The organism is Streptomyces albiaxialis (assembly GCF_039530985.1).
In the GTDB taxonomy this organism is placed as follows: Bacteria; Actinomycetota; Actinomycetes; order Streptomycetales; family Streptomycetaceae; genus Streptomyces; species Streptomyces albiaxialis.
Map to the genome: position 1 here is coordinate 271,496 of NZ_BAAAPE010000007.1, position 56,951 is coordinate 328,446.

The 56,951-nt window shown below is 73.4% G+C and carries 48 protein-coding genes (2 of these 48 running past the window's edge); 21 read left to right on the top strand and 27 right to left on the bottom strand.

The window, feature by feature from the left end; translation table 11 throughout:
• Positions 1–708, top strand: partial view of a ThiF family adenylyltransferase gene (locus ABD343_RS12190; protein WP_344527110.1) — the 3' portion only. The gene continues 393 nt to the left of window position 1, outside the view; the window shows 708 of its 1,101 coding nt (coding positions 394–1,101); its start codon lies off the left edge, out of view; the stop codon is at positions 706–708.
• A 53-nt stretch (positions 709–761) separates the two neighbouring features.
• Positions 762–2,147 (top strand): ABC1 kinase family protein, encoded by a 1,386-nt coding sequence (locus tag ABD343_RS12195; RefSeq protein ID WP_344527112.1) that lies wholly within the window; start codon positions 762–764, stop codon positions 2,145–2,147.
• Positions 2,148–2,652: 505 nt separating this feature from the next.
• Here the strand turns inward: ABD343_RS12195 and ABD343_RS12200 are convergent.
• The 4 genes from ABD343_RS12200 to ABD343_RS12215 form a co-directional block, all read right to left on the bottom strand.
• On the bottom strand, positions 2,653–3,009 hold the full coding sequence (locus ABD343_RS12200; protein WP_344527114.1) for a hypothetical protein: 357 nt from the start codon (positions 3,007–3,009) through the stop codon (positions 2,653–2,655).
• Positions 3,006–3,374 (bottom strand): WhiB family transcriptional regulator, encoded by a 369-nt coding sequence (locus ABD343_RS12205; RefSeq protein ID WP_344527116.1) that lies wholly within the window; start codon positions 3,372–3,374, stop codon positions 3,006–3,008. Before ABD343_RS12205 ends, ABD343_RS12200 begins: the two co-directional genes overlap by 4 nt.
• 133 nt (positions 3,375–3,507) lie before the next feature.
• The gene (locus tag ABD343_RS12210; protein WP_344527118.1) at positions 3,508–3,783 is read right to left on the bottom strand and encodes a hypothetical protein; all 276 of its coding nucleotides are present in this window, start codon (positions 3,781–3,783) and stop codon (positions 3,508–3,510) included.
• A 160-nt stretch (positions 3,784–3,943) separates the two neighbouring features.
• Complete coding sequence (locus tag ABD343_RS12215) at positions 3,944–6,127, bottom strand: ATP-dependent DNA helicase UvrD2 (RefSeq protein WP_344527120.1); 2,184 nt, start codon at positions 6,125–6,127, stop codon at positions 3,944–3,946.
• A 189-nt stretch (positions 6,128–6,316) separates the two neighbouring features.
• Between ABD343_RS12215 and ABD343_RS12220 the strand changes: the two genes are divergently transcribed.
• Entirely contained in the window at positions 6,317–6,565 is a 249-nt protein-coding gene (locus ABD343_RS12220) for a mycoredoxin (RefSeq protein ID WP_344527122.1), read from the top strand.
• Positions 6,566–6,610: 45 nt separating this feature from the next.
• Here ABD343_RS12220 and nudC read toward each other — a convergent pair whose 3' ends face one another.
• The 5 genes from nudC to ABD343_RS12245 all read right to left on the bottom strand — a co-directional run bounded on the left by nudC (position 6,611) and on the right by ABD343_RS12245 (position 16,397).
• On the bottom strand, positions 6,611–7,537 hold the full coding sequence (nudC, locus tag ABD343_RS12225; protein WP_344528531.1) for an NAD(+) diphosphatase: 927 nt from the start codon (positions 7,535–7,537) through the stop codon (positions 6,611–6,613).
• A gap of 108 nt (positions 7,538–7,645) precedes the next feature.
• Positions 7,646–9,100 carry a dipeptidase gene (locus ABD343_RS12230; RefSeq protein WP_344527124.1) on the bottom strand — a complete coding sequence of 485 codons (1,455 nt, stop codon included), beginning with the start codon at positions 9,098–9,100 and terminating at the stop codon, positions 7,646–7,648.
• Between the two features lie 10 nt (positions 9,101–9,110).
• A complete protein-coding gene (locus ABD343_RS12235; protein WP_344527126.1) occupies positions 9,111–12,467 on the bottom strand; it encodes an ATP-dependent helicase in 3,357 nt (1,118 codons plus the stop codon).
• 88 nt (positions 12,468–12,555) lie between these two features.
• A complete protein-coding gene (locus tag ABD343_RS12240; protein ID WP_425578189.1) occupies positions 12,556–15,885 on the bottom strand; it encodes an ATP-dependent helicase in 3,330 nt (1,109 codons plus the stop codon).
• Between the two features lie 155 nt (positions 15,886–16,040).
• Positions 16,041–16,397, bottom strand: a complete 357-nt coding sequence (locus tag ABD343_RS12245; RefSeq protein ID WP_344527130.1) for an MGMT family protein — start codon at positions 16,395–16,397, stop codon at positions 16,041–16,043.
• A 68-nt stretch (positions 16,398–16,465) separates the two neighbouring features.
• Here ABD343_RS12245 and ABD343_RS12250 point away from each other — a divergent pair, with 68 nt between their 5' ends.
• The 6 genes from ABD343_RS12250 (at position 16,466) to ABD343_RS12275 (ending at position 25,171) form a co-directional block, all read left to right on the top strand.
• Positions 16,466–19,351, top strand: a complete 2,886-nt coding sequence (locus tag ABD343_RS12250; RefSeq protein WP_425578161.1) for a lysylphosphatidylglycerol synthase transmembrane domain-containing protein — start codon at positions 16,466–16,468, stop codon at positions 19,349–19,351.
• Positions 19,352–19,436: 85 nt separating this feature from the next.
• Positions 19,437–19,838 (top strand): TOBE domain-containing protein, encoded by a 402-nt coding sequence (locus ABD343_RS12255; protein WP_344527134.1) that lies wholly within the window; start codon positions 19,437–19,439, stop codon positions 19,836–19,838.
• Between the two features lie 17 nt (positions 19,839–19,855).
• Positions 19,856–20,677, top strand: a complete 822-nt coding sequence (modA, locus tag ABD343_RS12260; protein ID WP_344527137.1) for a molybdate ABC transporter substrate-binding protein — start codon at positions 19,856–19,858, stop codon at positions 20,675–20,677.
• Positions 20,674–21,612 carry an ABC transporter permease gene (locus ABD343_RS12265; RefSeq protein ID WP_425578162.1) on the top strand — a complete coding sequence of 313 codons (939 nt, stop codon included), beginning with the start codon at positions 20,674–20,676 and terminating at the stop codon, positions 21,610–21,612. Before modA ends, ABD343_RS12265 begins: the two co-directional genes overlap by 4 nt.
• Positions 21,613–21,798: 186 nt before the next feature.
• Complete coding sequence (locus ABD343_RS12270) at positions 21,799–23,523, top strand: alpha/beta hydrolase (protein WP_344527139.1); 1,725 nt, start codon at positions 21,799–21,801, stop codon at positions 23,521–23,523.
• Between the two features lie 55 nt (positions 23,524–23,578).
• A complete protein-coding gene (locus tag ABD343_RS12275; RefSeq protein WP_344527141.1) occupies positions 23,579–25,171 on the top strand; it encodes an alpha/beta hydrolase in 1,593 nt (530 codons plus the stop codon).
• A gap of 96 nt (positions 25,172–25,267) precedes the next feature.
• On the opposite strand, the gene moeZ is transcribed toward ABD343_RS12275, so the two are convergent.
• From moeZ to ABD343_RS12310, 7 genes are all read right to left on the bottom strand, one after another.
• Positions 25,268–26,446, bottom strand: a complete 1,179-nt coding sequence (gene moeZ / locus ABD343_RS12280; RefSeq protein ID WP_344527143.1) for an adenylyltransferase/sulfurtransferase MoeZ — start codon at positions 26,444–26,446, stop codon at positions 25,268–25,270.
• A gap of 84 nt (positions 26,447–26,530) precedes the next feature.
• A complete protein-coding gene (locus ABD343_RS12285) occupies positions 26,531–27,319 on the bottom strand; it encodes a spherulation-specific family 4 protein (RefSeq protein ID WP_344527145.1) in 789 nt (262 codons plus the stop codon).
• Positions 27,307–28,482 (bottom strand): SDR family oxidoreductase, encoded by a 1,176-nt coding sequence (locus ABD343_RS12290; RefSeq protein WP_344527147.1) that lies wholly within the window; start codon positions 28,480–28,482, stop codon positions 27,307–27,309. The genes ABD343_RS12285 and ABD343_RS12290 overlap by 13 nt, the downstream gene beginning before the upstream one ends.
• Positions 28,483–28,623: 141 nt before the next feature.
• Positions 28,624–29,829: a hypothetical protein gene (locus ABD343_RS12295; protein ID WP_344527149.1), complete on the bottom strand. Its 1,206-nt coding sequence runs from the start codon at positions 29,827–29,829 to the stop codon at positions 28,624–28,626.
• Positions 29,826–31,856, bottom strand: coding sequence for a DUF3492 domain-containing protein (locus tag ABD343_RS12300; protein ID WP_344527150.1), 2,031 nt, complete (start codon positions 31,854–31,856; stop codon positions 29,826–29,828). Before ABD343_RS12300 ends, ABD343_RS12295 begins: the two co-directional genes overlap by 4 nt.
• A 195-nt stretch (positions 31,857–32,051) precedes the next feature.
• Entirely contained in the window at positions 32,052–33,206 is a 1,155-nt protein-coding gene (locus tag ABD343_RS12305) for a DUF3152 domain-containing protein (RefSeq protein WP_344527152.1), read from the bottom strand.
• Positions 33,207–33,877: 671 nt separating this feature from the next.
• Complete coding sequence (locus ABD343_RS12310; protein ID WP_344527154.1) at positions 33,878–34,960, bottom strand: alpha/beta fold hydrolase; 1,083 nt, start codon at positions 34,958–34,960, stop codon at positions 33,878–33,880.
• A 168-nt stretch (positions 34,961–35,128) separates the two neighbouring features.
• Here ABD343_RS12310 and ABD343_RS12315 point away from each other — a divergent pair, with 168 nt between their 5' ends.
• The 4 genes from ABD343_RS12315 (at position 35,129) to ABD343_RS12330 (ending at position 37,129) form a co-directional block, all read left to right on the top strand.
• On the top strand, positions 35,129–35,356 hold the full coding sequence (locus tag ABD343_RS12315; protein ID WP_344527156.1) for a hypothetical protein: 228 nt from the start codon (positions 35,129–35,131) through the stop codon (positions 35,354–35,356).
• A 129-nt stretch (positions 35,357–35,485) separates the two neighbouring features.
• Complete coding sequence (locus ABD343_RS12320; protein WP_344527158.1) at positions 35,486–36,112, top strand: TetR/AcrR family transcriptional regulator; 627 nt, start codon at positions 35,486–35,488, stop codon at positions 36,110–36,112.
• 213 nt (positions 36,113–36,325) lie between these two features.
• The gene (locus ABD343_RS12325; protein WP_344527160.1) at positions 36,326–36,553 is read left to right on the top strand and encodes a DUF3107 domain-containing protein; all 228 of its coding nucleotides are present in this window, start codon (positions 36,326–36,328) and stop codon (positions 36,551–36,553) included.
• A 192-nt stretch (positions 36,554–36,745) separates the two neighbouring features.
• Positions 36,746–37,129, top strand: a complete 384-nt coding sequence (locus tag ABD343_RS12330) for a hypothetical protein (protein WP_344527162.1) — start codon at positions 36,746–36,748, stop codon at positions 37,127–37,129.
• A 125-nt stretch (positions 37,130–37,254) separates the two neighbouring features.
• Here ABD343_RS12330 and ABD343_RS12335 read toward each other — a convergent pair whose 3' ends face one another.
• Entirely contained in the window at positions 37,255–38,022 is a 768-nt protein-coding gene (locus ABD343_RS12335; protein ID WP_344527164.1) for a ferritin-like fold-containing protein, read from the bottom strand.
• A 521-nt stretch (positions 38,023–38,543) separates the two neighbouring features.
• Here ABD343_RS12335 and ABD343_RS12340 point away from each other — a divergent pair.
• Both ABD343_RS12340 and ABD343_RS12345 read left to right on the top strand, forming a co-directional pair.
• Positions 38,544–40,199 (top strand): DEAD/DEAH box helicase, encoded by a 1,656-nt coding sequence (locus ABD343_RS12340; RefSeq protein ID WP_344527166.1) that lies wholly within the window; start codon positions 38,544–38,546, stop codon positions 40,197–40,199.
• 103 nt (positions 40,200–40,302) lie between these two features.
• The gene (locus tag ABD343_RS12345) at positions 40,303–41,238 is read left to right on the top strand and encodes an alpha/beta fold hydrolase (RefSeq protein WP_344527168.1); all 936 of its coding nucleotides are present in this window, start codon (positions 40,303–40,305) and stop codon (positions 41,236–41,238) included.
• A 20-nt stretch (positions 41,239–41,258) separates the two neighbouring features.
• On the opposite strand, the gene ABD343_RS12350 is transcribed toward ABD343_RS12345, so the two are convergent.
• The 3 genes from ABD343_RS12350 to ABD343_RS12360 form a co-directional block, all read right to left on the bottom strand.
• The gene (locus tag ABD343_RS12350) at positions 41,259–41,867 is read right to left on the bottom strand and encodes a MarC family protein (protein ID WP_344527170.1); all 609 of its coding nucleotides are present in this window, start codon (positions 41,865–41,867) and stop codon (positions 41,259–41,261) included.
• A 77-nt stretch (positions 41,868–41,944) separates the two neighbouring features.
• On the bottom strand, positions 41,945–42,802 hold the full coding sequence (locus tag ABD343_RS12355) for a PHP domain-containing protein (protein ID WP_344527172.1): 858 nt from the start codon (positions 42,800–42,802) through the stop codon (positions 41,945–41,947).
• Between the two features lie 143 nt (positions 42,803–42,945).
• The gene (locus ABD343_RS12360; protein ID WP_344527174.1) at positions 42,946–43,584 is read right to left on the bottom strand and encodes a DUF6758 family protein; all 639 of its coding nucleotides are present in this window, start codon (positions 43,582–43,584) and stop codon (positions 42,946–42,948) included.
• A gap of 184 nt (positions 43,585–43,768) precedes the next feature.
• Between ABD343_RS12360 and ABD343_RS12365 the strand changes: the two genes are divergently transcribed.
• Positions 43,769–45,013: an MFS transporter gene (locus ABD343_RS12365; protein ID WP_344527176.1), complete on the top strand. Its 1,245-nt coding sequence runs from the start codon at positions 43,769–43,771 to the stop codon at positions 45,011–45,013.
• Between the two features lie 103 nt (positions 45,014–45,116).
• Here the strand turns inward: ABD343_RS12365 and ABD343_RS12370 are convergent, their stop codons facing one another.
• Entirely contained in the window at positions 45,117–45,713 is a 597-nt protein-coding gene (locus ABD343_RS12370) for a suppressor of fused domain protein (RefSeq protein ID WP_344527178.1), read from the bottom strand.
• A gap of 485 nt (positions 45,714–46,198) precedes the next feature.
• Here ABD343_RS12370 and ABD343_RS12375 point away from each other — a divergent pair, with 485 nt between their 5' ends.
• Both ABD343_RS12375 and ABD343_RS12380 read left to right on the top strand, forming a co-directional pair.
• A complete protein-coding gene (locus ABD343_RS12375; RefSeq protein WP_344527180.1) occupies positions 46,199–47,320 on the top strand; it encodes a magnesium and cobalt transport protein CorA in 1,122 nt (373 codons plus the stop codon).
• Between the two features lie 9 nt (positions 47,321–47,329).
• Positions 47,330–47,887 carry a hypothetical protein gene (locus ABD343_RS12380; protein ID WP_344527182.1) on the top strand — a complete coding sequence of 186 codons (558 nt, stop codon included), beginning with the start codon at positions 47,330–47,332 and terminating at the stop codon, positions 47,885–47,887.
• A gap of 133 nt (positions 47,888–48,020) precedes the next feature.
• Here the strand turns inward: ABD343_RS12380 and ABD343_RS12385 are convergent, their stop codons facing one another.
• Positions 48,021–48,794 carry a hypothetical protein gene (locus ABD343_RS12385; protein WP_344527184.1) on the bottom strand — a complete coding sequence of 258 codons (774 nt, stop codon included), beginning with the start codon at positions 48,792–48,794 and terminating at the stop codon, positions 48,021–48,023.
• A gap of 201 nt (positions 48,795–48,995) precedes the next feature.
• Between ABD343_RS12385 and ABD343_RS12390 the strand changes: the two genes are divergently transcribed.
• The 3 genes from ABD343_RS12390 (at position 48,996) to ABD343_RS12400 (ending at position 52,060) form a co-directional block, all read left to right on the top strand.
• Complete coding sequence (locus tag ABD343_RS12390) at positions 48,996–50,261, top strand: magnesium transporter MgtE N-terminal domain-containing protein (protein ID WP_344527186.1); 1,266 nt, start codon at positions 48,996–48,998, stop codon at positions 50,259–50,261.
• Entirely contained in the window at positions 50,254–50,802 is a 549-nt protein-coding gene (locus ABD343_RS12395) for a DUF1003 domain-containing protein (protein ID WP_344527188.1), read from the top strand. The genes ABD343_RS12390 and ABD343_RS12395 overlap by 8 nt, the downstream gene beginning before the upstream one ends.
• A gap of 100 nt (positions 50,803–50,902) precedes the next feature.
• Positions 50,903–52,060, top strand: coding sequence for an Mrp/NBP35 family ATP-binding protein (locus tag ABD343_RS12400; protein ID WP_344527190.1), 1,158 nt, complete (start codon positions 50,903–50,905; stop codon positions 52,058–52,060).
• Between the two features lie 61 nt (positions 52,061–52,121).
• Here ABD343_RS12400 and ABD343_RS12405 read toward each other — a convergent pair whose 3' ends face one another.
• From ABD343_RS12405 to sigE, 5 genes are all read right to left on the bottom strand, one after another.
• Positions 52,122–52,775, bottom strand: a complete 654-nt coding sequence (locus tag ABD343_RS12405; protein WP_344527192.1) for a hypothetical protein — start codon at positions 52,773–52,775, stop codon at positions 52,122–52,124.
• 215 nt (positions 52,776–52,990) lie between these two features.
• The gene (locus ABD343_RS12410; RefSeq protein ID WP_344527194.1) at positions 52,991–53,557 is read right to left on the bottom strand and encodes a sec-independent translocase; all 567 of its coding nucleotides are present in this window, start codon (positions 53,555–53,557) and stop codon (positions 52,991–52,993) included.
• Positions 53,558–53,680: 123 nt separating this feature from the next.
• Positions 53,681–55,384: a trypsin-like peptidase domain-containing protein gene (locus tag ABD343_RS12415; RefSeq protein ID WP_344527196.1), complete on the bottom strand. Its 1,704-nt coding sequence runs from the start codon at positions 55,382–55,384 to the stop codon at positions 53,681–53,683.
• Positions 55,385–55,469: 85 nt separating this feature from the next.
• Positions 55,470–56,717: a zf-HC2 domain-containing protein gene (locus ABD343_RS12420; protein ID WP_344527198.1), complete on the bottom strand. Its 1,248-nt coding sequence runs from the start codon at positions 56,715–56,717 to the stop codon at positions 55,470–55,472.
• Positions 56,714–56,951, bottom strand: the 3' portion of a protein-coding gene (sigE, locus tag ABD343_RS12425) for an RNA polymerase sigma factor SigE (RefSeq protein ID WP_344527200.1). It continues 536 nt past the right edge of the window; the window shows 238 of its 774 coding nt (coding positions 537–774); its start codon lies off the right edge, out of view; its stop codon occupies positions 56,714–56,716. The genes ABD343_RS12420 and sigE overlap by 4 nt, the downstream gene beginning before the upstream one ends.

The following is a 56,951-nucleotide window of genomic DNA, read 5'->3' on the forward strand; positions in this document are numbered from 1 at the left end:
GCCGGCCGGGTGGGCGCGATGATCGCCGCCACGCTCTCGGCTGCGGGGGTGGGCCAGGTCGATGTGACCGACGGGGGCGAGGTCGCCCCGTGGGACACCGCGCCGGGCGGCATCCCGGCGGAGTGCGCGGGCAAGCGGCGGGAGTCCGCGGCGCGGGGCGTGGTGCACCGTGCCCGTGCCTGGCGGGGCAGAGCGGAGGGAGAGGTGGCGCTGACGGTCGTCGCGCCGCGCGACGGGCTGGACGCCTATGCCCCGGATCTGGAGACGTCCGAGCACTTCGTCCGCGCGGGCACCCCGCATCTGTACGGAGGAGTGGTCGAGGGGACGGGCGTAGTGGGGCCTCTGGTGCTGCCGGGGACGACGCCGTGCGCGGGGTGCGCGTTGCGGAGCCGGGCAGAGCGCGAGCCGAGCTGGCCGCTGCTGGTGGGCCAGTGGCGCACCTCGGGCAGACGGCGATCGGGCATCCCGGCCTGCGACCTCGCGCTGGCGACGGTGGTGGCGGGCGCCACCGCGTCGTACGCGTTGAGCTTCCTCGACGGGGACGGCGGCTGCGCCGCGGGGTACCGGCTGCGGTTCTCGCTGCCCCATCTGCTGCCGGGGACCGAGCAGTTCACACCGCACGCGGAGTGTCCGTGCGGTGCCGCTTCGGTGAGTGAGGCACCCGCGCCCTCGGGGAATCATCGAGCACAGGCCACAATGACCGGGTAGCGGCCGTCTTCGGTGCTGTCGTCGGTTGAGCTGTCTGGGAGTTGGAGGGACGCATGACTGATCTTCCCCGCAAGGCGGTTACGCGCACGGCCAAGCTGGCCGCACTGCCGCTCGGCTTCGCGGGCCGTTCCGCATGGGGGCTGGGGAAGCGCCTGGGCGGCTATTCGGCCGACCTGGTGGGCCATGAGCTCCAACAGCGCACGGCGGAGCAGCTCTTCAAGGTGCTCGGCGAGCTGAAGGGGGGCGCGATGAAGTTCGGGCAGGCGCTCTCGGTCTTCGAGTCCGCGCTGCCCGACGAGATGGCCGGTCCCTACCGGGCCACGCTCACCAAGCTCCAGGAGGCGGCCCCACCCCTCCCTGCCCGTACGGTGCACGCGGTGCTGGAGGAGCGGCTGGGCCCGGACTGGCGCGAGCTGTTCGAGGAGTTCGACGACCGGCCCGCGGCGGCCGCCTCCATCGGCCAGGTCCACCGGGCGGTCTGGCACGACGGGCGGGACGTCGCGGTGAAGGTGCAGTATCCCGGCGCGGGCGAGGCCCTGATCTCCGACCTGGCCCAACTCAGCAGGTTCGCCCGCCTGCTGGGCCCCCTGATCCCCGGCATGGACATCAAACCGCTCATCACCGAGCTGCACGACCGCGTCACCGAGGAGCTGGACTACGCCTTGGAGGCCCAGGCCCAGCGGACCTACGCGGAGGGGTACGCGGACAGTCCCGACGTCCTCGTCCCCGGCGTCGTGCACCAGGCCGACGAGGTGCTGGTCACGGAGTGGATGGACGGCACCCCGCTGGCCGAGGTCATAGCGGAGGGAGCCCAGGAGGAGCGCGACAGGGCGGGACAGTTGCTGACCCGTTTCCTCTTCTCCGGCACAGCGCGCACGGGCCTGCTCCACGCGGACCCGCACCCGGGCAATTTCCGCCTCGTCACCGACGGGCACGAGGACCCGGAGCGCTGGCGCCTGGGCGTCATGGACTTCGGCACCGTGGACCGGCTGCCCGACGGCCTGCCGCCGATCATCGGCACAGCCCTGAGGATGACGCTCGACGGCGAGGCGGAGGCCGTCTATGAGCTGCTGCGCGAGGAGGGCTTCGTCAAGGAGACCATCGATCTGGACCCCGAGATGGTCCGGGACTATCTCCTCCCGATCATCGAGCCCGCCGACGCCGAGGAGTTCACCTTCAGCCGGGACTGGATGCGCAAGCAGGCGGCCCGGATAGCCGACCCCCGCTCCCCCGCGCACCAGTTGGGCAGGCAGCTCAATCTGCCGCCCGCGTATCTGCTCATCCACCGGGTGACGTTGAGCACATTCGGGGTGCTCTGCCAGCTCGGGGCCACGGTGCGGATGCGGGAGGAGCTGGAGAGCTGGCTCCCGGGCTTCGGCCTGACCGACCCGGAGCTGATGCCAGAGGAGGCCGAGACTCCTCAGGAAAGCTCAGCCTGATTCCCCGGGCCTCGCCCTGGCCCGGCGGGGCCCCGACGCGATCCCGGCCCCGCCCCTGGTCCGGCCACGTCCGGCTCGGTCCCGGCCCTGGTCCGGCGCGGCCCCGACCTCGCCCCTGGTCCGGCGCGACCCGCGCGGCCCCGGTCCCGGCCGTAGACCGGCGCGGTCCGGAACGGTCCGGGCGCGGCCGACCCCGCCCGGCGCCCCGAGGTCCGGCTCACCTCGCAGGCCCCTGATGGACCTGGCAGACAGGACGGACGGGCAGGGCGGGCAGGGCGGGCAGGGCGGGCAGGGGCACTCGGCCACTCAGGGGCAGTCAGATCGGTCAGAGTGGTCAGGCCACTCAGGCGCCCGGCGGTCCCATCCGACTGGATGCCCGGATGCCCGGGGTGCCTGGGTGCCCGGGTGTCCGGGCCGCCCGACGCGGGGGGGGCCGAAGCGCTTGCCGTCCGGGTTGCGGAAACGGCGGAGGGCCGGGGCTGAAAGCCCCGGCCCTCCGGATCGGTCACTGCATCACGGCCATGGCGAGCGCGCGGCGGGCGCGCAGGGTCGCCCTCTCCGCACGGCGCTGGAGGCGGCGGGCCGCCACCACGCGCAGCGCCCTGCGTTCGGAGTCCGCCTCGTGCAGCCGTTGCTGCAGATGGGCTCGCGCCAGGGTTTCTGGCAAGAGTTGCATGTCCCGGTTCCTGTTCTGACGCATGGTCGTCGCGTCGGATGCCGCGTGTGCGGAAGTGTCGAGTGTGGATGTCATCGTCTGGACCTGCTTCTGAAGGTGGCGCGTCCATGGGTCGAGCGCCGACGGGTTGTCGATGGTTCCGGCTGCCGGGCGGGCGGCGGCCGTCCCTTGCGGGTGCGGGCTCATGCCGTCACCGGGTTCTTGCGGGGACGGCCACGCGGCCGCTTGCGCGGTACGACTACGCCCTGGACGAACAGCTCGCCGCCCCAGACGCCCCAGGGCTCACGGCGGTCCTTCGCGCCGGCGAGGCAGGCCTCGCGCAACGGGCAGGTCTGGCAGAGCGACTTCGCGTACTCGACGTCGGCCGGGGACTCCGCGAAGAAGACCTCCGGGTCGTAGGAACGGCAGGGAACGTCGACGCCGAGACGCTCGATGGCGTCGTCGAGCTCGGTGAGGGTGGTCAGCGGGGCAGTCAAGGAGTCCTCCGTGGTGGCATCGGGCGGCAGAGAAGGCGCGGGGCGCAGCGTCTGGGTGTGCGTCTCGGGGTGCACTGTCGGTTCTTCCTCGTCTGTCGGTGTCTGTTGTCTTGTCGGTCCGGCTGGTGGCCGGTCGGGGCAAACAGAAGGGCCGCGGATCCCGGTGTGGGTTCCGCGGCCCTGGAAGGTGCCGACCTGATCTCGCCGATCAGGCTGGATCTCTCCAGGGTTCGAGCCCACGGAAGGCCCACATCGTGTGGCGCTGCGTCTTCTGGCGTCCTTCGCCGGCACCCGTGGCCGCGGAAGCAAAGGCATAGGCAGACACCTGTGCCCTCGCTGCTGCTACCGCGAGTGCCTTGGTCGGTCGCTCATTGCCGCCGAGGTTGGCGCCGGACACACCGGTGCCACGGAGGCTGGCGCCGAGCAGGCAGGCGGAAATGACCGAGTGATCGGTCATTTTGATCTTGGTGATGATTGCGCTCACTGGTCTCCGCCTCCTCTCGGCGTCTCAGGGGACCGGCCGAAGCCAGTCCGGGGATGTTCAGGACTTAGTACAGCATGGAAGTGGGTGAGGCGAAAAGGCCCGCCCTCTCCATGTTCCGAGAGGCTATGAGGCTCCGGACGGCGGGCGCAAACTATTTTTCTCAGGTCTCTGTCACAGCTTCTTCACCGAGCTGCTCTCCCGCGCACAGAGCGAGGACATCTGCCCCGAAACGCTCCAGTTTGCGGCTTCCCACGCCGGAGATTCGGGCGAGGGCGGCGTCGTCCCCCGGCACGTTCTCCGCGATGGCGAGCAGGGTCTTGTCGGTGAAGACGCAGTACGGCGGCTGGCCGAGCTCTCTCGCCTGCTCGGCGCGCCAGTCGCGGAGCCGCTCGAAGAGCGCCTCGTCCAGGTCCGAGGGGCAGTCCTCGCAGCGCATCAGCTTCAGCTCGCCCGGGTCGGTCATCGTGCGCCCGCAGACCCTGCACCGCGCCGGGCCCCTGGGCTTGCGCGTGCGCGGCCTGACGGCGCCGCGCTCGATGCCTCCGCCGCCGCCCCGTGCCCGGGCCCCGACGGCGGCCGAGCCGGGCCGCAGCCCGTCCAGGAAGCGGCTCGGACGGCGCCCCGCCCGGCCGCCCGGCGAGCGCGCGAGCGCCCAGGAGAGCGTGAGGACGCGCCGGGCGCGGGTCACTCCGACGTAGAGCAGCCGACGCTCCTCCTCGATCTGCTCGTCCGTCTTCGCGTATGTGATAGGCATCACGCCCTCGGTGAGGCCGACGAGGAAGACGGCGTCCCACTCCAGGCCTTTCGCGGCGTGGAGAGAGGCGAGGGTGACGCCCTCGACGGTGGGGGCGTGCTGGGCGTTGGCCCGCTCGTCCAGCTCGGCGACGAGATCCCGCAGGGTCGCCTCGCCGCGCGCGGCCGCGAAGTCGCCCGCGAGCCGGACCAGCGCGGCGAGGGACTCCCAGCGGTCCCGCACGGCCCCCGAGCCCGACGGGGGCTCCGGCGTCCAGCCCTTGGTCGCGAGGACGGCACGGACCTGGGAGGGCAGGTCCACGGCGTCGTCGAGCAGCGAGTCGTTCCCCCCCGCGCGGGCAGCGCCGCGCAGGGCGACACCGGCCTCGCGGACCTCGGGGCGCTCGAAGAAGCGCTCGGCGCCGCGGAGCTGATAGGGCACACCGGCGTCGGCCAGCGCCTGCTCGTACACCTCCGACTGGGCGTTGATGCGGTAGAGCACGGCGATGCCGCTGGCGGGAACACCCGCGTCGATCAGCTCGCGGATGCGGCGGGCGGTGCCCTCGGCCTCGGCGGGCTCGTCCACATACTCCGCGTAGGCCGGGTCGGGGCCCGGGTCGCGCTGGGAGACCAGCTCCAGTCGGTGCTCGGCGGCGCGGCCGCGGGCCTGGGACAGGAGCCCGTTCGCGAGGTGGACGACCTGGGGCGTCGAACGGTAGTCCCGCACGAGCTTGACGACGGTGGCCCGTGGGTAGCGGGCGCGGAAGTTGAGCAGGTGGTCGGGGGTGGCTCCGGTGAACGAATAGATCGTCTGGCTCGCGTCGCCCACCACGCAGAGGCTGTCGCGGTCGCCGAGCCACAGCTCCAGCAGGCGCTGCTGGAGGGGGCTGACGTCCTGGTACTCGTCGACGACGAAGTGCTGGTACTGCCCGCGGACCGTGTCGGCGATGTCCGGGCGGTCCTGGAGGACGCCGACCGTGAGCAGCAGCACGTCCTCGAAGTCGATCACCGAGCGCTCGCGCTTCATCTGCTCGTACAGCCCGTAGATCCTGCTGGTCTCGGCCGGGTCGCGCGGAGCCTCGCGGGAGGACTTGGCCACGGCGGCCGGATAGTCCTCGGGCACGGTCTGGGTGACCTTGGCCCACTCGATCTCGCTGGTGACGTCCCGCAGCTCGTTCCGGTCGAGGCGGACGCGGCAGCGGGCTGCGGCCTCGGCGACGACCTGGACCTTGCGCTCCAGGAGCTGCGGCAGCTCACCGCCGACCGCGCGGGGCCAGAAGAACTGGAGCTGGCGCAAGGCCGCCGAGTGGAACGTCCTGGCCTGGACGCCCGTGGCGCCGAGCTGGCGGAGCCTGCCCCGCATCTCGCCCGCGGCACGGTTGGTGAACGTGACAGCCAGCACACTCGCGGGCGGCAGGATCCCGGCCCGCACGCCATAGGCGATCCGGTGGGTGATCGCTCTCGTCTTGCCCGTGCCCGCGCCCGCGAGGACGCACACCGGCCCGTGCAGGGCGGTCGCCACCTCGCGCTGCTCGGGGTCGAGGCCTTCGAGCACGGCGTCGGCCGAGTCGGGAACCCGGGGGAAGAGAGTGGAGTCCGTTGCTGCTGTCACCCCGCCATGCTGCCAGTTCACCCGGGACGGCCGAGTACGTTGTCCACAGCCGGTCCGGGATTGTCATATCAATGCTCCTGGGGCCGGGGAGAGACGGCCGGGAGCGGCGGGAATGATGCGGTGGGAATGGTACGCCGCTGACGGGCGTTCACCCGAGGCAGTCACCGAGCATGAAGGAGCAGGAGACAGATGGCGGGCACCGTGACGATGTACAGCACCACGTGGTGCGGCTACTGCCGCCGCCTCAAGGGCCAGATGGATCGCGAGGGAATCGCGTACACGGAGATCAACATCGAGCATGACCCCGAGTCGGCGGCGTTCGTGGAGAAGGCGAACGGTGGCAACCAGACTGTCCCCACCGTCCTCTTCGAGGACGGCTCCACGCTGACCAACCCCTCCCTGGCCCAGGTCAAGGAGAAGGTCGGCGTCAGCGCGTAAGCAGGCGTCAGCGCGTAAGCCTGGCGGGAGACCGCGGAGCCGAGGTCAGGCGCGGCCTGGCTGCGGCAGCGGTTCTCCGTACCAGCGCTCGACCAGACGGGCCGCGATCGAGATGCCCGCGGGAGGGAGCACCTCCCCGGTCTCGAACGCGGCCCGTAGTTCGTCGCGCGAGAACCAGCGGGCCTCCTCGATCTCGTCCCCGTCGACGTGGATCTCCGGCGACGTCGCCCGCGCCATGAAGCCGAGCATCAGGCTGGACGGGAACGGCCAGGGCTGGCTCGCGACGTACTCGACGGGCCCGACCGCGACGCCCGCCTCCTCGGCGACCTCGCGGCGGACGGCGGCCTCCAGCGACTCGCCCGGCTCCACGAAGCCGGCGAGCGTCGAGAAGCGCCCCTCCGGCCAGTGCACCTGGCGGCCCAGGAGGGCGCGGTCCTGGCCGTCGGTGACGAGCATGATCACGGCCGGGTCGGTCCGCGGGTAGTGCTCGGCGCCGCAGGCGGGGCAGCGGCGGATGTGCCCGGCGGCGGCGATGACCGTACGTTCGCCGCAGCGGGAGCAGAAGCGGTGGGTGCGCTGCCAGTTCTCCAGGCCGATGGCGTGGACCATCAGTTCGCTGTCGCGGTCGGACAGCAGTACGCCCGCCTCGCGCAGGCCCGCCGCGCGCGCGATGTCGTCCATGCGTCCGGGCAGCGAGTCCTTCTGGAGCGCGAAGTAGCGCACGCCGTCCTCGTCGATGCCCAGGAAGTAGCGGTGGGCCTCGGTGAAGGGGGCGTCGAAGGAGGGCATCATCACCAGCTCGGTGGTGCCGTCCTCCTTGTCCTCGATCATCGCCTGCCCGCCGGAGACCACGAAGACGCGCGTCGTCGGGTGGCTCCATGCCGCCGCGAGCCACGCCTCGTCCAGCCGGTGGTGGGAGGCGCGGTCGATACCGCCGGTGCTGGTGAGGGTGATGGGACGGTCCGCGGCGATGCTGCCGGTGGTGCCGGTGGTGCCCGCGGCGGCGGTGCCGGTGGCGCCGGTGGTGCGTTCGGTCGAGGTGGTCACTTCGGCTTCCTACTCCCCCTGTGGTCAGGTGTGTCAGGACTCGGCATGCTCGCTCGGCCCCGCGTCGCTCAGGGCCGGCTCCGCGGGCTTCCAGTGCTCCGCGAGGTCTCCCCACAGGTACGCCGCGGTCTCGACGCCCTTGAACAGCAGGTCCAGTTCGACTTTCTCGTTCGGCGCGTGCCAGCCGTCCGACGGGACCGAGATGCCCAGGAACAGCACGGGCACCTCCAGAACGTCCTGGAGGTCGGCGGCGGGCCCGGAACCGCCCTCCCGCGTGAAACGGATCCGCTCGCCGAAGGCGCGGCCCATGGCGCGTGCGACCGACTGGAGCGCCGGATGGTCCAGGGGCGTCAGACAGGGGCGGGTGGCGCCCCAGAAGGTGATCTCGTGCCGGATCCCGGCGGGCAGGGAATCGGCGACCCATTCGCGGACGGACTGCTGGATCTTCTCCGCGTCCTGTCCGGCGACCGTACGGAACGAGAGTTTGAGCTGTGCGGCCGACGGCACGATGGTCTTGCCGCCCGGTCCCTGATAGCCGCCGCCGATGCCGTTCACCTCGGCGGTGGGGCGGGCCCAGACGCGCTCCAGGGTGGTGTGGCCCCGCTCGCCGAGGGCGGCGTGCGAGTGCGCCGTACGGAGCCACGCTTCCTCGTCGAAGGGCAGCTCGGCGAAGAGGGTGCGCTCCTCGTCCGTCAGCTCGGCCACGCCGTCGTAGAAGCCGGGAAGGGTGACGCGGCGGTCCTCGTCGTGCAGCGAGGCGGCCAGCCGGGCCGCCTCCATGGCCGGGTTGGGCACGGCGCCGCCGAAGGAGCCGGAGTGGATGTCCTGGTCCGGGCCGTACAGGTCGATCTGGCAGTCGGTGAGGCCGCGCATCCCCGTGCAGACGGTCGGGGTGCCGGCCGCCCACATGCCGGTGTCGGAGACGATCGCCGCGTCGCAGGCGAGACGGTCCGCGTGCGCCCGTACGAGCGCGGGGAAGTGCGGCGAACCGGACTCCTCCTCGCCCTCGATCAGCAGCTTCAGGTTGACGGCGGGCGCGCTGCGGCCCGTGGCGGCCAGATGCGCGCTGACGCCCAGGGTGTGGAAGAACACCTGCCCCTTGTCGTCGGCGGCACCCCGCGCGTACAGCTTCCCGTCGCGCTCCTCCGGCTCGAACGGGTCGGTGTGCCAGCCGTCCTCGCGGGCGGCGGGCTGCACGTCGTGGTGCCCGTAGACGAGCACGGTGGGGGCTCCGGGGTCCCCGGAGGGCCACTCGGCGAAGACGGCGGGCGCGCCGTCCGTCTCCCAGACCTCGGCGACGGGAAAGCCCGTCCCCTTGAGCTTCCCGGCGAGCCATTCGGCGCTGCGCCGCACGTCAGGGGCGCGTTCGGGGTCGGCGGACACGGAGGGGATGCGCAGCCATTCCGCAAGGTCCGAGAGGAATCCGGAACGCCGCTCGTCTATGAAGGCCCGGACAACGCTGTCCGGGGCCGCCGGGGTGATGCTCATGCCGTCGAGCCTATCGGGCGGAGAAAACTCCCTCCGCATCCGGCCGCTCGCCCGACAGGAGCCGTTCCAGCTCAGCGCGGTCCGGCAGCGCCTCGGGGCGCACCAGTTCGCCGCTGCGGACGTAGAGGAATCCGGCGCTCACCGCGCTCAGCGGGACGCCCTCCCGTTCGGCCCAGGCCAGCCGGTAGACGGCGAGCTGGAGCGGGTCGGCGTCCCGGCCCCGGCCGGTCTTCCAGTCGACGATCTCGTACGTCACACCGTCCGGTCCCTCCTCCCGGTAGACCGCGTCGATACGGCCGCGGACGATCCGTCCGGCGAGATGGAGCTGGAAGGGCGCTTCGATGCGGTAGGGGGTGCGACGGGCGTACGGGGTGCGCTCGAACGCCTCCTTGAGCGCCGTCAGGTCCCGCTCGTCCGCGATCCGCGGCGGCTCGCTGCCGTCCGGGCCCTCGCCGTCGGCGCCCGGCAGCTCGTCGGGGCCGAGCAGCGGCAGCGTCGCCTCCTCGAAGCGGGACTCGACCCACGCGTGGAAGCGCGTTCCCCTGCGGGCGGCCTCGGGGCGCGGCGGGCGCGGCATGGGGCGGGCCAGTTCGCGCGCGAAGCCCTCCGGATCGGCGGCGACCCGCAGGAGCTGCGAGGCCGTCAGCGAGGCGGGCAGCGGCACGTCCCGTACGGTCGCGCGGGAGCGGCGCAGCTCCCCCGCGAGCGCGTCGAGGTCCCGGTCCCAGGCGGCGGCCGTCCTGGCCTCCTCGGGGGTGAGCCCGTCGGCCGGATCGTCCGCCGCTTCCTCTCCTCGGGCACCCTCTCCCCGGGTCTCCTCTCCCCCGGCCTCCTCTCCCTGGCCCCCTTCCCCCTGGGCCTCACCGTCCGCAGGGGCGGACCCCAGATGGGCGAGCACCCGGGACGCCGCCTCGCGGCGCAGGGCGAACGCGTCCGGGTCCAGCGGCAGCGGCCAGACGCGCTCTTCCTCCGCCTCCTCCAGCGCGGGGTTCAGCGCGTCCTCGGCGGGCGGCTCCGTCCAGTGCTCGACCTCTCCGTGCGCCGGGTCGGCCTCGCAGTGGGCGCGCAGCGCCTCCAGGAACGCGGAGGGGCCGCGCGGGCGCTTCTGCGAGGGGCCCCACCAGTGGCCGGAGCCGAGCAGCAGCGTGCGGGGGCGGGTGAAGGTGACGTATCCCAGGCGCAGTTCCTCGGTGGCCTGGTGGTCGCGCAGGGCCGTGTCGTGGTCCTTGAGTCCCTTGGCGCTCCATCCGGGCACCTCCGGGAGGGTCGCCGCGTCGCCCCGCAGGTCCGTGGGGAGCACCTTCGCCTGGGTGAGCCAGCTCTCGCGGGCCTGCTCGCTGGGGAACTGCTTGGCGACCAGTCCCGGCACGGCCACGACGTCCCATTCGAGGCCCTTGGACTTGTGCGCGGTGAGCACCTTCACCGTGTTCTCCCCGCCGGGGAGGGAACTGTCGAGCCCCTTCTCGTACTGCGCGGCGGTGCGCAGGAAGCCCAGGAACGCCAGCAGGGTCGCCTCGCCGTCCAGGGAGGCGAACCCGGCGGCGATGTCCAGGAAATTGCCGAGAGTCTCGCGGCGGCGCGCGGCGACCGCGTGCGGGGAGGCGGACAGCTCGACCTCCAGCCCGGTCACGACGAGCACCCGGTGCAGGACGTCCATGAGCGGGTCGGCGAGCGAACGGCGCAGATCGCGCAGTTCGGCGGCGAGCCGCGCGAAGCGCACCCGGGCCTCGGGGGAGAACGGCAGCTCGTCCTCGTACCCGTCGGCGTCCAGGAAGGTGTCCAGGGCGTCGGCCAGGGAGCTGATCTCGGCCGGGTCGGCGCCCTCGACGGCGGCGGCGAGGCGGCGGTCGGGGTCGTCGTCCGTCTCGCCCCTCTGGTGCCGCACGAGCAGCCTGGCGCGGCGTCCGAGGAGCGCGAGGTCCCGTGGCCCCGTGCGCCAGCGGGGGCCCGTCAGGACGCGGACCAGCGCCGCGTTGGCCGTCGGGTCCTGGAGGACCTCGCAGACGGCGACGAGGTCGGCGATCTCGGGCAGGTGCAGCAGCCCGGAGAGGCCGACGACCTCGACGGGGACGTCCCGCTCGACGAGCGCGCCCTGGATCTCGGCGAAGTCGGCGGCGCCCCTGCACAGCACGGCGATCTCGCCGGGCGGTGTGCCCGTGCGGACGAGATGCGCGAGGGAGTCGGCGAGCCAGGTGATCTCCTCCGCGTGGGTCTCCAGCAGCGCGCAGCGCACCAGCCCCTCCCGCTCGGCGCCGGGGCCCGGGCGCAGCGCCTCGACGCCCTCGTGGCGGGCGCGGAGGGGCTCCGCGAGGCCGTTGGCGAGGCGGAGGAGCCTGCCTCCGCTGCGGCGGTTCTCGCTGAGGGAGAAGCGGCGGGCCGGGGCGCCGCCGGCGTGCGGGAAGTGACGGGGGAAGTCGTCCAGGTTGGCCACGGAGGCGCCGCGCCATCCGTAGATGGCCTGGCAGGGGTCGCCGACGGCCGTGACGGCGTGGCCCGTGCCCTCGCCGAAGAGCCCGGCGAGCATGACCCGCTGGGCGACGGACGTGTCCTGGTACTCGTCGAGGAGGACGACGGAGAACTGCTCGCGCAGGGCCCGTCCGACCTCGGGGAGGCGGGCCAGCCGGGCGGCCAGGGCGATCTGGTCGCCGAAGTCGATGCGCTCGTGGGCGCGCTTACGGGCGCGGTACTCCTCGACCAGGCCCGTCAGCTCGTCCCGCGCGAGGGCGGCCTGCGGGATCTTGCGCAGCTTCTCGTTGGTGAGCCGGACGCCGTCCAGCTCGTCCAGCAGCCGCGCGGTGTGGGCGCGCAGCTCGTCGGGGTCCACCATGTGCTCGGCCAGCTCGGCGTCGAGAGCGAGCAGGTCCTCGACGAGGGCGCTGACGGACTTGGTGAGCGCCTCGAACGGGCCGGGCGCGGCACGCAGCACGCTCGCCGCGAGCTGGAAGCGGGTGGCGTCGGCGAGGAGCCGGACGGTGGGTTCGAGGCCGAGGCGCAGCCCGTGCTCGGTCAGGAGGCGGCCCGCAAACGCGTGGTACGTCGAGATCTGCGGCTCGCCCGGGGCGTGGTCCGGGTCGGCCGGATCGGGGTCCGTGAGGCCCGCGCGGGCGAGCGCCTTGCGCACCCGCTCGGCCAGCTCGCCCGCCGCCTTGTTGGTGAACGTCAGGCCGAGGACCCGCTCGGGCGCGACCTGTCCGGTGCCGACCAGCCAGACGACGCGGGCCGCCATCACCGTCGTCTTGCCGGAGCCCGCGCCCGCCACGATGACCTGCGGGGCGGGCGGTGCGGTGATGCAGTCCGTCTGCTCCGGGGTGAACGGGATGCCGAGGAGCTCCTTGAGCTGCTCGGGGTCGGTGAGCTGTGCGGGCACCCGAGAGACGTTAGCCCCCGCGTCTGACAGCGGGGGCCCGGGGAGCCGTTCTCGTCGGGGCGGATCGTCCGGGCGACGGACGGGACGGTCATTCGACGATGTGACGCCCTTCCGGTCGCGCCGAGCAGACACGGCGGAAGGAGCACCGGTCGCAGTGCTGGCCGGGCGAGGGCGTGAAGCGCTCGTCCAGGACGCGTCCCGCGGCCGTCGCGAGCAGCTCGCCGACCCAGTCGCCCTTGTCGCCCCGGGGCGACTCCTCCAGAGGCTCCTGCTGCTGGACGACGGGCAGGGTGTCGCCCCCGTCGCGTTTGGGCGCTCCCTGGCGCAGGTGCACCAGCTCCGCGCCCCCCGCCTCGGGGCGCCGCCCGGCGAACAGGGAGTCGGCGGCGCCCTCCCTGATGGCGAGCTGGTAGACGGCGAGCTGCGGGTGCTCGGCGACCTCGGCGGCGGTGGGACGGGAGCGGCCCGTCTTGAAGTCGACGACATAGGCACGCCCCTGGGCGTCGGTCTCGACGCGGTCCATGCTGCCGCGGATACGGACGGTGTGTTCGCCCGCCTCCAGGGTGACGTCGAAGTCGTGTTCGCTGCCCACCGTCCCGCGCCCCTCGTCGCGCTCCCTGACGTGCCAGCGCAGGAAGCGCTCCAGTGCCGCGCGGGCGTTCTCCTTCTCCTGGAGCGACTTCCAGGGCGCGTCGAAGGCGAGTCCCTCCCAGACGGAGTCGAGGCGCTCCATGAGGACGGACAGGTCGGCGGGGGTGGTGCCGGAGGCGACCTCGTCGGCCAGGACATGGACGACGTTCCCGAAGCCCTGTGCCGCCGTCGCGGGCTCGTCGGCCTTGACCTCGCGGCCCAGGAACCACTGGAGCGAGCAGGTGTGCGCGAGCTGTTCCAGCGCGCTGCCGGAGAGCGCCACCGGGCGGTCCCTGTCGCGCAGGGGGACCTCGGAGCGCGTCGGCTCGTACAGGCCCCACCAGCGGTCCGGGTGCGCGGCGGGGACGAGTTCGTGCCCCTCGTCGTCCTGGAGCGCGGCGAGCCGGGCCAGGCGGCTGGCTGCTGCCTCGCGCAGCGCGGGCGAGGCAGCCGGATCGACCGTCGTGGCCCGAAGCTCGGCGACGAGCGCGGGGACGGACAGCGGGCGGCGGGGCCTGCTGGCCACCGCGCGGGGCTCGACGCCGAGTTCGGCCAGGAAGCGGGAGGGCTGGTCGCCGTCCTCGGCCTGGGCGCGGACGGCGGTGACGACCAGGCGCTCCTTGGCGCGGGTGGCCGCGACGTAGAAGAGCCTGCGTTCCTCGGCCAGCAGGGCGCCCGGCGGGAGCGGTTCGGCCAGGCCGTCACGTCCGATGCGGTCGGCCTCCAGCAGGGAGCCACGGCGCCGCAGATCCGGCCACAGCCCGTCCTGCACTCCCGCGACGACGACCAGCCGCCACTCCAGGCCCTTGGAACGGTGCGCGGTCATCAGCCGTACGGAGTCGGGCCGTACGGCGCGTCCCGCCAGAGTGTCGCCCGCGATGTCCTGGGCCTCCAGCTCCTCCAGGAAGTTGAGGGCGCCCCGGCCGCCGGTGCGCTCCTCCGCGCGCGCCGCGACCTCGAACAGGGTGCACACGGCGTCCAGGTCGCGGTCCGCGTTGCGCCCTCCGGGGCCGCCGCGCCGGGCGGCGCGCTCCAGGCGGCCCGGCCACGAGGTGCCCTCCCACAGCAGCCACAGGGCCTCCTCCGCCGTCCCTCCCCCGGCGAGCAGCTCGCGGGCCTTGCGCAGCAGCATCCCGAGCAGGTGGGCGCCGCGCGCGTGGCTGCCGCCCCCCGGCGAGCCGGGCGGCGGCACGTGCGCGACGAGCCGCTCGGGCTGGGCGAGCGCCTCGGCCAGCAGGACGTCGGAGGGGCGGGGCACGGCGGCGCCCGCCGCGCGCTCCTCCTCACGCAGGGCCCGCCCGAGCCGCCTCAGGTCGGCCGCGTCCATGCCGCCCAGGGGCGAGGTGAGGAGCGTCAGCGCCGTCTCGGTGCCGACGGTGCTCTCCTCGCCCTCGGCGGTCTCCGCCGCGGCCCTGAGCGCGGTCAGCAGCGGCGCGACGGCGGGCTCGTGACGCAGCGGTACGTCGTCACCGTCCACGTCGACGGGGACGCCCGCCGAGGTCAGCGCGCGGCGCGTGGACGGGAGGCTGCGCCCGCCCGCGCGGACCAGCACGGCCATCTCGCTCCAGGGGACGCCCTCTTCGAGGTGGGCGCGGCGGAGCAGGTCCGCGATGTTGTCCAGCTCGGCGCCGGCCGTCGGGTAGGTGAAGACCTCCACCCGGCCGCCGGGACGGGCGGGGGTGAGGGCGCGGTGCGCCCGTACGGCGTCGGCGGGCAGCCGGGTCAGCGGCATACGGCCGGTCAGCTCGCGGCTGGCGGCCAGCAGGCGCGCGCCGGAGCGCCGCGCGGTGCGCAGCACCCGCACGGGCGCGGGGGCGCCCGTGGCGCGCGGGAAGGCGCTCGGGAAGTCGAGGATGCCGTTGACGTCGGCGCCCCGGAACGCGTAGATCGACTGGTCGGGGTCGCCGAAGGCCACCAGGGTGCCGCCGCCCCCCGCGAGGGCCCGCAGCAGGCGCACCTGGGAGGGGTCGGTGTCCTGGTACTCGTCGACGAACACCGCGTCGTACGCGCCGCGCAGCTCCGCGGCGACGTCCTCGCGCTCGGCGAGCAGCACCGCGCGGTGGACGAGTTCGGCGTAGTCGAGCACCCCCTGGGCGTCCAGCACGTCCAGGTACTCGGCGAGGAATCCGGCCGCCGCGCCCCAGTCCGGACGGCCCGTACGGCGGGCGAAGTCCGCGAGCGCGTCGGGCCCCAGGCCCAGTTCCCTGCTGCGGGCGAGCACCGCGCGGACCTCGTCGGCGAAGCCCCGTGTCGTCAGGCAGGCCCGCAGCTCGTCCGGCCAGCGCACGGAGGCGCGCCCCCGCTCCTCCAGGTCGCGCTGCCCCTCGAGCAGGTCGCGGATGTAGAGGTCCTGCTCGGGGCCGGTCAACAGCCGGACGGGGTCGGCGTACAGGTCGGCCTCCTGGTGCGCGCGCACCAGCCCGTAGCAGTACGAGTGAAAAGTCGTCGCCCTGGGGGCGCTCGCGCGGGGAGGCGCGGACAGGCGCGCCGCCATCCGGTCGCGCAGCTCGACGGCGGCCTTGCGGCTGAAGGTGAGCACCAGGATGCGCTCCGGGTCCTCGCCCGCGCGCACCCGTGCGGCGACGGCCTCGACGAGCGTCGTCGTCTTGCCCGTGCCGGGTCCCGCCAGCACGAGGAGAGGCCCCGCGGAATGGTCAACCACGGCGCGCTGAGCTGCGTCCAACGCAGGGAGACCGACCGGCTCCGGGGGAGTGCGCACCAGTCGGTACGCACCCGGCTCAGGGGCCTGCCGCCGCGTGTCGGACGGGATGGAGGAACTCACGTGGATCGCCTAGGGGAGGGTCTGTGCAAGGTGGTACAGACGCTACGCCCGCGAGCACACGAGTCGCAGCGCCTCGCTCCTGTACTCCGTACGGACGGCTCAGCGCATGCGGTCGTACGGCATGACGGAAGCTGGTCTCTGTGAGCTGCCGCAGCGGGGGATCACCCGCCGTCCCCGCCCCCGTCCCACCGGGCGCGCCGCATGTCGACGCGCGGTATGTGACCGGCGGAGCGGGTGGTCGGGCCCTTGGGCTCGCGCAGCGGGGTGCCCTCCGCGTGATACTCCTCCAGGGCGCGCTGCTCCTCCCCCGGCAGCAGCACGCCGTCGGAGCGCACCACGCGCCACCACGGGACCGCCCCTCCGTACAGCGCCATCACCCGGCCCACCTGGCGCGGACCGCCCTCCTCCAGCCACTCGGCCACGTCGCCGTACGTCATCACGCGGCCGGGCGGGATCCGCTCGGTGACGTCCAGCACACGCTCCGCGTAGTCGGGGAGCTCCCCGGGGTCTGCTGCCATGAGGGCCATGGTGCCCTACGGCACCGACAGCGCTCCCCGGTTTCTGTTGCGTATCTCGCTCCTCCCGAATGCCCCCTCGTGCCACCAGGAGCCGCCCCCTCGTGCCACCATCTTCCGGGCGGTGGCGAGCACTGCGCACTCCCGGGGGGCGACTCCCGGATCATCAGCCGGACAAGCGGGCCAGTCGGGGGAAGCCGGCGGGTGCCGCGGGACGAGCCTCAGTGATACGGGACCAGGACGAGACGACAGACGGGCAGCGGCAGGGTGAACAGCCCCTCCAGGAGGGGGCTCCCGCCGCTGAGGAGCCTGCCGGGAAGAGGAACGTCCTGCGCGAGAATGGGGAGAGCCCGGAGGGCGTCACGCACGCGGACCGGGTCGAGATCGAGAGCGACGAGCCGCTGCTGTCGGCCCGCGTCCACCGGCCGTCGGATCTGCTGCGCATGGCCCTGGGCCTGCTCGGCATCGTCCTGGTGCTCACCATCGCGAACTTCGCGCACGGCACCACCGCGGGCCTGGAGCAGGACATCGACAAGGGCACCAAGGAGGCGCCCGATCTCCTGATCAGCCTGACCGGGCTGGCGTCGAGCATCGCCGTGCTGCTGGTGCCCGTCGCCTTCGCGATCGAGCGGCTGGTCAAACGCGACGGCCTGCGGATCGCGGACGGCGTTCTCGCCGCCGTGCTCGCCCACGGCGCCTCGCTCGCCGTGGACCTGTGGGTGGCGCGGGCGGCCCCGGACTCGATCCGGGACGCGCTGACCAAATCGTTCTCCGAGAGCGACGCCAGTACGCCCATCCACAGCTATCTGGCGCCCGTGATCGCCTATATGACGGCCGTCGGAATGGCGCGCCGTCCGCGGTGGCGGGTCCTGCTGTGGGCCGTGCTGCTGCTGAACGCGTTCGCCGTACTGGTCCCCGGCTACACGACGGCCTTCTCGATCGTCATCACCATCCTGATCGGCTGGACGGTCGCCTACGGCACGCTGTACGCCGTCGGCACCCCGAACGTCAGGCCGACCGGACAGACGCTGCTCGCCGGGCTGCGCAGGGTGGGTTTCAAACCGGTCAGCGCGCTGAGGGTCGAGGATCCCAGCGACGCCGACCGCCGCGACCACAACGACCGGGGACGCCGCTACCGCGTCACGCTGGAGGACGGCCCGCCCCTCGACGTCACGGTGGTCGACAGGGAGCAGCAGGCGCAGGGCTTCTTCTACCGGGTGTGGCGCAGGCTCGCGCTGCGCGGGATCACCCAGCGGCGCAGCCTCCAGTCCCTGCGGCAGGCCCTGGAGCAGGAGGCCCTGCTGGCCTACGCGGCCATCTCGGCGGGCGCCAACGCGCCCCGCCTGATCGCCACCTCCGAGCTGGGCCCGGACGCGGTGATGCTCGTCTACGAGCACATCGGGGGCCGCAGCCTCGACTCGCTGCCCGACGAGGAGATCACCGACGAACTGCTGCGCACCGCCTGGCACCAGGTGAAGGCGCTCCAGTCGCGCCGTATCGCGCACCGCCGTCTGGTCGGCGACGCGCTCCTGGTGGATCGTTCCGGCGCGGTCTACCTGACGGACCTGCGGGGCGGTGAGATCGCCGCCGGCGACCTCGTGCTGCTCATGGACATCGCGCAGCTCCTGACGACCCTGGGGCTGCGGGTCGGAGCGGAACGGGCGGTGGCCACGGCCGTCGAGGTCATGGGCCCCGACACCGTCGCGGACAGCCTTCCGCTGCTCCAGCCGATCGCGCTCAGCCGCAGTACGCGCACCACGCTGCGCCGTCTCGCCAAGGAGCGCGCGCAGCGCGAGCGCGAGGCGGTCATCGAGGCGTCCAGGGCCAACAAGGAGGCGAAGGCCAAGGAACACGAGGAGGCGGGCGGCGAGCCCGGCTCGCGGGCCGAACGCAAGACCCTCCGCGCGGCCAAGCACGCGGAGAAGAAGGCCATAGACGAGGCCCTGGAGGAGGCGCGCGAGGAGGACCTGCTCGCGCAGATCCGCCAGCAGGTGCTGCTGATGCGCCCCCAGGCGCCCATAGAGCCCGCCCGTCTGGAGCGCATCAGGCCGCGCACCCTGGTCAGCTTCATCGCCGGGACCCTGGCCGCGTACTTCCTGCTCACCCAGCTCAGCCAGGTGCCCCTCGACAAGGTCCTCAAGGCGAACTGGGCGTGGGTCGGCGGCGCCGTCGCGTTCTCCTCCCTGACCTACCTGTGCGCGGCGATGTCCCTCCTGGGCTTCGTCCCGGAGAAGGTCTCCTTCTGGCGCACCGTGCAGGCACAGATCGCGGGCTCCTTCGTGAAACTGGTCGCCCCCGCCGCCGTCGGCGGTGTCGCGCTCAACGCGCGCTTCCTCCAGCGCTCCGGGGTCCGTCCCGGCCACGCGGTGGCCAGCGTCGGCGCCTCGCAGCTCTTCGGGCTCGGCAGCCACATCACCCTGCTGCTCCTGTTCGGCTACATCACCGGCACCGAGCACACGCCCACCCTGTCGCCCTCGCGCACCGTCATCGCGGGCCTGCTGACGGCCGCGGTGCTGGTGCTGATCGTGACGGCCGTACCGGCGCTGCGGCGGTTCGTCTCGGAGCGGGTGCGCTCCCTGTTCGCCGGGGTCGTGCCGCGGATGCTGGACGTGGTGCAGCGCCCGCAGAAGCTGCTGACCGGCGTGCTCGGGATGCTGCTGCTGACGCTGATGTTCGTGATGTGCCTGGACGCGTGCGTACGCGCGTTCGGCTACCAGGCGAGCTACGCCAGCCTCGCGGTCGTCTTCCTCACGGCCAACGCGCTGGGTTCGGCGGCCCCCACCCCCGGCGGTCTGGGCGCGGTCGAGGCGGCCCTCATCGGTGCGCTGATCGCCTTCGGGGTACCGAAGGAGGTCGCGACGCCGGCGGTGCTGCTGTTCCGGCTGATGACCCTGTGGCTTCCGGTGCTGCCGGGCTGGCTGTCGTTCACCCACCTCACCCGCAAGGGCGCGCTGTAGCTTCTGCCGACAGCGGCCGCACATGCAAGTCTGATCAAACAATCTTCCTTGCACTTGCGAGCCGAGGCGCCTTAACGTGCCGCACATGCGCTCGTACTCCATCGGCCGTGCCGCGCGGCTGCTCGGCGTCAGTCCCGACACGGTCCGCCGCTGGGCCGACGCCGGGAAGCTGCCCACCCACCGGGACTCCGGCGGCAAGCGGCTGATCGCGGGCACCGACCTGGCCGCCTTCGCGACGGCGCTCGCGGCCGACTCGGGCGCCGCCGACGAGGGCGGCGAGCCGTACACCTCCGCGCGGAACGCCTTCCCGGGGATCATCACCGCCGTGAAGCTCGGCGACGTGGCCGCCCAGGTCGAGATCCAGGCAGGCCCGCACCGGCTCGTCTCCCTGCTCACCCGCGAGGCCGTCGAGGAGCTGGGACTGGCCGTCGGCATGGAGGCCGTGGCCCGCGTGAAGTCCACGAACGTGCACATCGACCGCACCTGAGCGCTGGAGAGCCGCTGATGCCGACCGAACCGAGCCGTCCCCTCCCCCGCCGCCGCGCGCCCCGCTGCGGGACGCTCAGGGCCGCCCTGACGGCCTCCGCGGCCCTCGCCGTCGCCGCGCCCCTCCTCGCGGGCTGCGGGGACGACGCCGCGGGCTCCGAGGGCAAGGGCGGCGCGACGCTGCGCGTGCTCGCCGCCTCCTCGCTCACGGACGTGTTCAAGGCCGCGGGCAAGGCGTACGAGAAGGAGCACCCGGGGACCACCGTGAAGTTCTCCTTCGCCGGGTCCCAGGAACTGGCCGCGCAGGTGCGCGAGGGCGTGCCCGCCGACGTCCTGGTCACCGCCGACACCAAGACCATGAAGGGGCTGAGCGGCGAGACCGCCGCCGAACCGTCCGTCATCGCGAAGAACCGGCTCACCATCGCGACCGCCCCCGGGAACCCGCACCACGTCCGCTCCCTGAAGGATCTGTCCAAGAAGGACCTCAAGGTCGTGCTCGCCGCCTCCGAGGTGCCCGTCGGACGGTACGGGCAGCAGATCCTGGACGAGCAGCACGTCAAGGTGGACCCCGTCTCCCGCGAGGTCAACGTCCGTTCGGTGCTCACCAAGGTCGAGATGGGCGAGGCCGACGCCGGGCTCGTCTACGTCACGGACGCGACGGTCGCCGGGGACAAGGTCGGCACCGTACGGATCCCGGACGCGCGGAACGCCGTCGCCAGCTATCCGGCGGCGCCGCTCAAGAGCTCGAAGCATGCCAAGGACGCAGCCGCCTTCAGCAAGTGGCTCGGTTCCCCCGAGGCGCAGAAGCTGCTGCGCGAGGCGGGCTTCGGCAAGCCATGAGCGACGGCACGCGCCTCGCGCCCCCGCGCGGCCCCGGACGTGAGGACGACGACCGGGGCCGGGAGCCCGTACGCGCGTCCGTCCGCGCCCGTACGGGCGCCCGCCGGGGCCCGGCGCGCCGGTACGGGAGGCGTGGACGGCGGGGCCGAACGCAGGGCGCGCCCCCCGTGCTCACGGCGCCCGCGCTGCTCGCCGTCGCGTTCCTGCTGATCCCCCTGCTCGGGATCGTCACCGAGTCGCCCTGGAAGGGGCTCGGTTCCCGGCTCGGCTCGCCGGAGGTCGGGCAGGCGCTCGGCCTCTCGCTGCTCGTCTCCGGCTGGGCGCTGCTGCTGGCCCTCCTGCTGGGCCTCCCCCTGGCCTGGCTGCTGGCCCGGGTCGACTTCCCCGGCAAGGCCCTCGTGCGCTCCCTGGTGCTGCTGCCGATGGTGCTGCCCCCGACCGTGGCGGGCGTCGCCCTGCTGCGCGGCTTCGGCCGCAGGGGCCTGCTGGGCGGCCCGCTGGAGGCGCTCGGGATCAGCCTGCCGTTCAGCACGGCCGGGGCGGTGGTGGCGGCGGCCTTCGTCTCCATGCCGTTCCTGGTCATCACCATGGAGGGCGCGCTGCTGGGGCTGCATCCCCGGTACGAGGAGGCGGCGGCGACCATGGGCGCCTCGACCTTCCAGACGCTCCGGTACGTCACGCTGCCGATGGTGATGCCCTCGCTCGCCGCGGGAGCGGCCCTGTGCTGGGCCCGCGCGCTGGGCGAGTTCGGCGCGACCATCACGTTCGCGGGCAATCTGCCGGGCAGCACGCAGACGCTGCCCCTCCAGGTGTATCTGCTGCTCCAGGACGACCCGGAGGGCGCCACCGCCATCTCGCTGCTGCTGCTGGCGACGGCGGCACTGGTGCTGTGCGCGCTGCGGGGACGGTGGCTGGGACGGGGGTCCACGGAGTAACGGGACGCCAGGGGGTAACGGGCACCACGGGGTAACGGGGCGCCACGGGGCAGGGGCGCGCCCCGGAGCTTCCCCGGCCCGCCCCCCGCGTCACCGTACGCAGCCACCCGTACGCCCCGTACAGCGCGCCGCCACCGCACCCCCGTACGCACGATGGCCTCCCATCGTCTGCCGGGAGGACGCCCCATGCCGAGCTCCCTGTCCGTACGGTCCGGTGCGGCACTGGCCGTCGCCCTGGTGCTGGCCGCGACGGCCGCCACAGGGTGCGGCGGAGGCGACGACGGGGGCGGGAGGAGCGAGGCGACCGGGAGCGCGGACGCGTCCTCCTCGGGCTCCCCCTCCGACACGGGCGATCCCTCCGGCCGTCCGGACCGGGACACGGGCACCGGGGCCGGCGAGGACGACGGGGACACCGACGGGCCTACCCGCCGCCGGACGGCCGACCTCCCGGACTCCCTCACCCGGCAGAAGCTGGACTGGTCGCGCTGTCCCGCGCCCGACTCCGCGCAGGGCGACCAGGGCGGCTCCCCCTCCCCCATGCCGGACGGAACGGTGTGGGAGTGCGCCACCCTCAAGGCACCCGTCGACTACAGCAAGCCGAACGGCAGGACCCTGGGCATCGAGATGATCCGGGCCCAACGGCACGAAGGGAAGAAGAAGAGCCGCCGTATCGGTTCCCTGGTCTTCAACTTCGGTGGCCCGGGCGGCTCCGGAGTCGCCGCCCTCCCCTCGTTCGGACAGGACTACACGGCCCTTCAGCGCGGCTACGACCTGGTGAGCTTCGATCCGCGCGGCGTGGGACGCAGCGAGGGCGTCCGCTGTGCGAGCGGCAAGAGGATGGACGCGTACTTCGCCGCCGACTGGACGCCCGACACGGACGGCGAGGAGAAGCGGCTCTTCCGGCGGCAGGACCGCTTCGCCAAGGCCTGCGGCGAGAAGGCCGGCACTCTGCTGCGCCATCTGACCACCGCGAACACGGCCCGCGACATGGACCTCATGCGCGAGGTCCTGGGCGACAGGAAGCTGCACTACTTCGGTATCTCCTACGGCACCGAACTCGGCGGCGTCTACGCGCACCTCTTCCCGGAGAAGGTCGGCCGCGCCGTCTTCGACGCGGTCGTCGATCCGACGGCCACGCCCCAACAGGGCGCGCTCAGCCAGGCAGCCGGGTTCCAGCTCGCCCTGGACAACTATCTGTCCCAGTGCGCGGAACAGGGCCCGGACTGCCCCGTGGGCGACGACCCCGAGGAGGCCAAGCGCCGGATCACGGACCTGCTCGCACAGTTGGACGCCGAACCGCTGCCCACCGACGGGCCACGCAAGCTGACCGAGTCGCTCGCCGAGGGCGGCATCGCGCAGGCCCTGTACTCCGAGGAGATGTGGGACCTGCTGTCCCAAGGGCTGGACGAGGCCCTCCACGACGACAACGGAAGCACTCTGCTGCTCCTCTCCGACTCCCTCAACGGCCGCAACCAGGACGGCAGCTACAGCACCCTCCAGGCCTCGCTGACGGCCATCAGTTGCGCCGACGCGAAGGAGCGGTACTCGGCGGACGACATCAAGGCCGGGCTGCCCTCGTTCGCCGAGGCGTCCGGGGTCTTCGGTCCGATGTCGGCGTGGGGCATGGCCCAGTGCCACGGCTGGCCCGTCAAGGGCCGCTGGAAGACGCCCTCCGTGAACGCGAAGGGCTCGGCGCCCATCCTGCTCGTCGGTACGACGGGCGACCCGGCCACGCCGTACGCGGGGACCCGGCACATGAAGGAGCGGCTCGGTCCCGGCGTCGGGGTCGAACTCACCTACAGGGGCGAGGGCCACGGGGCCTACGACAGCAAGGACAAGTGCGTCAGGGCCAACGTCAACGGCTATCTGCTCAAGGGCAGGGTCCCCGCCGACGGGACGTCCTGCGGCTGACCGGAGGCGGTACGTAGGGTGGCGCTCCAGGAGACGAGCGAGGGGGAGGGCCACGATGGCGCGAGGGAAGTCCACCGGGATATGGCGGGCGGGGGCGCTGGCGCTGGCCGCCGCCGTCCTCGCCGGAGCGTGCAGCGGGGGCTCGGACGACGGGGGCGGGGACGGGACGAAGGACTCCGCGGGAAAGGAGTCCCCGTCGGCCCAGGGCGGCGGGAAGCTCGGCTGGAAGAAGTGCGCGGCGCCCACATCCCGCCAGTACCAGCTCAGAACGCCGCCCAAGAAGATGCCCGACGGGGCGGAATGGCAGTGCGGAAAACTCCGCGTCCCTCTCGACCACGCGAAGCCGGACGGCGAGAAGATCGACCTCGCCCTCGTGCGCGTACGGGCGAAGGAAAAGACGGAGAAGAAGCACCAGGGCTCCCTGGTCTTCAATTTCGGCGGCCCCGGCGCCTCCGGCGTCGCCCTGCTCCCCTTGGCCGCGCCGGAGAGCTACGACAAGCTCCGTGAGGGATACGACCTGGTGAGCTTCGACCCGCGTGGCGTGGGCGAGAGCGCCGGAGTGGTCTGCCAGGACGGCAAGCGGAACGACGCCGACTACGCCGTGGAGAGCACCCCCGACGACGCCGAGGAGGTGCGGACGGTCAAGGACGTCCAGAAACGGCGCGTCCAGGGCTGCGAGAAGCGCGCCGGAAAGCTGCTGCCCCACCTGACGACCGAGAACACGGCCCGCGACATGGACCTCCTGCGCGCGGCCCTGGGCGACAAGAAGCTCGGCTACTTCGGCATCTCCTACGGCACCCAGCTCGGCGGGGTCTACGCCCGCCTCTTCCCCGAGCGCGTGGGCCGCATGGTCCTCGACGCGCCCATAGACCCCACCCTGGGAACGCGGGAGGCGGCGCTGAGCCAGATCAAGGGCTTCGAGCTGGCGCTGAACAACTACCTCAAGGACTGCGTGAAGTCCGCCACCTGCCCGCTGGGGACGAGCGCGCCGGAGGCCGGGGAGAAGCTGGCGGCGCTGCTCGAGAAGATCGACAAGAAGCCGCTGGCCACCCGCGGGAAGCGCGAGGTGACCGAGGCGATGGCGACGACGGGCATAGGCGCCGCGCTCTACTCCAAGGAGACCTGGGCACCGCTCTCGATGGCGCTCCAGGAGGCGAAGTCCGGGCAGGGCGACACCCTGCTCGCCCTGTCCGACGCCTACTCGGGACGCGGCCAGGACGGCCAGTACACGAACATGCTGGACGCGAGCGTGGCCGTGAACTGCGCCGACCACAGCGCCCGTACGTCCTACGAGGACGCCGAGAAGGAGGTCGCCGCCTTCCGCGAGGCCTCCGCCGTCTTCGGGCCCTCGCAGGCGTGGGCGCTGACGTCGTGCGAGGGCTGGCCCGTGCGCGGGAAGAGCGACACGGTAGACGTCCGTACGGACAGCGACGCGCCCGTCGTGGTCGTGGGCAACACAGGCGACCCGGCGACGCCCTACAAGGGCGCGCGGAAGATGACGGACGCGCTGGGCGGCGGTGCCAGGCTGCTCACCTTCAAGGGCGAGGGGCACGGCTCGTACGACACCGGCGACGCGTGCGTCCAGAAGAACGTCAACGGCTATCTGCTGGACGGGAAAGCGCCGAAGGACGGCACGGTCTGTCCGTGACCGTGCCGTCCGTGCGGTCCGTACCGTCCGTTCCGTCCTCCGGGGACGCGTCCGTATGGGCCGTATGGGCGTAAGGGGTGGACCGGGCGGGCCCGGTCAGTAGACCGGCTTCTCGGGCTCGATCTGGTTCACCCAGCCGATGACGCCGCCGCCGACGTGGACGGCGTCGGCGAAGCCCGCGTTCTTCAGGACGGCGAGGACTTCCGCGGACCGGACACCCGTCTTGCAATGCAAGACGATCTTCTTGTCCTGCGGAAGGTCCTGGAGCGCGCTGCCCATCAGGAAGTCGTTCTTGGGGATCAGGCGGGCGCCCGGGATCGAGACGATCTCGTACTCGTTGGGCTCGCGGACATCGATCACGTCGATGCTCTCGCCGTCGTCCATCCACTCCTTGAGCTGCTTGGGAGTGATGGTCGAGCCGGCGGCGGCCTCCTGGGCCTCCTCGGAGACGACGCCGCAGAACGCCTCGTAGTCGATCAGCTCGGTGACCGTGGGGTTCTCGCCGCAGATCGCGCAGTCGGGGTCCTTGCGGACCTTCACCTGGCGGTAGGTCATCTCCAGCGCGTCGTAGATCATCAGGCGGCCGACGAGGGGCTCGCCGATGCCCGCGAGAAGCTTGATCGCCTCGTTGACCTGGATGGAGCCGACCGAGGCGCAGAGCACGCCCAGGACGCCGCCCTCGGCGCAGCTCGGCACCATGCCGGGCGGCGGGGGCTCGGGGTACAGGCAGCGGTAGCAGGGGCCGTGCTCGCTCCAGAAGACGGACGCCTGGCCGTCGAAGCGGTAGATGGAACCCCACACGTACGGCTTGTTGAGCAGCACGCACGCGTCGTTGACCAGATAGCGGGTGGCGAAGTTGTCCGTGCCGTCCACGATCAGGTCGTACCCGGCGAAGATCTCCATCACGTTCGAGGAGTCGAGGCGCTCCTCGTGGAGATTGACCGTCGTGTACGGATTGATCCCGAGGACCGTGTCCTTGGCCGACTCGGCCTTGGAGCGGCCGATGTCCGCCTGGCTGTGGATGATCTGCCGCTGCAGGTTCGACTCGTCGACCTCGTCGAACTCGATGATGCCGAGCGTGCCGACACCCGCGGCCGCGAGATACATCAGTGCGGGCGAGCCCAGCCCGCCCGCGCCCACACAGAGCACCTTTGCGTTCTTGAGCCGCTTCTGCCCGTCCATCCCGACATCCGGAATGATCAGGTGGCGCGAGTACCTGCGGACCTCGTCGACGGTGAGCTCACTGGCTGGCTCGACCAGGGGTGGCAGTGACACGGAGACTCCGTTGGTCGGTGGGACGTACGGGGAACCGCCCGCACGAGGGCGGGTATTCCTCTCGTAACACTGCCACGCCCTATCTCATTCCGAGACACCAGGTCCGATGCGCGAGACGATGTCGTCCCAGTACCCGGGCAGGGTCTCCCAGGGGTCCTGACCTCCTCTTGCCGTCCTGTCGGTGAAGCAGACCGTGCCCGCGCCCTGCCAGCGCGCGATCCGCAGGGCCTCCTCCAGGTGCGTGCGCGGCAGTCCGTGGACCAGGTGGCAGAACCGCTCGGGCGGATGGTCCGCCGTCCACTCCGCCGCCTGGGACCAGCGGTAGTCGGACCAGCTCCCCGCGAAGGTCACGAGCTGGTCGGCGCAGTCCGCGTACCCGGGGTGCGGATACGTTCCGTGCTCCAGGACGACATGGCCGCCGCCGCACAGGGCACGCACGGTCGTCGCCGTACGGTGCGCCTCCATGAGCCGCTCGGAGACGGCGGGACAGCGCGCCATGTAGAAGCCGTCCACGCCGTACCAGTCGAGGAAGCGGTGCGCGTCGGAGACGAGTTCGCCGAACGGCCGCGAGCCGTACCGCATGTCGAGATGGCCGAGCACCGCGACCCCGGACTGGCGCAGCGCCGCGGCGGCGGGCGCGCAGTACGGATCGGGGCGCGCGCCCGGCCCCGCGTTCACGTCGAGCACGGCCCACTGGAGCGGCCCGCAGGCGCCCGAGGGGCCGGGGAGCGCTCCTACGCCGGGGCGTGCCAGCTCCGCCCACTCCATGGGCGCCACCATGGGATGCGCGCATCCCGGCACGGCCAGGCCGAGACCGCCGCCCCGCCCGTCGGCCGCCGGGCGCGCCCGCCCGGGTCTGATCAGATACGGCATGCCGCCTCCATCCAGATGTCGGCCAGGGACTCCTCCAGACCGATGCGGGGACGCCAGCCCAGCCGGTCCCGTGCCGTACGGACGTCCGCCTGCTGCCAGCTCCCGCAGCCGTCCGGATACGGGTAGGCCGACGGCTGGGGCGCGCTCCCCTGATGCGCGGGCCCGCCCGGGTGCCCGGGCCCTCCGGCGTGCGCCGGCCCGCCCTGGTGCCCAGGGCTGCCAGGTCCACCCGGACCGCCCGGGTGGCCAGGGTGACCCGGATGGCCCGGTCCACCGGCGTGCACCGCGGTCCCCGCGCCCACGGCGTGCGCGGAGGGCGGGCCGCCCGCGGGCGAGGGCACCACGGCGCTCGGGCCCGTCACGCCCGCCGGACCCGCCGGGCCGTCGGCGGACCCCGGCGCTCCGGGGGCGACGCCGTGCTCGTGGACCGCGCCCGTGTACCCGGCGACGCGCGCGAGCAGCGAGGCGACGTCCCGCAGCCGCACCGCGCGGCCCGTGCCGATGTTGACGATGCCCTGCGCGGCGGAGAGCGACGCGGCGTGCACGGCGCGCGCGATGTCCCGTACGTCCACGAAGTCCCGCTGGACGCCGAGGCCGTTCAGCCGCAGCTCGCTGTCCCCCTGCTGCATGGTGCGCCGCATCGCCTCGGCGAGCCGTCCGAGGGGCGAGCCCGCGGGGGTGCCGGGCCCGATGGGTGAGAACACCCGCAGCACCACGGCGTCCAGCCCGGAGGCGGTCACCAGCTCCGTACCGGCGAGCTTGCTCACGCCGTACGGCCCGCCCGGGCGCGGCACGGCGTCCTCGCCGGTGGACGAACCGGCCTGCGAGGGGCCGTACTCGGCGGCGCAGCCCAGATGGACGAGGCGCGCGCCACAGCCGCTGCGGCGCAGCGACTCGCACACGGTGGCGGTGGCCACGACGTTGTGCCGGATCAGCTCCCGCCCGCCGCCGCGCGTGGCACCGGCGCAGTTGATGACGACGCCCGGGTGGACCGCGTCGAGGAAGCGGGTCAGGGCGCCGGGGCTGCCCGTGGACAGGTCGAAGCGGACGTCCGCCTCGTCGCTCCTGCCGAGTGCCGTGAGCTGCACGGCGGGGTCGGCCAGGAGTCTGTCGGCGACGAACCTGCCGAGATAGCCGGAGGCTCCCAGAAGCAGCACTCTCATCGCACGTCCTCCCGCTGTCCGCACACGGCGGTGCACGGCGGTGTCAACTGATCGGTGGTCATCGGGTCTTGCTCCTTCTCGGTGTGACGAGGTCGCGTACGGCGTCCCGCGCGGGGCGCCGTACGGAGGGCGGGGCGGCGGTCATGCGGGCTCCGCCGCCCTGTGGTGGGCGGAGGCGCCGGTCAGCGCGCGGGCGGCGTACGCCAGCAGGCCGAGCGCCGCGCAGGCGCAGGCCGTGACGGTGACGGCGTACGTGCCGCAGGCGGCGACGGCTGTCTCCACGGGACGGCCCAGCACGCCGAGGCCCGGCAGCCGGGCGGCGAGGACGGCCGTGAGGGCGAGGGCCTGTCCGGCGCAGGCGGCCCCGAGCCCCGCCGAGGCGGCGGGCCCGAAGCCGTGCGCGGTCAGCAGCAGCCCCGCGAACAGCAGGAGGCCCAGCGCCGTCGAGACGCCCAGCGGCCCGGCGAGGTCCGGCCGCGGAAGGGCGTGCACAGCATCGTCCAGCGCGCCCGCGTACGCGTATCCGGTACGGGCGAGGGCGTGCGCGGCGCCCTGTACGGCCAGCAGCGTCACGGCGAAGAGGACGACGACCCCGGCGAGCAGCGGGCGCACCCCGGCGGCGAACTCCTCCAGGCTGGCGCTGACGGCGAGCCTCCGCCGCGCCCGCAGGGCGAACCAGCGGGCGCACCAGACGGCGGGCGCGACACCCAACGCGAGCCCCAGTGCCGTGCCGGGCACCTCCGGCATCTCCCGCACACCCGAGGTCAGCAGGGCGTGCCCCAGGTCCGGCAGGTCGGGGCCGCCCGCCAGGACGGACGCCAGCAACCGGTCGCCGTAGAGGGCGAACCCGGCCAGCCAGCAGACCCAGAGGGCCGTGCCGCGCGGCAGGGGAACGGCGCGCACCGCGCACCGCGCGCCCATCAGCACCGCGACCGCCCCCACGAGCGCCACCGTCAGCCGCGCGAACGGCGGCACGGAGGGCACCAGCGCGAGCGCGCCGAGCGTCAGCACGCACACTCCGCCGGGGAGCAGCGGTAGCGCCGCCCTGCCGGACGGCGCGCCGCGCCGGTGCGGAAGGGCCCCGGCCCCGGATTCCGTGGCGGCACCGGACGGGACCGGTGCGCCCGCGTCGCCCTCCAGCCGGGCACGGGCATCCGCGCGGGGGACGCGCGCGTACAGCTCCTCCGCGAGCGAGAAGACGTCCCGGTGCTTGAAACGGGCGGCCGTACGGTCGGTGACGCCGTGGGCCTCCAGCCCGGCGGCGATCTCCAGCGGATCGACGGCGTGCTCACACAGCTCGCGGTGCTGGTGCATCAGCCCGCGTACGGGATCGGCGGGGGCGCTCATCCGGCCTCGCCCTCCCCCGCGTCCGCGCCCACACCCACCGGCGCGCTCCCGCCACCGGCGCCGCGGCCGGTATCGCCACCGCCCCCGGCACCCGAGGCGCCACTCGCGGCGCTCACGCCACTCGCGCCACTCGCGCCACTCGCACCGCTCACCTTGCTGCCGCCGCCCGCCCCGTCGGCCCCCGTCGCCCAGCTCGGCGTCGGGACCGCCGCAGAGGCGGGCGCGGAAATCGAAGCCGAAGCCGAAGCGGAAGCCGAGGAAAGGTCGGAGGCGGCGGTGCGGCGTGCGCCCGTGGCGGCCCAGCGGCCCGGCAGATGTGCCTCGGCGGGGCGCGCGAAAGGATGCGGCGCGCCCTCCGTCCCCGGCTGCCCGGCCCCGCTCCCGGACGCGCCCGGTACCGGGCAGTGCGACATCAGCTCCAGATAGATGCCGCGGAACGCCTCGACGTTCTGCTCGACGGTGAACAGCTCCAGCGCGCGCGACCGCGCGGCGGCGCCCAGCCGCGCGCCGCGCGCCGGGTCACGCAGCAGGTCCGCGCAGGCGTCGGCCAGCGCGCGGGGGTTGCGCGGCGGGACGACGAGCCCCGTGCCGCCGATGACCTCGCACACGGCACCGACGTCCGTCGAGACGGTCGCGCGCCCGCAGAACATCGCCTCGACCAGCGAGACCGGGAAACCTTCCACCACGCTCGACAGCACGACGACATCGCCCGCCCCGTAGGCCTCGGCGAGGCTCGGCGCCGTCGGGCCGCCCAGCTCCTCGAAGGAGACCGGGCATTCGCCGACCGAACGCGCGTCGGACGCCTCATCGGGGAAGAGCTGCGCGGCCAGCGCGCGGCAGCGCGTCCCGTAGTCCGCGTCCTCCGCCTCCGCCTCGCCGCGCGCGACGACGCGCAGCCGCGCGCCGGGGACCCTCTCGCGGACCTGGGCGAAGGCGTGCAGGAGCCCGAGCAGGTCCTTCTCGGGCTCCACGCTCCCGACCCAGACCAGGGTCGGCGCGCGGTCGCGGCCCGTGTCCGACGGGCGGGCGCGGACGGTCTGTTCGCCGATCTCGGCGAACGGGGACGCGTCCATGCCGGGGTAGACGGTGCGCAGCTTCTCGGGGCGCGCGCCGCAGCGTTCCTGCCAGCGCCGCGCGTGGGTGTTGCCCGGAGTGATCAACTGCGCCCGCGCGTAAGCCTCCCGCGCGAGCCGCCCCTGGAACGAGGCCAGCATGGCGCGTACGGGGGCACCCGCCGCCACGGGTGCCACGGCGCCGGCGGCGCTCGCGAGATAGTGCTCGCGCAGCCGTACGCCGTACTCGGAGATCAGCAGGGGCGTGCCGAAGGTGCGCTGGGCCAGCAGTCCCGGCAGCGCGGCGAGGCCGCCGCCCACCGCGTGGCACAGGTCGGCGGAGGCGAGGCCGGGGTCGCCTCCCCGCTCGCCGTACCAGTCGAGGGAGAGCGGGCGCAGGGCGCGCTCCAGGCGCTCGGTGACCGCCAGGAGATCGGAGACCTGCGCCGACTGGACCGCGCGGAGCGCGCCGGGGGCGCGGCAGGCCGACTCCAGGATGCGGACGGCCTGTTCGGAGCGGAGGGCCGGGGAGAGCCCGCCCCGCTCGGACGCGAGTTCGGCCAGCCCGTACAGGCCGGTGGCGAAACGGTCCGCCTGCTCGGTGGTGCGCCCTTCCCGTGCGCCGGGCCACGCGCCCTCGGAGCCCTCTTCCGTGTCGGCCGCGCAGACGGTCTCGGCCAGGTCTCTGAAGTGCTCGGCGAAGCGGCGCCGTTCACGACGCCCGTACGAGAGCGGGGCCGCGCCGGTCGTGGGGTCCTCGCCCGCGGGGCCGTCGCCCCACAGGGGCGCGGTGCGCACCCGCGCGACGTTGCGCGGGAGGTCGCACCAGCCCGCCTCCTCCTGGCGTGCGCCGCGGCTCAGGGCGTAGACATCGAACTCGTGACCGTCCAGGCCGCGCAGCAGACGGTCGCACCACACCAACGATTCACCCCGCGCGTAGGGGTAACCACCCTCCGTAAGCAGTGCGACGCGCACGCACGCACCCCCGATCGTTTCTCCGTGTGCGGGCCACCGGCCGGACGCGGCCCAGGTGGCGTGACGCGGAAGACGGTATGCGCGCGCCCCACCCACGCGATGGACGGTTGTCCATCGCGCCACCGGAAGGGGTGAACGCCCGTGACTTTCCCGGGCGTCAGGCGTTGGGGGCCCCGCGGCGGGGGCCGGGGGCGGCTACCCGCGGGGGTGCGGCCAGGCGTTCGGACGGCATGTCGCGCCGTCCGTCGTCAGGTACTTGGTCTGCTGCATCATGACGGGCGCGATCGCGCCGTCCTTCCCGCAGCCGACATGCCCGTGACCGAGCCGGTGCCCGACCTCGTGGTTGATGAGCATCTGGCGGTAGCTGTGCAGATGGTCGTCGCCGTACGTCTTCGCGCCGCGCGCCCACCGATAGGCGTTGATCATGACGCGCTCGGTGGCGGCGGAGTCGCAGGAGACCTTCTCCTGACTGGTGTCCAGCCCGGACTTCGCGCACCACACATCGGTCGTCCGCGGGCTGGCGAGGGTGATCACGAAGTCGGGCTTCCCCTTGGAGATCCGCTCGAAGCTGCGTTCGCCGCCGTGTGCCCAACTGCGCTTGTCGTTCAGCGTCTTGTGCACGGCCTCGGCGAACAGCGCCCCTTCCAGCGGGAGCCCCTTCTCGACATCCACGCGGTATCGCAGCACCTTCTTGCCGCGTGGCCCCTTCTCATGGCCGCCGACGGTCGCGAACGTGCCCTTCCCCTCGAAATCGTCCTCCAGGGGGAAGAGCGCGGCCATCTTGTCGTCGTACGAATCCCTGACCTCGCCGGGCTTCGTCGAGCGTCCCGCCCGCTCGTCGTCCCCGGTGTCCGTGTGCGAACCGTCCGAGGCGGGGCCCGCATTGTCCGCGCTCTGTCCGGCCTTCACGCCGGACCCCCCGCCGTCGCCCTCGCGGTGCTCGCCCGTCGCGACCTGACCGGCGATGACGACGGCCAGCACGGTGGTCACGGCAGCCGCCGCGATCCCGGTGTACGCCCGTCCCTTGCTGCCCTTCTCGTCCGGGGGCGCGATGGGCGCGAGCGGGGCGTACGGCTCGTCCGGCGGGGGCTCGCCCGGACCGCCGCGCCGCACGCCGCGCCCGGAGCCCGCTCCCTGCGTCCCGGGCCGTGACCGGGGCTGGGGCCGGGACTGGGACTGGGACTGGGCCTGAGGATCCCCGGAGGCGCGCCGCTGTCCGGGCAGCACGGGAGCACCCGTGCCCCCGGCGGCGGTCCCCGGCGTGCCGATGGAGCCCATGGCCCCCGTGGCACCCATGGCGGCGGCCGCCGCGCCTCCGGTACGCCCGGCGGCTCCCGGCGCGCCGGGCACGCCGCGCGTCCCCGGCGCGCCCGGCCCACCTCGCCCATCCGGCGCGCCCGGTCCGCCCGGCGCGCCTTGCGTGCCCGGCCCGCCCGGTCCGCCTCGCGTACCGGGCGCACCCGCGCCGCGGCGGGCGCCCGGGGCGCCCGCCGCGAAGACGTCTTCGTCGAATGCGTCCAGATAGTCCTGCCGCGGACCCCCGGCCGCTCTTCGCGCGCTCAGCCCCGAGGGCCCGCGCCCCGGCCCTTGCCCCGGACCCGGCACGGGACCGCCGCCGGGGTGCCCGTACGGACGCTGCCCGCCCGGCCCGGACGGCGGAGCGTAGCCCCGCCCCGCCTCGGGCTGCTCGGGGTGCCCGGAGGGGGCCTCGGGGACCCTGGGCACGCCGCCGGGCGGTGTCGGTCCGCCGTACACGGGCGAACCGTGCGCGGGGGTCACGGGACCCGGCGCACCCGCCGGACCCGGCCCTCCCACGCGCGGAACTCCGCCGGGCGGGGTGACGGCGGCACGCGGCACCCCGTGCGCGGGGGTGCCGTAACCGGCCTGTCCGTACGGGTCGCCCTGCGGGCCGGGCCCCTGGCGGGGACGCCGTCGCTCGCGCGGCGCGGCACCCTGCGACGCCGCGGGTATCGCGGACGTCTCCTCGGGGCCGGGCTTGCCTCTGCGGCTATGGCGTCCCACTAGTCACCTTTCGGGGTTGCCGGAGTTGCCGAAGTCGTCCCCGCAGCGTCGCGGCCGTTCTGCCGCTCCGTCAACCGAGCCGACTCGACAACGAGTTCACGTACGGCCGGGGCGACGATCTCGGGATACTCCATCATGGCCACGTGCCCCGCGTTCGGCAGCGCGAGCATCCGTGAGTCGCGGAAGGCGGTGGCGGCACGGCGTGCCATCCGGAACGAGACCAGTTGGTCCCGTCCGCCGTACACGAGCAGCGCGGGGGCGAGGACGCGCTCGGCCTGCCGCCACAGGGCGTGCTGACCGCCGAGCGTGTAGGCGTCGACGAGGCCCCGGGCCGAGCGGGTCATGACGTCCCAGAAATAGGGCAGCGCGAGCCTGCGCTCGTACTCCTCCACCGCCAGCGCGAAGTCGTCGGGGGCGACGCGGCGCGGGTCGCCGTAGCAGAGGGAGAGCACGTCCGACGTACGGCGCTCCGGCGGCCAGTCCTTGGTCAGCCGGGCGAACAGCCGCGCCACGCCGGGGACGGCCACCAGCACCGTCGGGATGGTGCCGCGCTGCGGAGGGATCTCCGGCAGCGCGGGGGAGATCAGGGTGAGCGTCCGCACCAGATCGGGGCGGACGGCCGCGACGCGCGTCGAGACCGAGCCGCCCAGCGAGTTGCCGATCAGGTGCACGGGGCCGCGGCCGGCGGCGTCGAGATAGCGGATGACCGCCCGGGCGTGCCCGGAGATCGAATAGTCCCCGCTGTCGGGCGGCGGGGAGTCGCCGAACCCGGGCAGGTCGACGGCCTCTCCGTCCACATCGCCGGCCAACTCGCGCATCAGCGCCGACCAGTTCTGCGAGGAGCCGCCCAGCCCGTGCACGTACAGCGCCGGGGGACGCTCGGGCCCCGCTCCCGCGGCCTGACCCGCGGCGGCGCCCTCACGGTCCGCGCCGTGCTCGCGCGGCGCGCGCACGGCGAGGGAGAGGCCGGGCAGGGGGACCGTCCGGAGCGTCTCCCCCTCCCCGACTCGCGAACCGGACAGCGGAGCCATGGAACGGGAGGCCGCCGCGGGGCGAATTCCCGGCTGCTCGGTGGACGACATGGGGCAATGTTACGAGACGATCACATGCCCCCACGCGTGTTCACCCTCACAAGGGGAAACACACAACCCCGGCGCCCTGCCGCGGCTCCGCACGGACGCGGTATGCGCCGTAAGACAGTGGCTTCTACGCTCGAATGAAGGGCGCTCGCCCTGGAAAGGGGAGCTGACATGCCTGTGGATCCGACGGACCCCGAGACCTTCGAGGACGTGTACGAGGACGAGCCCGAGGAACCCGCCGGGTTCGAGACCCCGGAGGAGGACGCCGCCGAACAGCAGAAGGACCTGCTTCAGCACCGCGACGCCCCGATGACAGACCGCGGTCTGGACGAAGTGGATCCCGCAGACGCCGCCGAACAGTCACGGGTGGTGGAGGAAAACGAGGACGAGTACCGATAAAGCCCCCATCACGGGGCCTCTCGGCATCCCGGCCCGTGAAATTCTCGGCCCACACCGCGCGCGCTCCTGTTACCCAAAAGTACGATGGCGACGCAGCGCAGTTCGCGCTCAGAACAACAGGGAGGCGGCGTGACAGCCATCGAGCAGACCGAAGCAGCGCGCCCGCGTGGCACGCGTCTGCCCCGCCGGGCGCGACGCAATCAACTGCTGGGCGCGGCTCAGGAGGTCTTCGTCGCGCAGGGCTACCACGCGGCGGCCATGGATGACATCGCCGACCGCGCCGGCGTCAGCAAGCCCGTGCTCTACCAGCACTTCCCGGGCAAGCTCGACCTCTACCTCGCCCTGCTGGACCAGCACTGCGAGGCGCTGCTCCAGGCGGTGCGCGCGGCGCTGGCCTCGACGACCGACAACAAGCAGCGCGTCGCGGCGACCATGGACGCCTACTTCGGCTTCGTCGAGGACGAGGGCGGCGCCTTCCGCCTGGTCTTCGAGTCCGACCTCACCAACGAGCCCGCCGTGCGCGAGCGCGTCGACAAGGTGAGCCTGGACTGCGCCGAGGCCGTCAGCGAGGTCATCTCCGAGGACACCAAGCTGCCCGCCGAGCAGGCGATGCTCCTCGCGGTCGGCCTGTGCGGCATGGCCCAGATCACCGCGCGTTACTGGCTGGGGGCGGGCCAGAAGATCCCGAGGGACGCGGCGGCGAAGCTGATCGCCTCGCTCTCCTGGCGCGGCATCGCGGGCTTCCCGATGCAGTGACCGGCGGCGACCGGTCGTGACCGGGGGCGGACGCGCGCGGCGCGCCCGCCCCCGGTTGTTCGCTCCGGGCGTGGAGCACGGCCGCCGCCTCGCGCGTACGCCGGGCTAGTGTTGCTCCCGTACGGCGCGGCTGGCCGCGCACCACGCCCCGGGCTTCGCCATGGGGAAGTCAGGGAAGTCAGGGGAAACCCGGACCGTCGGAGGGACATAGCCGTGGAGGTCAAGATCGGCGTGCAGCACGCGCCGCGCGAGATCGTCATCGAGAGCAAGCAGGCTCCCGAAGAGGTCGAGAGCGCGGTGTCGGCGGCACTGGGCAGCGGCTCCAGCCTGCTGAGCCTGACGGACGAGCACGGTCGCAAGATCCTCGTTCCGTCGGACCGTATCGCGTACGTCGAGATCGGCGAGCCGGCCGCCCGGAAGGTCGGCTTCGGCGCGATCTGACGTGCCGGTCCCGGGAGCGCCCGGGATGTCGGTCCCGGACGCGCCCGTAGCGTCCGGAACGTTCGAATGCCCCACGGCGGCCCCGGGATTGACCCCGGGGCCGCCGTTTCAGTGGCGCCCTCGCGGGGGAGTACCGGAACGACCGATTTGCACCGCGGCCACCGCACCGGCCGACACCCCGAGGAGGCCCTCGTGATCTGGGAGGCACTCGGCTCCGCAGCCATCGGGCTCGCACTGGCGCATCTCGCGTCGAAGCGGATTCCCGGGCGGCTTCCGCACCGCCGTCTCGTCCTCGCGACCGGCCTGGTGGCGGGCCTGCTGGGCGGGCTCGTGAGCGGCGTCGTCCTCGGCCCCGGCCAGTTCCCCGTCACGCTGCTGTGCGCGGCGGGCGTGGCGGCGGCCATGCTCTCGCTCCTGCTCCGGGTGGACGCCGGTGCGCCGGAGTCCCGCCGCGCGCGCCCCTCGGGAGCCTCTTCGGGCGCCTCCGCCGGCCCTCGGGAGCGGCGGCACGCGCCCCGGCAGCGCCCCGCGAGGGCGTCCGGCGCGGCCAGCCCGTCGGGCGCCGCGCGCTCGTAGGCGGCCCGCGAGACGCCCGTAGACCCGCGAGTCCGGACGCGAGCCTGGACGCGGGCCCTGAGGAGGCCACGCGCGCGGCACGGTCAGGGCGGGCGCCGTACGCCCGCCCCCGGTGGCCGGAGGCCTCAGGCGGCCAGGCCGAGCGCCGCCATCCGCTTCGTGTGGGCCTCGGTGATGCGGGAGAACATCTTGCCGACCTCGGCCAGGTCGAAGCCGTCGGCGACCCCGCCCACCAGCATCGTCGAGAGCGCGTCGCGGTCCGCGACCACGCGCTGCGCCTGCGAGAGCGCCTCGCCCATCAGCCGCCGCGCCCACAGCGCGAGCCGTCCGCCCACGCGCGGGTCTGCCTCGATCGCGGCCCGCACCTTCTCGACGGCGAAGCTGGAGTGGCCCGTGTCGTCGAGGACGCTCAGCACCAGGTCACGGGTGTCCGAGTCGAGCCGCGCCGCCACCTCGCGGTAGAAGTCGGAGGCGATCGAGTCCCCGACGTACGCCTTGATCAGGCCCTCCAGCCAGTCCGAGGGCGCGGTCTGGCGGTGGAACTCGTCCAGCGCCGCCGCGAACGGCTCCATGGCCGCCGTGGGCTCCGCGTCGATCGCCGCGAGCCGCTCGCTGAGCTTCTCGAAGTGGTGGAACTCGGCGGAGGCCATCGACGCCAGCTCCGCCTTGTCCGCGAGCGACGGCGCCAGCTTGGCGTCCTCCGCGAGCCGCTCGAAGGCGGCCAGCTCGCCGTACGCGAGGGCGCCCAGCAGGTCGATCACCGCCGCCCGGTACGTGGGATCGGCGGATGCCCGCTCCCAGTCCTGGGTGGCGATCCCGGTGCGCTCGGGCTCCGCGGGGGCCTCGGCGCCGTCGGCGGCGTCCGGGGCGGGGGTCTTGTCAGGCGTCTCCATACTCCGCACGATAGCCGTCCCCACCAGGCCCGGAAGCCCCCAGGGCGGGGCGTGAGGGGCCGCACAGGGGCCCCGGGAAACTCGTACACAACAATCGCCCCGGTACACATGCGCGTATCCGGGGTACAGTGATATTGGGTCCACTGGAACAGGTGGGCTCGACGCATGCAATGCGGATGCCCGGTCGGTGGCCCGATCGGCTCCGACCAGACAGCCCTCTGCCTGGACCGTGCTCCCCGGCCCGGTCCGCGCTGAGAGGGACCGCTCGCGCGAGAAGGGCGCTTGAGCGAGAGCCAGTGGTCCCGCACCACAGAGCGGGCCGACAGCGGCCGCTTCGGTGCGGTACGACCCTCTCCTCGCTCCGCTGGGCCGCCCCAACGCCCAGTGCGCCGCTCAGGCTCGCGCGTCACACAGAAGAGGCAAGCATCCTGTCCACGACGTTTCGAGATCTCGGAATCCTCTCCGAGACAGCCGAGGCCCTTGAGGCCGTCGGCATCACTTCCCCGTTCCCCATCCAGGAGATGACGCTTCCGGTGGCCCTCGCGGGCACCGACGTCATCGGCCAGGCCAAGACCGGCACCGGCAAGACGCTGGGCTTCGGTCTCCCGCTGCTGGAGTCGGTCACCGTCCCCGCCGACGTCGAGCTGGGCCGCGCCAAGCCGGAGGAGCTGACGGACGCGCCGCAGGCGCTGGTCGTCGTTCCCACGCGCGAGCTGTGCCAGCAGGTCACCAACGATCTGCTGACCGCCGGCAAGGTCCGTAACGTGCGCGTGCTGTCGATCTACGGCGGCCGGGCCTACGAGCCCCAGGTCGAGGCCCTCAAGAAGGGCGTCGACGTCGTCGTCGGCACCCCGGGGCGGCTGCTCGACCTGGCGGGCCAGAAGAAGCTGCGGCTCTCCTCCGTCAAGGCCCTCGTGCTGGACGAGGCCGACGAGATGCTCGACCTGGGCTTCCTGCCCGATGTCGAGAAGATCATCGAGATGCTGCCGACGCGCCGCCAGACGATGCTGTTCTCGGCGACCATGCCGGGCCAGGTCATCTCGCTCGCCAGGCGTTACATGAGCCAGCCCACGCACATCCGCGCCACCGCGCCGGACGACGAGGGCCAGACCGTGGCGAACACCGCGCAGCACGTCTTCCGGGCCCACTCGATGGACAAGCCCGAGATGGTCTCGCGCATCCTCCAGGCGGAGGGCCGCGGGCTCGCGATGATCTTCTGCCGGACGAAGCGGACGGCGGCCGACGTCTCCGACCAGCTCTCGCGGCGCGGTTTCGCGGCGGGCGCGGTCCACGGCGACCTCGGCCAGGGCGCGCGCGAGCAGGCGCTCCGCGCGTTCCGCAACGGCAAGGTCGACGTGCTGGTCTGCACCGACGTCGCCGCGCGCGGCATCGATGTCGACGACGTGACGCACGTCATCAATTACCAGACGCCGGAGGACGAGAAGACCTACCTGCACCGCATCGGCCGCACCGGCCGCGCGGGCAAGTCGGGCATCGCCGTCACCCTGGTCGACTGGGACGACATCCCGCGCTGGCAGCTCATCAACAAGGCGCTGGACCTCGACTTCAACGATCCCGAGGAGACGTACTCCACGTCCCCGCACCTCTACGAGGCGCTGGGCATCCCCGAGGGCTGCAAGGGCGTGCTGCCGCGCGCCGAGCGCACCCGCGCGGGGCTGGCCGCGGAGGAGATCGAGGACCTGGGCGAGACCGGCGGGCGTTCGCGCGGCGGCAAGCAGCAGACCCAGACCGAGGAGCGCCCCGCGCGCACCCGTACCCCGCGCCAGCGCCGCCGTACGCGCGGCGGCCTGCGGGACGGGAGCACCGCTGCGGACTCCGCCGCTCCGGAAGGGGTGAGCGAGGACGCGAAGGCCGACGCGGGCTCCGTCTCCGGCTCCGGTTCGGGTGAGGACGCCCCGGCGCGCAAGCCGCGGCGCCGCCGCCGTACGCGCGCGGGTGCGCCCTCCGCCGAGGACGGCGCGAAGGCGACGCCCGCCGCGACGCCCTCGGAGTCCGGCGACGCCAAGGCCGCCGAGGCGTCCGTGGAGTCCGGTGACAGCGCCGCGACGGGCTCGGACGAGCCCCGCAAGCCGCGGCGCCGTCGTACGCGCTCCGGCAGCAGGTCGGGCGCGGCCAAGCCGCGCGCGGCCGAGGCCACGGAGGCGTCCGGGGACTGACCCCCCGGCGCATCCGGCGCCCTGGCGCACGTGTATTGACGCGGCCCGGTACCCCTTCGGGGGTGCCGGGCCGCGTGCCGTGTGCTGCGGGTAGCGTCCTGGCATGAGCAAGCCCCCCTTCCTCGAACTCCCGGCGGGCGCGCGGGCGTACCGGCTGGAGACCGCACGCGGCGCGTTCGCCGTGCACGACTGCGGCACGCCGGAGCGGGGCACGGCGCTGCTGCTGCCCGGGTTCACGGGCAGCAAGGAGGACTTCATCGGGCTGCTGGAGCCGCTGGCCTCCGCCGGGTTCCGGGCCGTGGCGGCCGACGGGCGCGGGCAGTACGAGACGGGCGGGCCGCCCGACGAGGGCGCGTACGCCCAGGACGAGCTGGCGCGCGACGCCCTCGCGCTGGCGGGCGCGCTCGCCGCGGAGGGGCCACAGCCGCAGGCGAGCCCTCGTCCCCGGGCGAGCCCGCTCCCGCATCTCCTCGGGCACTCGCTCGGCGGCCTGGTGGCGCGCGCCGCCGCGCTGCGCGCCCCCTCCCGTTTCGCCTCGCTCACCGTGATGAGCTGCGGCCCCGGCGCCGTCTCCCCCTCGCAGCGGCGCCGGGTGGAGCTGCTGCTGGGGGCGCTGCCCGTGCTGGGGATGGAGGAGATCTGGCAGGCGATGCGCGAGCTGGACCAGTCGCCCGGCGCGGCGGGGCAGGCGCCCTACTCGGCGGCCGAGGAGGCGGCGACGCCTCCGGATGTGGAGGAGTTCCTGCACCGCCGCTGGCTCACGAACGTTCCCGCGCAGCTCGCCGTCACCGCGCGCCAGCTCCTGACCGAGCCGGACAGGACCGAGGAGCTGGCGGCGCTGGACCTGCCGCTCCATCTGGTCTCCGGCAGCGTGGACGACGCCTGGCCCGTGCCGTCGCTGGACGCGATGGCGGAACGGCTGGGCGCGCGCCGTACGACGATCGCGGGCACCGGGCACTCGCCGAACGCCGAGCGCCCGGACGAGACGGCGCGCGCCCTCGCCGCGTTCTGGACCTCGCTCGGCTCCTGCCCCCGATGATCGGCCCCTGCCCCGGCTGATCAGCCCTTGCCCTGGATGAACTGCGTGATGCCGTTGGCGACCTGCTGCACGGCGATGGCCGACAGCAGCATCCCGGAGAGCCGGGTGACAAGGACGACGCCGCCGTCCTTGATGACGCGGATGATCAGCAGCGAATAGCGCATCACCAGCCACAGCACGACGTGCATGGCGACGATCGCCGACCAGACGGAGACCTGCCCGCCCCAGCCGTCGGCGTGCTGGACGGCGAGGATCACCGAGACGATGGCGCCGGGCCCGGCCAGCAGGGGCATGCCCAGCGGTACGAGCGCGACGTTCACGTCCTTCGTCTGGGTCGGCTCGTCGGTCTTGCCGGTGAGCAGGTCCAGCGCGACGAGCAGCAGGAGCAGCCCGCCCGCGACCATCAGCGCCGGGACGGAGACGTGCAGGTAGTCGAGGATCTGCTTGCCGCAGATGCCGAACAGGGTGATGACCCCGAAGGCCACGGTGGCGGCCTGGAACGCCATGCGGCGCTGCACCTTGACGGGCCGGCCCGAGGTCAGGCCGAGAAAGATGGGAGTGATCCCGGGCGGATCCATGATCACGAAAAGCGTGACAAATACCGACCCGAAGAGGGCGAAGTCGAACACAGCGGTGCCTAGGGGTGTGCGAAGTGATGAGGGGAGGTGGGGCGGGAGAAACGGGCGGGCGCGGTGAGCCGGACCTGTCAGTCCGCCGCGGGGCCCGTGACCGGCGTCGCGCCTGAGCCGCGCGCGGCGATCTCGGCGTAGACGTCGGGAGCCGTGGTGAAGGCGCCGAGGCCGATGGACTTGCGGCTGCCGTGGTAGTCGGAGGAGCCGGTCGCCAGGAGGCCCAGCTCCCGGGCGAGGCCGTGCAGCCGCTCGCGGGTCTCCGGGGTGTGGTCGGCGTGGTCGGCCTCGACGCCGTCGAGCCCGGCCGCCGCGAGATCGGTTATCGCGCTCTCGGGCACCGTCTGGCCGCGCTTGGCGGCGAGCGGGTGCGCGAAGACGGCGACGCCGCCCGCGCCCTTGATCAGCCGCAGCGCGTCGAAGGGGTTCAGCTCGTGCTTGCCGACGTACGCCCGCCCGTCGTTGGCGATCCACTCCTCGGTGAAGGCGTCGGAGACGGTCGGGACGACGCCCGCCTCGACCATGGCGGCGGCGATGTGCGGACGGCCCACGGAGCCGTCGCCCGCGATGCGCGCGACCTGCTCCCAGGTGACGGGGACGTCCAGCTCGCGCAGCTTCTCCACGATGGCGCGGGCGCGCGGCACGCGGTCGTCACGGACCAGCTCGCGCTCGCGGGCCAGCTCCGGCTCGGCGGGGTCGAAGAGATAGGCCAGCATGTGCAGGCTGATGTCGCCCAGGCGGCAGGACAGCTCGGCCCCGGTGACGAGGGTGAGGCCCGCGGGCAGCGCGCGGAGCGCCTCCGGGTGCCCGGCGACCGTGTCGTGATCGGTCAGCGCCACCACGTCCAGGCCCGCCGCCGCGGCGTTCCTGACCAGCTCCGTCGGCGAGTCCGTGCCGTCCGAGGCGGTCGAGTGGGTGTGCAGGTCGATGCGCACGGGAACGGGGCTCTCTCTTCGGACGGTGACGCGCGGGCGTTCCCAGAATAGCCGCCGGGCGTCGTGTCCCCGTCAGGGCGGCCCGGCGGGGGCCCGGCCACGGGGCCACGGGGGCCCGGCCACGGGGCCCCGGAACCCCGGCGTCAGGAGATGAGGCGGGGCGAGAGCGCGCCGCAGGGCAGCAGATCGACCTCGGCACCGGCGTCGCGGAGGTCGGTGAGCACCAGCTCGTCGTAGAGCAGCAGCCCCGACTGCTCGGGCCAGACGATCGCCCACAGCCACAGGCCGCGGGCCTCCCCCGCGAAGACGGCGCGGTCGTCCGGGGTACCCGTCACATGCCAGAGGGGGGTGGGACGGCCCGCGGCGAGGACCTTGACGTGCGGGGGCTTGTCGACGCGGATGCCGGGGCCGGGGTCGGGGCCCTCGATGCCCGCGTACCGCGCGCCGAGACCCACGCCCAGCTCCTCGGCGACCAGCAGCAGCTCGCCGGGGCCTCCCAGCGGCCCCGGGCCCGAGCAGGCGACGACGGTGGCGCGGCCGCCGCTGCGGTCGTCGCCCGCGCTGGCGACGCCGGTGAAGAGCCAGCCGACGGGCAGCGGCCAGGGCATCCAGACGGGGACCTGAGTGCGTCCGACGACGACCGCGAGCGCCTCCACGCTGGGCGGGATGACCGGCTGGAGCGGGTGCACCGTGCCGTGCACGCCGCACTGCCAGGTGTCGGCGAAGAGACCGGGCGCCCGGACCCGGCTACCGCACTTCGGGCAACTGGGTTCGCCCCTCATGAGCCTTAACGGTCCTACCAGCCCGGCGTCGCGTCAAGGACGATCACTCGGCTGGACGGCCGCGGGAGGTTGCGGGGGAGGTTGCGCACTTCATATAGGTGTAGCTTGCATTAGTTAGCCAAGCTAATTTATTGTCTGTATACGTCAACTACTTCCGGAGTTCGCATCGAAGGAGCGGCAAGGCATGAGTGGTGATCCGTTCGACGAGGGCGGCGGCAGTATCCTGCGCCAGCCGAAGGCCGTCTGGGCGACGGCCGGCGCGTCCGTCGTCGCGTTCATGGGAATCGGGCTGGTCGACCCGATCCTCCCCTCCATCGCCAAGGGGCTCGACGCGGGCCCGAGCCAGGTCTCGCTGCTGTTCACCTCGTACTTCCTGATCACCGCCATCGCGATGCTGGTGACCGGATTCGTCTCCAGCCGGATCGGCGGCCGGAAGACCCTGCTCGCCGGGCTCGCGCTCGTCGTGGTCTTCGCGGCCCTCTCCGGCACCTCGGGCTCCGTCGGCGAACTCGTCGGCTTCCGCGCGGGCTGGGGCCTGGGCAACGCGCTCTTCGTCTCGACCTCGCTCGCCGTGATCGTCGGCGCCGCCGCCGGTGGCAGCGCGGCGGCGATCCTGCTCTACGAGTCGGCGCTCGGCCTCGGCATGGCCTGCGGCCCCCTGGTGGGCGCCGTGCTGGGCGACGCGAGCTGGCGCTTCCCCTTCTTCGGCACGGCCGTCCTGATGGCCATCGGCTTCCTCGCGATCACGGCCTTCCTCAAGGAACAGCCCAAGCCCGCGCGGAAGACCTCGCTGCTCGACCCCGTCAAGGCGCTCGGCCACGGCGGGCTGGCCTCCGCCGCCGTCTCCGCCTTCTTCTACAACTACGCGTTCTTCACGGTGCTGGCCTTCACGCCCTTCGTGCTGAACATGTCGCCGTACCGCTCGGGCGCCGTCTTCTTCGCCTGGGGCGTGCTGCTCGCCGTCTTCTCCGTGCTCGTCGCACCCCGGCTCCAGGAGCGGTTCGGCTCGCTGAAGGTGCTGGGCGGCTCGCTGGTCCTGATGGCCGCCGACCTGCTGATCCTCGGGTACGGCAACCACACGGTGGCCATCGTCGGCACGATCGTCTCCGGCGCCTTCATCGGCCTCAACAACACCGTCTACACGGAGCTGGCGCTCGGCGTCTCCGACGCGCCCCGGCCGGTGGCGAGCGCGGGGTACAACTTCGTGCGCTGGTTCGCCGCGGCGGCGGCGCCGTTCCTGGCGCCGAAGATCGAGGAGTGGACCGACATCCACATCCCGTTCGTGGTCGCGGCGGCCACCGCCGTGATCGGCGCGGTGATCGTGGGCGTACGGCGCAGGGCGCTCACGATGGAGGCCGAGGAGCTGCTGCCCGAGCACGAGGCCCAGGACGCCGCCGCCTCCGGCGAGGCCCAGCCCGCTACGGCCTGAACCCTCTGACGGGTCCGCGCCTGGACAGAAGCTGCCCCCTGCCGCTTCGTCGCAAGCCGCGGGCCCGTTGTGGTCGCTCGCGCAGTTCCCCGCGCCCCTGGCTCTAATCGGCCAGCCGCACGCTTTCCCGTTGCGGGGCCCTCAGGTCCGTCCCATGGCGGAGCCAGCGTTCCTGGAGGGCCTCGGCGCCGTGGACGCGCTTCCATGCCGCCTCGTTCGGCGTCATCGGCAGCAGCGGAAGGAAGCGGACCGGATCCATCGGCGGGTCCAGCTCCAGGTCCTCGACCAGCCCGCCCGGCTCGGCGGCCAGGACCGAGGTGAAGGGAGCGCCGGGCCACAGTGGTTCGCCGACGTCGAGGGAGTTGCCGGGCGCCACCACGACGCCCTCGACCTGCGGCGAGGCCGCGAGGACGGCGAGGGGGCGCAGGACCTTGTCGGTGTCGGTGCCCGGCTGGGCCCGTACGGACAGGAGGAGCTCCGCACGGGGCCCCTTCTCCGGGTCGGCCAGCGCGGCCGCCGGGTCCGTCATCGGGGCGGCCGACATTCCGAGCGTGGCGTACCGCACGATTCCGGACGTGGCGTCGAGGAAGCGGAGAACCTCGATCCGGTCGGTGCCGAGGAAGGTCACCGCGGCCCGCGCGTCGGGTTCGCCCAGCGCAGAGCGCAGCCGGGCCTCGACGAGAGTGAGAACGTCAGCCATCCCGCGAGCATAGATCGCGTAAGAACGCGGCAAAGACGCAGCCGCGTTGGGGGAAAGCGGCGAGTGAACGGTTCTGCGAGTGCTACCGTTGACTGCCGGTCAAGGCATGCATACGTCGTCCCCCACGGGGGACCGGCCGGAGGAGGTGGGACTGACATGGATCCTAGTCGACCGTGCAGTACCAACCGCTCTTCCGACCAGGCTGCGTCCCCGCTCCCCTGAGGCCCTACCTCCCCGGTGGCCGCACGGTGAAACCTCCTCAGTGAGCTTTTTCCGTCCGAGGGTTCGCACGACGGAAGGGCGTCCGAGTTCGCTTGATTCCGTCCGACAGCGAATGTCGTCACCGCGGCCACGTCGCGCGTGGTGCCCGCTTTGCGGACCTCCGGCTGGACGCTCCCGGCGCCGGTCGTAGGCCCCCGTTCCGGGCAGCGCTGCGCTCACCGGCCCCGGCCGGCGGCATGCACGGCACCGTGAAGGAGCCCCACATGTCGATGATCCGAGAGCTGCGCGCGGCCGTACGTCCCGCGCTCCGCAAGGACACCCGTTCCCCGTACGCGTCGAGCGGCGCGGGACCCGTGTCGTGCAGCGCCGTGGTGGACTGCGCCGTCTACCGCGAAGGGCGCCGCGACACCGATCACTTGGGACCGGCAGAGGCGCTGCGCCGCGTCCGTTCCGCCGACGGCCAGGCCCACGGCGACTTCGTCTGGATCGGCCTGCACGAGCCGACGGAGGAGGAGTTCTCCGGCATCGCGCAGGAGTACGGGCTGCACCCGCTCGCCGTCGAGGACGCGGTCCACGCGCACCAGCGCCCGAAGCTGGAGCGGTACGACGAGAGCCTGTTCACCGTCTTCAAGACCATCCACTACGTGGAGCACGCCGAACTCACCGCCAGCAGCGAGGTGGTGGAGACCGGCGAGGTCATGTGCTTCACCGGCAGGGACTACATCATCACCGTCCGGCACGGCGGCCAGGGCTCGCTGCGGGCGCTGCGCCACCGGCTGGAGGACGACCCCGTGCTGCTGGCCAAGGGCCCCTCGGCCGTGCTGCACGCCATCGCCGACCAGACCGTGGACGGGTACCTCGCGGTCGCCGACGCCGTCCAGGACGACATCGACGAGGTCGAGATCGACGTCTTCTCCGAGCGCTCGGGCGGCGGCCGCCGGGGCGGCGACGCCGGGCGGATCTACCAGCTCAAGCGCGAGGTACTGGAGTTCAAGCGCGCCGTCTCGCCGCTGCTGCGGCCGATGCAGATGCTCAGCGAGCGGCCCGTACGGCTGATCGACCCGGACATCCAGAAGTACTTCCGCGACGTCGCCGACCATCTCACCCGCGTCAACGAGCAGGTGCTCTCCTTCGACGACCTGCTCAACTCGATCCTCCAGGCCAACCTCGCGCAGGCGACCGTCGCGCAGAACGAGGACATGCGCAAGATCACCGCCTGGGCGGCGATCTTCGCGGTGCCGACGATGATCGCGGGCATCTACGGCATGAACTTCGACTACATGCCCGAGACCGAATGGAAGTACGGCTACCCGTCGGTTCTCATCGTCATCGCGGGGATTTGTTATGCGATCCACCGCGGCTTCAAGCGCAACGGCTGGCTGTAGCCTGCCGTCATGACGGAGACGCCCCAGACCCTGCCGCTGGACCGGGCCCTGGTCGAGGAGGCCGCCAAGAAATCGGGCCTCGTCTGGGTGCGCGGCCCCGAGGGACCGGCACGCGCGCTGTGGCACGTATGGCACGAGGGCGCGGTCTGCCTCGTCGGCTCGGCCGACGGTACGGGCACCGCGGCGGGCGAGCAGCCGCTCGGCGGCATGGGCCTCGCCGACGGCGGCACCGCGACCGTCACCGTGCGCAGCAAGGACAAGGGCGGCCGGCTGGTCGCCTGGTCCGCGCGCGTCGGCGAGCTGGCCCCGGGCGGCGAGGCGTGGGAGGCCGCCGTCTCCGAGCTGAAGGGCAAGCGGCTGAACGCGCCCGACGCCGACACGATCACCGAGCGCTGGGCCCGCGAGTGCCGCGTGCTGCGCCTGGAGCCGACGGGCGAGGTGCGGGAGAAGCCTGGCGTCATGCCGGACGGTTCGCACGCGGCGCCGCCCCTGGAGACGGGGGCCACCACGCGGCATCCGATTCCGGCGGGCCTCCCCCGGCTGCTGTTCCGCCGCAAGCGCCGCTGAGCCCCGTCCGGGGCCGGGGAGGGGCTGCCCCTTGGCGGGCTTCGCGGGCCGCGGGCGCGGGGTGGCCGGGCGCGCCGTTCCTCGCGCCCCTTCGGGGCGCTCCCCTCGGTAGGGCTCGCTCCCCTCAGTCGGCTCAGTTCGCGGAAATGCTCCTGCCGTAGTCCACGACCTGGTCCTTGGCCGGGGGCTCCAGGGCGAACTCGGCGTTCCAGCCGCTCAGCCGGACCGTGCCCGCGTCGCCGCCGCGCTGCAGGCGGAGGGGGTAGGGGGAGCCCTTGAGCGAGACGTCCATCATGCCGCCGCGGCCCTTGCCCGCCTGGACGCGGATCGTCTTCACGCCCGCGACCGTGCCGCGCTCCCCCGTCGCGCGCTTGCCGTCCATCGCGAGCAGCCCGTCGAGCAGCACGCTCATGTCGGTGAAGCCGCTCAACTGGCGGTAGGCGGGGTCGCCGTGCGGGACCTTGACGTACTTGCCCTCCAGCTTGCCCGCCGCCGCGACGTCGCTCTTGGAGGGGGTGCCGCCGCCCTTCTCCTGCTTGGCCCAGAAGTCGGCGCCCGCCTTGAGGTAGAGGTCCTTGCGGACGCGCAGGAGCTGGAAGGTGGAGCCGCCCTCCGCCGAGACCTCGCCCATGCCGCCGTCGCGCTTGAGCTTCATGCTCAGCCGGTAGGTGTCGCCCTTGCTGACCACGCTGCCCGCCACCCGTACCGCGTCGGCGCGCTGCGCCGCCTTGCGGGCCTTCATCTCGATCTTGGCCGGGGAGAGCTTGCCCACGCCGTTGGTGCCCTTGTCGGGGTCCTCGCCGCCCCCTCCTCCTCCGCCGCCGCCGCAGGCGGTGAGCACGGTCAGTCCCGCGCAGACGACCCCGATCAGCGCTGCACTCCGCGGTGCGCGAGCGCGTCCTGTCACGGCGGCATCCTCCTGAAGGTCGGCGGCTGGGCCGCACCCTACCCGTGCACCCGCCCGGTGTCGGAAGGCAGCCGTCCGGACCACCACACGGCGGCCGGGCAGCGCCGGTCACGCTAGCCTGAATCCGGCATACCTCTGAAAAGAGGCAAACAGCCCCGATTCACCGGAACGGGGAACGAGGGACGAGGAGGCGGGCAGCACATGGCCGCAGGCGCTCCCCGGGTCTTCGTCTCGCACCTGTCCGGAGTCGCCGTCTTCGACCCGAACGGCGACCAGGTGGGCCGCGTCCGGGACGTCGTCGCGCTGCTGAGCGTACGGCGGCGGCTGCCCGCCGTCCTGGGGCTCGTCGTCGAGGTCGTCAGCAGGCGCCGGGTCTTCCTGCCCATGACCCGGGTGACCGGCGTCGAGTCCGGCCAGGTCATCACGACCGGCGTCGTCAACATGCGCCGCTTCGAGCAGCGCCCGAACGAACATCTCGTCCTCGGCGAGCTGCTGGACCGCCGCGTGACGCTCGTCGAGACCGACGAGCAGGTGACCGTGCTGGACGTCGGCATGCAGCAGCTCCCGGCCCGCCGCGACTGGGAGATCGACCGGCTGTTCGTCCGCAAGGGCAGGGCCAGGGGTGGGGCGCTGCGCCGGAAGGGCGGCGAGACGCTCACCGTCGAGTGGGAGGCCGTGACCGGCTTCGCGCTGGAGGAGCCGCAGCAGGGCGCCGCGAACCTGCTGGCCGCCTTCGAGCAGTCCCGCCCCGCCGACCTCGCCAACGTGCTGCACCACCTCTCCGAGAAGCGCCGCGCCGAGGTCGCCGCCGCGCTGGACGACGACCGGCTCGCGGACGTCCTGGAGGAGCTGCCCGACGACGACCAGGTCGAGATCCTCGGCAAGCTCCAGGACGAGCGCGCGGCCGACGTCCTGGAGGCGATGGACCCCGACGACGCCGCCGACCTGCTCTCCGAGCTGCCGGAGGACGAGAAGGAGCGGCTGCTGGACCTGATGGAGCCCACCGAGGCGGACCCCCTGCGGCGGCTGCTCTCGTACGAGGAGGGCACGGCGGGCGGCATGATGACCACCGAGCCGATCGTGCTGCGGCCCGACGCGAGCGTCGCCGAGGCGCTGGCCCGCGTCCGCAACGAGGACCTGCCCGCGCCCCTCGCCGCCCAGGTCTACGTCTGCCGCCCGCCCGACGAGACGCCGACCGGCAAGTACCTGGGGCTGATCCACTTCCAGCGGCTGCTGCGCGAGCCCCCGTTCACGCTCGTCAGCTCGATCGTGGACACCGATCTGCTGCCGCTGCCGCCCGACACCTCGCTGCCCGCGCTCTCCGGCTATCTGGCGGCCTACAACATCGTCTCGGTGCCCGTCGTCGACGAGGACGGGCACCTGCTCGGCGCGGTCACGGTCGACGACGTCCTCGACCACCTGCTCCCCGACGACTGGCGCGAGGCACGGAGCGCCGGCCATGGCTGACCGGGAGCACCGGGAGCACCGGGGGAAGCACGAGAAGCGGGAGAAGCGGCACACGAGGCTCGACGTACCGCGGACGCCGCGGCGCAGCCTGTTCCCCGACTACGACCCGGACGCGTTCGGGCGAACCTCGGAGCGGATCGCCCGGTTCCTGGGCACGGGGCGGTTCCTCGTCTGGATGACCGTCGTCATCATCGCCTGGATCGCCTGGAACGTGCTGGCGCCCGCCTCGCTCAAGTTCGACCCCTACCCCTTCATCTTCCTGACCCTCGCCCTGTCGCTCCAGGCCTCGTACGCGGCGCCGCTGATCCTCCTGGCGCAGAACCGGCAGGACGACCGGGACCGCGTCAACCTGGAGCAGGACCGCACGCGCAACGAGCGCAGCATCGCCGACACCGAGTTCCTCACCCGCGAGATCGCCTCGCTGCGGATGGGGCTGGGCGAGGTCGCCACCCGGGACTGGATCCGCTCGGAGCTCCAGGAGATGGCCAAGGAGCTGGAGCGCCGCGAGCCCCCTCACGCGGAGCGTGACATAGACCGCTGACCCAGCCCTACGGGCGTACTCCCGGTCGGACTCACCGCCCTCCCGTCGCCCCACCACCGCCCCCTGATTGACGCGCTTCGCGCGGCCGTACCATTCAGGTATGGCTACCGAGACCCACGACACCACCCCCACCGAAGACGCGGTCCGCGCCGCGCTCGCGACGGTGAACGACCCGGAGATCCACCGGCCGATCACCGACCTGGGGATGGTCAAATCCATCGGCATCGCGCCGGACGGGGCCGTCGACGTCGGGGTCTATCTGACGGTGGCCGGCTGTCCGATGCGCGACACCATCACCACGAACGTGACCAAGGCCGTGCAGGGTGTCCCCGGCGTGACGCGCGTCAGCGTCGAGCTGGACGTGATGAGCGACGAGCAGCGCCGCGAGCTGGCCTCCTCACTCCGCGGCGGTCAGGCCGAGCGCGAGGTGCCCTTCGCCCAGCCCGGCTCGCTGACCAGGGTGTACTGCGTGGCCTCCGGCAAGGGCGGCGTCGGCAAGTCCTCCGTGACCGTGAACCTCGCGGCGGCGCTGGCGGCCGACGGGCTGAAGGTCGGCGTCGTGGACGCGGACATCTACGGCCACTCCGTGCCCCGCATGCTGGGCGCCGAGGGCAGCCCCACGCAGGTCGAGGACATGATCATGCCGCCGTCGGCGTACGGCGTGAAGGTGATCTCGATCGGGATGTTCACGCCCGGGAACACGCCGGTCGTCTGGCGCGGCCCGATGCTGCACCGCGCCCTCCAGCAGTTCCTGGCGGACGTCTACTGGGGCGATCTCGACGTGCTCCTGCTCGACCTGCCGCCCGGCACGGGCGACATCGCCATCTCGGTCGCCCAGCTCATCCCGAACGCCGAGATCCTGGTCATCACCACGCCGCAGCAGGCCGCCGCCGAGGTCGCCGAGCGGGCGGGCTCCATCGCCGTGCAGACGCACCAGAAGATCGTCGGCGTCATCGAGAACATGTCGGGCATGCCCTGCCCGCACTGCGACGAGATGATCGACGTCTTCGGCACGGGCGGCGGCAAGAACGTCGCCGAGGGCCTGACCCGGACGACCGGCGCCGAGGTGCCCGTCCTGGGCGGCATCCCGATCGACATCCGCATGCGCGAGGGCGGCGACGAGGGCAAGCCCGTCGTGCTGAGCGACCCCGACTCCCCCGCGGGCTCCGCGCTGCGCGCCATCGCGGGCAAGCTGAGCAGCCGCCAGCGCGGCCTGTCGGGCATGTCGCTGGGCCTGACGCCGAGCAACAAGTTCTGACCGTAGAGCATGTGTAAGGGGCGCCCACCCACGGTGAGCGCCCCTTACCGGTTCCGGTACGTCAGGCGTCGTACTCGGTGATGTCCTTCACGACCCCGAAACCCAGCCCGTACGCGCTCATACCGCGCCCGTACGCGCCGATGTGCACGCCCTCCTGCGCCGACCCCGCGAGCACCCAGCCGTACTCGGACTCGCGGTAGTGGAAGTCGGTCGGCACGCCGTCGACCGGCAGCGAGAGGGTGTTCCAGCCGGAGCCACCCAGGTCGTCGGCCAGCTCCCAGGCCACGCCCGTCTGCTGGTCGAGCCAGTCCTGGCGCAGGGCCAGCTCCATCTCCAGGGGCCAACTGCACGAGAGCAGGCCCGAACCCGCCAGCCACGCGGCCGTCGAGACCGAGGTCGCCTCCAGCACCCCCGTGCCGTCGGCGCTCCGCCGCACGGGGCGGCTGGCCACGGTCACCACGACCGCGAAGCTCTGGCCGTCGGGGCCGGTCTCGCCCCGGAGCGAGGGCTCCACCCCGTGACCGGTCGAGCCGTGCTCGACCGTGCCGTCGGCGGCGGTGCCCACCTGCATCAGCCAGCGCGGCCCCGTGAAAGCCGCATCGAGGCCGTACCACGGAAAGGCGGCCATCAGAAAGCCGTCCACCGCCCGCCGCGCGCCGGGTACGCCCTGCGCGGCGGGCCCGGTTTCACCGGCTACCCGACTCGTCGTCTCCATCTGTGCGACGCCTCCTCATTGGCCTGTGCCATGGGCTGCCAGTTCCCCGTTCGGATGGCGACCCCGGACACAGGGAGGATAGCCACATGGGTCCGCCGTGTCGGGCATGCCCGGGGGACCGGACGGCTGCATGAGGGGCGAGATGGGCCTCTAAGCCCTCAGATGTCCCACTCCTGGACGCCTCCGCGCGAGTGGAGACCGGCGCCTCGGGACGGTCAGGTGGCGTCCGCGTCGAAGGGCGGGGGGTCGCTCTTGCTCAGCGCGTCGCCGCCGCGCGCGTCGCGCTGGGCCGGGGGCGTGTCGGCGGCCGCCGTGGAGGAGGCCGAGGAGGACGCCGCCGGGGAGGCGTCGCTGTCCTTGCGGAGGCTGGGACGGCTCCCGTTCGCGCTCTCCTTCGCGCCACCACTGCCGTTGGCACCGCCGGTGCCGTCCGCCGAGCCGTTCGCCCGGTCGTTCTCCTTGCCGTTGACCGCGTCGGTGACCTCGGCGAGGTCCTTGCGCAGGTCGAAGCCGTTCCGGATCTCCTTGATGCCCAGGTCGTCGTTGTCCAGCAGGTGCTTGCGCGCGAAGTTCTTCGGGTTCAGGTCCTCGAACTCGAAGTCCTTGAACTCGGGGCCCAGTTCGGACCGGATGTCCTCCTTGGCGTTGTCCGAGAACTGGCGCACCTTGCGGATGAACGACGAGACGTCCTGGATCACCTTGGGCAGCTTGTCGGGACCGAAGATGAGCACGGCGAGGACGATGAGCGCCACCAGTTCCAGGGGTCCTATGTCGAAGAACACCGTGCAGCTCCCTCAGTACGTCCACGGCCGGTGCGGCCAGATGTCACGGTACCCGCACTCGCCCCCGCCGCGGGAGCCCGCCCTCCCACTCCCGCCGGTCTCTCCCGGCCCCTCCCGGTCCTCTCAGTTCCCGCCGCCGGCGGAGCCGAGGGTGACCTTCACCTCGCGCGTGTCGCCGTCGCGACGGACGGTGAGCGCGAGCTTGTCGCCGGGACGGTGGCTGCGGATGCGCACGATCAGCTCCTCGCCGCCGTGCACCGGGGTGCCGTCCGCCTCCGTGACGACGTCGCCCTCCTTGAGTCCGGCCTTGTCGGCCGGTCCGTCGCGCGTGACGGCCTTCTCGCCGCTGTCGGGGTCCCCGATGCGGGCGCCGTCGCCCTCGTACTCCATGTCGACCGTGATGCCGATCACTGGGTGGGTCGCCCGGCCGTCGTTGATCAGCTCCTCGGCGACCCGGCGGGCCTGGTTGACGGGGATGGCGAAGCCGAGCCCGATGCTGCCGCCGCCGGTGCCCTCGGGGATCCGGGACCCGGCGTCGGCGGGCTTCAGCGCGCTGTTGATCCCCACGACACGGCCCTTGGTGTCCACGAGCGGGCCGCCGGAGTTGCCGGGATTGATGGGGGCGTCGGTCTGGAGCGCGTCGACGTAGCTCGTCTCGCTGCCGCTCTCCGCGCCGCCCGCGGTGATGGGACGGCGGGTGGCGCTGATGATGCCGGTGGTCACGGTGCCGTCGAGGTCGAACGGGGAGCCGATCGCGACCACGGGGTCGCCCACCCTGACCGAGTCCGAGTTGCCCAGCGGCAGCGGCTTGAGCCCGGAGATCCCCGAGACCTTCACCACGGCCAGGTCGTACCCGCTGTCCTTCCCGACGACCTCGCCGCGCGCGGACTGGCCGCCGTGGAACCGCACCTGGACGGTGTCCCCGTTCCGCGCCGAGTCGACCACGTGCTCGTTCGTGAGGATGTGGCCGCGCCGGTCGAGCACGAAGCCGGTGCCCGTACCCCGCTCCTCCCGGTCTCCTCCGCGCGTGTGGAGGGTGACGACGCCCGGCAGCGCCTGCCGGGCGATGCCCGCGATGGTGCCGGGCGCGCGGTCGCTCTTGCCGTCCCTGCGCTCCTCGGGGGCCTGCGGCAGCTCGACGTCGCTGACATTGCCGTTCCGCTCGACGTACGCGCCGATCAGGCCGCCCGTGCCGCCCGCGACCAGCGCCAGCGCGAGGGCCCCGACGACGGCCCCGCCACGCCTGCGACGGCGCGGCGCGGGGACGGGCGCGGACGGAGACACGGGAACGGGACCGGATGAGGGCGCCGGGCCGTGCGCGGGGCCGCTCGGCACCGGGGCCGGAGCGGGGGCCGGGGCCGGCCCGCCGGGGGCCGCGGCCGGCGCCTGCGCGGATGCGGGGTGCGGGGTCTGGCGGGGCACCGTCGGGACCCCGTACGGCGGGGTGGTCGCGGGCGAGTACGCCTGGACGCCGTGCGGCGGGGTCGCCGACGGGAGCTGCACGAGAGGGGCGGGCGCCCAGGGACCGGGTCCCCCGTACGGGGGTGTCGCGTAGGGGTCCTCGCCGTGCAGCGGCTTGGGCGGGCCCGGGGGAACGGTCCCGGGCTCGGGGACCCGCCCCGCGCCCGTACGCCCGGACGCGGGCCCCTGGGACGTCTCCGGCACCGCGTCCCGGGGCTCCGTGCCGGGACCGGCCGCGGCGGGCGGCGCCGGGGACGGCGCCGTGCCCTGGCCGGTGTCGTCGGCGGGTGCGGGCTGCCCGGCGGATGCCCCGCGCGGGCGGCTCCACCACTGCGGCCTGGGCCTGGCGGCCTTCCCCTCGTCCATGCTCTCCCCACTGTTCACCGCGCGACCGGCTTGCCGGAAGGCGATTCAACCAGGTACGGGGAGCCCCGCACAGCGGCGCGAGGCGTCAGCGGCCCGGCGGGGCGGCCGTGACGGCGGGGGCCGAGGGCGCCGTCGTCACCGGGGTGCGCCCCGGGATGGCGGCGAGCGGCACGGCGTCCGCCACCGACCCGGACCCGGACGTGGCGCTCGCGCTGTGCCTCGGCGCGGGCGCGGGGTGCGACAGCCGGGGGGTGAGCGGGCTGAGGGCGGGATACGCGGAGTAGGCGGAGAGGGAGGGCCCGGTGCCGAGCCGCGGCGACCAGCCGCCGACGCCCGTGGCGGGCGAGGTCACACCGGAGCCCGGGGCCGCGCCGGAGCGCAGCAGAGAGCCGGAGGAGCCCGCGAGGGAGAACAGCGGCGCCTGCGAGGAGGAGGGCGCGGGCGGGCCCGCAGCGGTCCTGTCCCCGCCCTGCGCGGCGGAACCGGCCCGCGCGGAGGCGGGGGCGCTTCCGGCCGCGAACGTCGAGGCGGAGAGGGATGCGGCGGCGCTGGCGCTCAGCACGCCCGCGCGCACCCGGTGCTCGCCGCCCGCGCGGCGCCTGCTGTCCCGGGCCGTGGCGCCCGACCCGGAGGTCGCGGAGCGCACGGGGCTGGCCGAGGTGCCCGAGCCATCACCGGAGGCGGCCGGGGAGCCCCCGGAGGCGCCGGAGGTCAGCGCCCCGCCGATGGCGAGGGCAGCCAGGGAGAACGCCCCCGCGGCGGCGAAGGCGAAGCGCCGCCCGCGCGAGGCGGCGCGCTCGGCACGGTCACGGTCCACTCGGTGGACCTCGTGTATCCGGAAGCCGCGGTGCGGGGTGAGGGGGCTGCGCGCGCCGGTCCGGCCGACGGGCAGATACTCGAACGTCCAGGGCGAGCGGCCGCCCGGACGGACCGTGGGCAGCCCGCTTCGTTCACCCGCGTGCGGTCCCACCTCCGCGCCGGGGCCGCCGCCCGCGCCCCGGTCGATGTCGTCCCGGTCGTCCCGGTCGGCGTCGCGGTCTTCGGAGGGGCCGGGGCCGAAGAGGCCGCCGGGACCGCCGAGGCCGTCGGCCCCCGGACGCATGGCGTCGCCGCCCGCGGGCAGCCCCTGGAGGCGCGCGAGCAGGCCGTCGGAGGGCGGGGGCGGTGCGGTGTCCGCGAAGACGTTCTTCAGCCGGCGCTGGGCGTCGGCCTCCGCCTTGCAGCTCCAACAGGTCGCGAGATGCGAGAGCACCCGCTCCCGTGCGTCATGACCCAGCTCTCCGTCCACGAGGGCGGCGAGCCGGTCGCCAAGATGGTGCTCAGCGGGCGTCACTCAACCCCCACCTCCCCGGAACGGGCGGCAGGCACCACCGCGCTCAGCGCGCGCTGCTGCTCGGCCCGCGCCGCGGGGGAACGGTGCTGGAGGGCCTTGCGCAGGTGCGAGCGGCCACGGTGGATCCGGCTGCGGACGGTGCCGAGCTTCACGCCGAGGGTGGCGGCGATCTCCTCGTACGACAAACCCTCGATGTCGCAGAGCACCACGGCGGCGCGGAACTCGGGCGCGAGG

Excerpts from the sequence above, each read along its gene's own strand:
- ABD343_RS12370 (WP_344527178.1), bottom strand. The coding sequence starts at position 45,713 with ATGGCTGACGTTCTCACTCTCGTCGAGGCCCGGCTGCGCTCTGCGCTG.
- ABD343_RS12340 (WP_344527166.1), top strand. The coding sequence starts at position 38,544 with ATGACGCTTCCGGTGGCCCTCGCGGGCACCGACGTCATCGGCCAGGCC.
- ABD343_RS12315 (WP_344527156.1), top strand. The coding sequence starts at position 35,129 with ATGCCTGTGGATCCGACGGACCCCGAGACCTTCGAGGACGTGTACGAG.
- ABD343_RS12255 (WP_344527134.1), top strand. The coding sequence starts at position 19,437 with ATGCGCTCGTACTCCATCGGCCGTGCCGCGCGGCTGCTCGGCGTCAGT.
- ABD343_RS12365 (WP_344527176.1), top strand. The coding sequence starts at position 43,769 with ATGAGTGGTGATCCGTTCGACGAGGGCGGCGGCAGTATCCTGCGCCAG.
- ABD343_RS12290 (WP_344527147.1), bottom strand. The coding sequence starts at position 28,482 with ATGAGAGTGCTGCTTCTGGGAGCCTCCGGCTATCTCGGCAGGTTCGTC.
- ABD343_RS12270 (WP_344527139.1), top strand. The coding sequence starts at position 21,799 with ATGCCGAGCTCCCTGTCCGTACGGTCCGGTGCGGCACTGGCCGTCGCC.
- ABD343_RS12375 (WP_344527180.1), top strand. The coding sequence starts at position 46,199 with ATGTCGATGATCCGAGAGCTGCGCGCGGCCGTACGTCCCGCGCTCCGC.
- ABD343_RS12295 (WP_344527149.1), bottom strand. The coding sequence starts at position 29,829 with ATGAGCGCCCCCGCCGATCCCGTACGCGGGCTGATGCACCAGCACCGC.
- ABD343_RS12265 (WP_425578162.1), top strand. The coding sequence starts at position 20,674 with ATGAGCGACGGCACGCGCCTCGCGCCCCCGCGCGGCCCCGGACGTGAG.
- ABD343_RS12380 (WP_344527182.1), top strand. The coding sequence starts at position 47,330 with ATGACGGAGACGCCCCAGACCCTGCCGCTGGACCGGGCCCTGGTCGAG.
- ABD343_RS12250 (WP_425578161.1), top strand. The coding sequence starts at position 16,466 with ATGCCCCCTCGTGCCACCAGGAGCCGCCCCCTCGTGCCACCATCTTCC.
- ABD343_RS12220 (WP_344527122.1), top strand. The coding sequence starts at position 6,317 with ATGGCGGGCACCGTGACGATGTACAGCACCACGTGGTGCGGCTACTGC.
- ABD343_RS12415 (WP_344527196.1), bottom strand. The coding sequence starts at position 55,384 with ATGGACGAGGGGAAGGCCGCCAGGCCCAGGCCGCAGTGGTGGAGCCGC.
- ABD343_RS12275 (WP_344527141.1), top strand. The coding sequence starts at position 23,579 with ATGGCGCGAGGGAAGTCCACCGGGATATGGCGGGCGGGGGCGCTGGCG.
- ABD343_RS12285 (WP_344527145.1), bottom strand. The coding sequence starts at position 27,319 with ATGCCGTATCTGATCAGACCCGGGCGGGCGCGCCCGGCGGCCGACGGG.
- ABD343_RS12405 (WP_344527192.1), bottom strand. The coding sequence starts at position 52,775 with ATGGAGACGACGAGTCGGGTAGCCGGTGAAACCGGGCCCGCCGCGCAG.
- ABD343_RS12360 (WP_344527174.1), bottom strand. The coding sequence starts at position 43,584 with ATGAGGGGCGAACCCAGTTGCCCGAAGTGCGGTAGCCGGGTCCGGGCG.
- ABD343_RS12345 (WP_344527168.1), top strand. The coding sequence starts at position 40,303 with ATGAGCAAGCCCCCCTTCCTCGAACTCCCGGCGGGCGCGCGGGCGTAC.
- ABD343_RS12400 (WP_344527190.1), top strand. The coding sequence starts at position 50,903 with ATGGCTACCGAGACCCACGACACCACCCCCACCGAAGACGCGGTCCGC.
- ABD343_RS12200 (WP_344527114.1), bottom strand. The coding sequence starts at position 3,009 with ATGAGCCCGCACCCGCAAGGGACGGCCGCCGCCCGCCCGGCAGCCGGA.
- ABD343_RS12395 (WP_344527188.1), top strand. The coding sequence starts at position 50,254 with ATGGCTGACCGGGAGCACCGGGAGCACCGGGGGAAGCACGAGAAGCGG.
- ABD343_RS12390 (WP_344527186.1), top strand. The coding sequence starts at position 48,996 with ATGGCCGCAGGCGCTCCCCGGGTCTTCGTCTCGCACCTGTCCGGAGTC.
- ABD343_RS12245 (WP_344527130.1), bottom strand. The coding sequence starts at position 16,397 with ATGGCAGCAGACCCCGGGGAGCTCCCCGACTACGCGGAGCGTGTGCTG.
- ABD343_RS12230 (WP_344527124.1), bottom strand. The coding sequence starts at position 9,100 with ATGAGCATCACCCCGGCGGCCCCGGACAGCGTTGTCCGGGCCTTCATA.
- ABD343_RS12310 (WP_344527154.1), bottom strand. The coding sequence starts at position 34,960 with ATGTCGTCCACCGAGCAGCCGGGAATTCGCCCCGCGGCGGCCTCCCGT.
- ABD343_RS12195 (WP_344527112.1), top strand. The coding sequence starts at position 762 with ATGACTGATCTTCCCCGCAAGGCGGTTACGCGCACGGCCAAGCTGGCC.
- ABD343_RS12335 (WP_344527164.1), bottom strand. The coding sequence starts at position 38,022 with ATGGAGACGCCTGACAAGACCCCCGCCCCGGACGCCGCCGACGGCGCC.
- modA (WP_344527137.1), top strand. The coding sequence starts at position 19,856 with ATGCCGACCGAACCGAGCCGTCCCCTCCCCCGCCGCCGCGCGCCCCGC.